Origin of the sequence: Streptomyces sp. YIM 98790, assembly GCF_011421595.1 — a bacterium.
Lineage (GTDB): Bacteria > Actinomycetota > Actinomycetes > Streptomycetales > Streptomycetaceae > Streptomyces.
On sequence record NZ_WTLH01000008.1, the window covers coordinates 1 to 55986 of the forward strand.

A 55986-nucleotide genomic window follows, 5' to 3' on the forward strand; every position below is an offset into this window, starting at 1 on the left:
GTGCCGGTGCCCGAGGGCCTGCCCGAGCTGCTGGAGTCCGGCGGCGCACCGGCCGCGCTGGCCGGCCCGGTGGCCGGGGCCCTGGGCGCCGAGGCGGCGGCGGTGCTGCGGGCCGATCCCTGGCAGCTGCTCTCCGTTCCCGGAGTGCGGCCGGAGCAGGCCGACGGCTTCGCCCGGGCACTGCTCGGCCCCGGCTGCGGTCCGGGGGACGAGCGCCGCATCCAGGCGCTGGCCGGCTGGCTGCTGGAGCGGGCGGCCCGCGCCGGGCACACCGTGCTGCGGCCGGAGGCGGTCCGGGCCGAGCTGGCCCGGCATGCGGTGCCCGATCCGGAGCAGGCGCTGCGGATCGCCGTGGAGTCCGGTGCCCTGCTGGTCTTCCGGGATCCGCTCGCGGAGACCGCGGAGGATGCGCCGGACGCGGACCCGGCGGACCCGGCGGACGCCCGGGGCCCCGGCCCGGAGGGCGGGCAGGCCCCGGAGGAGGAGGCGAAGCAGGACGGGCTGGGCCCGGCCGCCCTGCTCGGCCTGGACCGGTACGCGGTGGCCGAGGAGGCCCTGGCGGAGGGGCTGGCCCGGCTGGCCGCCACCTTCCTTCCCCCGGCCGCCGGTGCCGCCCCGGAGCACCGGCTGGACGGGCATCCGGACGGGTCCGGGCCGGACGCGGAGGCGGGAGCGGGGATCGCGGCCCGGCCGCCGCTGGCGGCCTGGCAGCGGCTGGCCGCATCCGGTGCCCCCTCCCCGTCCGCCGCCGAGCTGCTGCGGGCGGTCGCGGAGAACGCCCTGGTGGTGCACACCGGCGGGGAGGCGTCCCGGGCGGAGCCGCTGGCCGTGGTGCGGGCCGCCCGCTCCCTGGGCCTGCGGGCCTGGGCCGCCGTCCACACCCTGCGCCCGGACACGCCGGCGGGGACGGCCGGCGAGGGGGCCGCGGAGGGCATCACGCTCACCGTCCCCGGCCTGCTGTCCGGCCGGGAGGGGCCGGGGCGGGACGAGGAGGGCATGCTGGCGCTCGACCTGCTGGCCGTGCTGGACACGCCCCGGCTGGACACCGAGGCCGCCGCCGAGCTCGTGGAGGCGCTGCCGGACGGCTGCCGGCTGATCCTCGCCGGGGACCCGCAGGTGCTGGGCCCGGCCGGGGCGGGCCGGGTGCTGGCCGATGTGGCGGCGGCCCGGGTCTGCCCCCGGGTGGCCTCCCGTACGCCCGACCCCGGCCCGCTGGGCGAGCTGGTCTCCGGCATCGGTGCGGGCGAGCTCCACCAGGTGGCGGCACCCGGCCGGGAGGTCGTGGTGGTCCCGGTGCGCGATGCCGGGGAGGCCGTGCACCGCACGGTGCAGCTGGTCACCGAGTCCATCCCGCGCGCCTTCGGGGTGTCCGCGGCGGACATCCGCGTGATCACCCCGGGCCATGGCGGCGCCGCCGGGACGCGGGTGCTCAACCGGGCACTCAAGGAGCGGCTGAACGCCGGGCCGGGCCGGTTCGGCGGCTTCGACCCGGGCGACCGGGTGCTGTTCTCCCCCGCGGCGGGCCTGGGCCGGGAGGGCACGGTGCTCTCCGCCGACCCGGCGGGGCTGCTGCTGGACTGCTCCGGGGAGCGGATCACCGTGCCGCCGTCCCGGGTGGCGGACCTCGTCCGCCCCGGCTGGGCGCTCACCGCCCACCAGGCCGCCGGCGGCCACTGGCCCGCGGTGGTGGCGGTGCTGCCGGGGGATGCGGAGGGCTCGGTGGACCGCACCTGGGTCTACACCGCGTTCGGCCGGGCCGGGCGCCATCTGTCGGTGGTGCAGGGGATGGGTCCCGGGCTGGCCCGCGCCGTGGCCGCGCCGCCCGCCGCACAGGCCCGTACCACCCGCCTGGCCGGCCTGCTGCGCAGCCAGCAGGCGGAGCAGCGGCTGGAACCCTGACCGCGGGGCGTCACCGCGGGGCGTGGCGGAGGCGGGGCCGCGGGCCCCGCCTCCGCCACGCTTTCCGTCTGCCGCCGTGCGCTGCCCGGCCGGCCGCGCTCAGCGGTCGTCGGCGTCGAGCTCCTCCTCGTCGAACGCCTCACTGACGTCGAACCGGCACACCACCTGCTCCGGGTCGATGGCGTCGAAGGGCGCGGACAGCCATTCGCCCGGCTCCGGACGCTCCTCCAGGGCCGCGACCCAGGTCGTGGCGTCCGCCTCCTCCAGGCCGAACTCCTTGTGCCTGCTGGCGATCTCGTCCGGCTCGAACTCGCCGAACAGCACCCCGATGGCGGCGTACACGCTGTGCCGGGCGCCCACCTCCTCCGCTGCTTCCTCGTCGACCGACTCGGGATCCAGCTCGGTGATCCGCTCGGCCTGGGCCGTCAGCCGTCTGGGGTCGTCGATCAGGTAGTCCCGGCGGATCAAGACGCTCAGCGCCTCGGGCTCCTCCGGACCCTCGTACCGGGAGGGACCGTCCGTCGCGGGCACCTCGAACGGGGTGACCTCGTCGTAGACGTCGTAGAGCAGCTCGTCGTAGACCTCACCGGCTGCTGCCAGCTCATTGAACGCGGAGAACACGGCGGCGTCCGCCCCGGACCCGGCCGTGCCGGAGGCCCGTCCTTCGACGGCCGCCAGATGCCGGTCGAGGGCGTCCTTGAGTGCCTCGACCGCGGCTCGGACATCGGCAGCCGTGGGCTGCACAGCATCAGACATGGTGCAGACGGTATCCGCAAGTGGCCCCTGCGCGCACAATAGATTCGATGCCGGAATACGAATTTCGCGATGTGTACGTGCCGCGCGGGGTTTCCCGCAGCGCCACCACCCGACTGCTGACCGATCACGCCGAATACGGGCACTGGGAGCTGTACAGACTGCGTCTTCATCCGGACGGCAGCCGGTCGGTGCGGCTGCGGCGGCGCATCATCCGTCAGTTGCGTGCCACCTGGTGACCGGCCGGCCGCCCGCCCGCGCCGGGACGGAGAGCGCCCGGACACGCGCTCACCCGATCGGACCGATCGGGCCGATCGGGCCGATCGGTCCGATCGGGCCGGGACCGAACGGACCAATGGAGTGGACTCCGCGGCGGAGTCCACTCCATGAACGGCGTTGCGCGGCGGCGCGCCGGCCGCCGCCTCCGCGGTCAGCGCACCTGTGCCGCGCGCGCCCGCCGGTAGAGCACCGCGCCGCCGGCCAGCAGGCCCAGGGCCACCGGGGCGGCCATGCCGAGCTGCGGGCCGGTGCCGGTGGCGGCCAGCTCACCGCCGTCGACGTGCTCGGTGCCGCCCATGTGCGGAACCGGCTGGGAGCCGCCGGACTCGCCCTCGGCCCCGGTGTATCCGTCCCCGCCGTCGTCACCGCCGCCATAGCCGCCGTGGCCGCCGCCCGGGTTCTCGCCGCCGGGCTCACCGGGGTACCCCGGCTCGTCCGGCTCGTTCGGCGCTCCTGGTTCGTTCGGCTCGTTCGGCTCGTTCGGCTGGCCGGGCTCTCCGGGCTCGTTCGGCTCACCCGGCTCGCGGGGACCGCCCGGCTGCTCCGGCTGCTCCGGATTCCCGGGGTGGCCGGGCGAATCGGTGTTGGCGCACTCGTTGCCCCAGGAGGGGTTGAGCGCACCGCCGACGTTCACGCTGTTGCCGCAGGCGTTCACCGGCACATGCACCGGCGCCTGAACCGTGTTGCCGGAGGCCACTCCGGGCGAGCCCTGGGACTCCCCGTGCGCCGTGGAGCCCCCGCCGTCGTGCCCGTCGTGGTGCCCGTGTCCGCCGTCGGAGGCGTTCACACAGGTGTTGCCGAAGGCCGGGTTGAGCGCGCCGACGACGTTGATGGTGTTGCCGCAGGCGTTCACCGGCACGTGGACCGGCGCCTGAACCGTGTTGCCGGACAGGACGCCCGGGGAGTTCTCGGCGCTGCCGATCGCACCGGCGTCGGCGTATGCCGAGCCGCCCCCCGTCATGGCCAGCACGCCGCCCGCGGCGACGAAGGTGACCAGGCCCTTCTTCGTGACCTGTCGCATGGTTGTTCCCTTGGATCGTTTTGCCTAGGAATTCTGTTCGCGCTGCCGCGCGGAGTGCGTGGCGCGCCGGGGAATGCCGACCGCCCCGGAGCGCTTGGACGCACTCCGGGGCGATCCTGCGTCAAGCCCTCAGTGAACGGGGCACGGCATCAGGAGTTGATGCAAACGTTCCCGAAGGCCGGGTTGAGCAGCGCGATGATGTTGATCGTGTTGCCGCAGGCGTTCACCGGGATGTGAATGGGGACCTGGATCACGTTGCCGGAAATGGCACCCGGCGAGTGAACGGCCGCACCCTGGGCGCCGGCATCGGCAACGGCGACACCCGCACCCGCGAGCATCAGACCGCCGGTGGCAGCCGCGACAGCGACGACCTTCTTGATCATTCTTCCTCCTCGTTGACATAGCAGCCCCAACTGGGGGGCACCACGAGTAACGAGGGGCCTTGAATGAAGCTACGATCCCACGGACGCATTCACCCGTCCTGAGTAGATCCGCACGGCTGAGTGATTACACGAAGATCACTCCGGTGCGATACGGCCCCGGTCCAGCACCGTCCCGGTCCCCGGCCGCTCTCAGCACAGATCCAGGAAGCGGTCCAGCACCCGGGTGCCGAAGCGCAGCCCCTCCACCGGGACCCGCTCGTCCACACCGTGGAACATGCCCGCGAAATCGAGCTCCGGGGGCAGCTTCAGCGGCGCGAAGCCGAAGCCGCGGATGCCCAGGTCGTCGAAGGACTTGGCGTCCGTGCCGCCGGAGAGCATGTACGGCACGGCACGGGCGATCGGGTCCTCGGCCTGCAGCGCGGTCTGCATGGCGTCCACCAGCGCGCCGTCGAAGGTGGTCTCCAGGGCCTTGTCCGAGTGCACCGTCTCCCGCTTCACCCGGGGGCCGAGCACCCGGTCCAGATCCGCCAGGAACTCCTCCTCGAAGCCGGGCAGGAAGCGGCCGTCCACCGCGGCGGTGGCCTGTCCGGGGATGACGTTCACCTTGTAGCCGGCCTGGAGCTGGGTGGGCGCGGCGGTGTTCCGCAGCGTGGCGCCGATGATCTTGGCGATGCCGCCCAGCCGGGCCAGGGTCTCCTCCATGTTCTCCGGGTCCAGTTCGGTGCCCAGCGCGTCGGAGAGCTCGTCCAGGAAGGAGCGGACGGTCTTGGTGACCCGGACCGGGAAGCGGTGGCGGCCCAGCCGGGCCACGGCCTCGCACAGTTCGGTGATGGCGTTGTCGTCGTTGGTCATCGAGCCGTGCCCGGCCGTGCCCTCGACCGTCAGCCGCATCCAGTGCATGCCCTTCTGGGCGGTCTCCACCAGATACAGCCGCAGCTTCTCGTTGACCGTGAAGGAGAAACCGCCGACCTCGCTGATCGCCTCGGTGACGCCCTCGAACAGCCCGGGGTGGTGGTCCACGAGATGGCGGGCGCCGTGGACGCCGCCTGCCTCCTCGTCGGCGAGGAAGGCCAGCACCACGTCCCGCGGGGGCTTCCGGCCGCTGCGCACCCGGTCGCGGATCACGGCCAGGGTCATGGCGTCCATGTCCTTCATGTCCACCGCGCCCCGGCCCCAGACGCAGCCGTCGGCGATCTCGCCCGAGAACGGATGGTGGGTCCAGTCGTCGGCGTCGGCCGGGACCACGTCGGTGTGGCCGTGGATCAGCAGCCCGGGACGGGACGGGTCGGCGCCCTCGATCCGGACCACGGTGGAGGCGCGGCCGGGGCGCGACTCGAAGATCTGCGGCTCCAGGCCGACCTCGGCGAGCTTCTCCGCCACGTACTCGGCGGCGGCCCGCTCCCCCGGCCCGGAACCGTCGCCGTAGTTGCTGGTGTCGATGCGGATCAGGTCGCGGCACAGGTCCACCACCTCCCGTTCCGCCGTGCCCGCCGAACCGGTGCCCTCCGCCGCGGCTGCGTCGCTCACGTTGTCCTCCTCTTTCCTGGGGTGTCCTCATCCTCTCCCCTGCACCCCGTCCGGCCCAAGGAGCTTTGCCGCAGCTCCGGCGCCTGCTGCCGCGGCCCGCGCCGGTGATCGCGCACCGCGGGTCTTTGCTATGGTTTCCCCGGTCACGACACCGCGTCCGGGTGGCGGAATGGCAGACGCGCTAGCTTGAGGTGCTAGTGCCCGTTAAGGGCGTGGGGGTTCAAGTCCCCCCTCGGACACCACATCGACCCAGGTCCGGCCTGCGGTCTTCCTCTCTCGGCAAGGGCTCCCGGAGGCCCTTCGCGGCCCACCTCGGGCCCGGGCGGCGGCATCCCCCGCAAGGACGCCCGGCCCCCGTCCCCACCGCCTCACCGGGCTGGCCGGCCGGCACCTGACCGGGCACCGGCCTGGCCCGGCGGTCCGCGGCGGGCCCCGGGAGGTCAGTCCGCCTCCTCCTGGAGGATGCACCGCAGCACCCGCGTCAGGTGGCGGACGAGCCGCTCGGGGGGCATCTCCGCGAGCGGGCCGCTTCGGACGACATAGCGGCTGAACGTCACGCCGATCAGGTGGGCGGCGAGCTGGTCGATACGCTCCTCGACGCCGGGTCCCTCGACGACGGTGCGGTAGGCGTCGGCGCTCTTCTCCCGCATCGCCAGGTAGAGCCTGGTCGCCGCCTGCTCGTCGGAGGCGGCGCTGCGGATCAGGGCGATGAAGGGGTCGGTGCCGTCGGCCCGCTCCATCCGCTCGACGAATGCCCGCGCGATGCGGTCGGGGAGCGTCTCCGGACTGCCCGGCAGCAGCTCCCCCAAGTCCCGGGTGCCGGGCATCGCGGCGACGAACAGGCGCTCCTTCGAGGTGAAGTGCCGCATGACCAGGCCGTGGGTGACGCCGGCGCGCCGGGCGATCTCGCGGATGGTGGCGCGGGCGTAGCCGCGCTCGGCGAAGACGGTGCCCGCCGCCGCCAGGATGGCCGCCTTGCGGGCCTCGGGGGCGCGGATGCGCTTCTCGGACGTGGGAGGGCTGCTCACCCTCGTAGTGTACAAGCGGTCAGTAGCGCTGCTACGGTCTTAATGACCAAGTGTTCACTAGGAGCGAGAGGTGCTCTGCCATGACTCCCGAACCGCTCACCCCCGACAACACCACGATCGTCCTCGTGGACCACGCCGTCGGCTTCGCCAACGTGCTGCGCTCCCACGACGTGGCCGAGCACATCTCCAACGTGGTCGGCCTGGCCAAGGCGGCCCTGTGGTACGGCAGCGGCCTGGTGGTGACCAACGGTCTGCCGGACAAGCCCTCGGGCCCGCTCTACCCCGGGCTCCGGGAGGTGCTCGGCGACCACCCGGTGATCGAACGCGGAGGGAACTTCAACGCCTTCCTCGACGAGGACTTCGCCCGCGCCGTGGCCGCGACCGGGCGCCGGAGGCTGGCGATCGCCGGGGTGTCCACGGAGGGCTGCGTCCTCCAGACCGTGCTGGGCGCGCTGCGCCAGGACTACGAGGTGTACCTCGTGGCGGACGCCTCGGCGAGCCTCACCGCGGAGACCCACGCGGTGGCGGTCGAGCGCATGGTCAGGGCGGGCGCCGTGCCCGCCACCTGGTTCTCCCTGGTCGGGGAGTTCACGGTCGATCACCGCCACCCGCGCGCCGTGCACTACCAGCGGCTGATGCGCGAGCACGTCCCGGCCATGGCCATGGGCGTGCAGTCGTACCTGTCCGCGCGGGACCACGCCCGGGCACGGTCCGCCGCCTGATCACCCTGTGAGGAGTCCCGATGCGCAGCCGCATCACAGCCCTGGTGATCCGGGGCCTGGCCGTGGTTCCCCTGGCGCTCGGCCTGCTCGCCGCCGTGCCGGAACCGGCCGGCGCCGCCAATCCCACGTCGCACTACGTCGGCACCTGGAATCTCCAGGGATCGAACCACAGTTCCGAGAACAAGTGGAACGAGGGCGTGGCCACGCTGATGACCGCGTACCGGCTGGTGGCGTTGCAGGAGGCCGGCACCGTTCCGTCCAGCGCGCGCAGGAACAACACCTTCGCCGTCACGGTCCCCGGCGGCCGGCAGTGGACGGTGGAGGAGTATCTCTGGCAGGGGACGCAGACACGGCCCGGCCTCTACGTCTACTGGCTCCAGACGGACCCCGCGGGGAACCGGGTCAACCTCGCACTGGTCTCGGCCTCCCGGGCCGATCACGTCGAGGTCGTCGAGGGACCGTACCGGCCGGCACTCGGCATCCGGATCGGCGCCGACTACTACTTCAGCGTGCACGGCAGCGCTGGGAACGGCGGCGGAGACGTGAGCCGGCTGCTCCAGAACATCGACGACGCCGTGACTCTGGCGGAGGACGAGGACGACGATTTCACCTGGGTCGCGCTGGGTGACTTCAACCGCGAGCCGGACAGCCTCAGGGAGGCCCTCCCGGACGACCTCGGACTGGTCGTCTGCGATCCCGCCGCGCCCACGCATCCGGCGACGAATCCGCAGAAGAGACTGGACTACATGGTGCGCAGCACGGACAGCCTCGCGCTGACGGGCCATGTGCTGGCCCTCCACATGTCCGACCACCTGCCGGTGCGGTACTCCTTCCCGCCCACGGACCTGGCCGGCGACGCCCTCGACGCGCGCCACCTCCGCGTCATGCCGCTGGGCGATTCCATCACCGCCGGCGAGGGGAGCAGCCACGGCGCCGGCTACCGCAGGACGCTGTGGGACCTCCTGGCCGGCCGGACGGGCACCACGGACTTCGTCGGCTCGCTCCGCTCGGGGGACGTGGCCGACGGCGACCATCAGGGCCACTCCGGCCGGCGGATCGACGAGATCGCCACGGCCGCCCGCTGCCCCGTACGGCAGTACCGGCCGAACGTGGTGACCCTGCATGCCGGGACCAACGACATGAACCAGAACCACGACCTGGTCACGGCCCCGGAGAGAATGGGCGAGCTCATCGATCAGATCCTCCGGGACGCGCCCGACGCGACGGTGCTCGTCGCCACCCTCGTCCCCGCCGCCAAGGAGGGACTGCAACCCCGCATCGACGCCTACAACGCCGCCCTCCCCGGGATCGTCGAGGAGCGGCGGAACCAGGGCAAACACGTGCGGCTGGTGGACATGAGCCTGGTGACTCCCAGGGACCTCGCCCAGCCCGCGCACCCGGGCGACTCCGGCTACCTCACCATGGGCCACGTCTTCTACGGAGCGATCGCCGACGCAGTGCGAGACGGCTGGATCGAGGACCCGGTGGCGGCCCCCGGCCCGGGTGGCTCCTGCACCCCGCCCGAGGAGCCGGAGAGCGCGGCGGGTCCGGGCTGGCGCTCCCTGGGTGTGATCGCCCCGGGCATGACCTATCCCGAGGGCCGCACCGACCTCGTCGAGCTGAACGGCGACAGCCGTGCCGACTACGTCCGGATCTCCGACCACGGCGAGGTGCGCGCCGCCCTGAACACGCCCGGTGAGCCGGGCCGGCCGGACTGGGTGGAGATCGACTCCGGTGTCGGGGCCACCGATCCCGGCGTCCCCGGCTCCGGCGCGGGCGTGCGCTTCGCGGACATCAACGGCGACGGCCGCGACGACCTGCTGGACCTCGGACCCGACTCCTCGGTCGTCGCCTACGAGAACCAGGGCGTCGACAAGGGCCGGATCCGGTGGAGCCCCAGAGGTCTCATCGCCCCCGGTGTCTCCGGAGCGACCCGGGAGCAGATCCGCTTCGCCGATGTCGACGGCGACGGCCGCGACGACTACCTGAGGGTCTCCGAACAGGGGGCCGTGCACGCCTATCTCAACACCCTCGGGGACGACGGCCTGATCCACTGGCGCGAGTGGCGCAACTGGGCGCCCGGGGTCTCCTACGGCTCCCGCGACAAGCTCCGCCTGGCCGACGTGGAGGGCGACGGCAGGGCCGACTATCTGATGGTGGGTTCGGACGGTTCCGTCCACGCCTACCTCAACCGGCGCGGCTCCTCTCCCGGGGACCCCTCCGGCGGGCACGGCCCCGGATTCGTCGAGAAGCTGAACTTCGTCAACGCGACCGGATATCCGGGAGACAAATCCGCCTTCCGGGACATCAGCGGCGACGGCAGGGCCGACTATGTCGTGATCTACCAGGGTGGCTCCATCCGCTGCTGGCTCAACAGGGGAGGCAACATGTGACCTCCCGGCACACCCGTAGCGGTGCGCCCGCAGCGGCGGACCGCGGCCGTGGCCCGGCCCGCAGACGGGCCACACGCCCCGGCAACCGTGACAACGGCCGGCACCGGGGCGAGACAGTCCGGCCCTCGCCGCAGTCCGCACACGCCGCAGCCCCTGACCTGTTGCTGCAGGTCAGGGGCTGTTCTCGGATTGTTCGGCGCCAGGACTCGAACCTGGGAAGGCTGAGCCGGCAGATGCACGGCGGCAGTTCACGTCCCCCTCGGACACTCTTCGGCGGACCGGTTAAGCCGGTTGAGCCGGTGCCGTGTGCCCCGCCGGGCGGGGCGCGGCGCCCCCGGACGGCGCGGGACGCCGGCTGCGGCCGGGGCCCTGGGTGGCCGAAGTCGTCGAATGCTTCGATGGATTGCTGCGGGATTCGTTTACAGCTTCGATGGTCCGTTGTAGCCTCCCAGATCATGGGAGCGCTCCCATCGCGACCCTGCCGTCGTCCCCTCCGTCATGGGCCGGCGGCGCCCCCCACGGGACAAGGATGCGGAGTAGCGAAGTGAATGAAGTGAGCCGCAAGCACCGTTCACGGCGGAAACGGCTGGCCGCCCTGGTCGGCGGCATCGCCACCGCCGTGATCGGCGGCCTGATGGTCGCCCTGCCGCAGCAGGCCTCGGCCGAGCTGCCGTCCGACACCGTCTTCTACAAGGATCCGGATTCCCAGGTGGCCCGCTGGGTGGCGGCCAACCCCTCGGATTCCCGTCAGCCGCTGATCAGCCAGGTGATCGGCGACCGTCCGCAGGGCATCTGGTTCTCCAACTACCGCCCCTCCACGGTGACCCAGGACGTGCAGGCCGTCACCGGCCCGGCCGCCGCGGCCGGCCAGACCCCGGTGCTGGTCGCCTACATGCTGCCCAACCGTGACTGCGGCGGCGCCTCGGCCGGCGGCGCCCCGACCTTCTCCGCCTACGACTCCTGGGTCGACGGCTTCGCCGCGGGCCTGGGCGACGACCCGGTCATCGTGATCCTGGAGCCGGACTCGCTGGCGCTGATCTCCTGCCTGGACAGCCAGGAGCTGTCCGACCGCAACGCCTCGCTGTCCCGGGCCGGCCGGGTCATCCACCAGGCCAACCCGCAGGCCAAGGTCTACTACGACGCCGGGCACTCGGCCTGGAACCCCGCGGGCACCATCGCCGACCGGCTGCGCGCCGCCGGCGTGGTGGAGAACGGTGACGGCATCTACAGCAACGTCTCCAACTACCGGCCGACCCCGGACGAGGTCAGCTTCGCCAAGTCGGTCCTCAACCAGCTGGGCGGCTCGGGACTGGGCGCCGTGATCGACACCTCGCGCAACGGCCGGGGCCCCGCCCCGGACAGCGAGTGGTGCGACCCGCGCGGCCGGGGCACCGGCCGCGCACCGACCGCCAACACCGGTGATCCGCAGATCGACGCCTTCCTGTGGGTGAAGCCGCCGGGCGAGGCGGACGGATGCGCCGGTTCGGCCGGCCAGTTCCTGCCGGACATCGCCTACGAGCTCGCGCAGAACGCGGAGGACCCGGGCGGCTCCGGCGGCACCACCACCAACGGCGGCACCACCACCAACGGCGGGACCACCACCAACGGCGGGACCACCACCAACGGCGGCACGACCACCGACGGCGGGACCACGCAGGGCTCGACCACCGGCGAGACCACCGGGACGAACACCACCGGCAGCACCTCCAGCGGCAGCACCGGCGGCACCGGCGACGGCTGCTCGGCGACCTACCAGGTGCTCAACGAGTGGCCCGGCGGCTTCACCGGCGAAGTGGTCATCTCCTGTGACGGCTCCTCGCTGAGCGGCTGGCAGGTCACCTGGACCTGGCCGGGAGGGCAGCAGATCTCCCAGTCCTGGAACGGCACCTGCTCGCAGAGCGGCGCCACGGTGACCTGCACCAGCGCGTCGTGGAACGCCAACGTGCCGGACGGCGGCGAGGTCCGCGTCGGCTTCAACGCCAGCTACTCCGGCAGCAACCCCAGCCCGACGACCGTCACGCTCAGCTGACGGCCGTCCGGATGACCGGCGTCGGCCCGGCCCGCGCGAGGCGGACCGGGCCGCGCCCGCCGGTCCGCGCGTCCCCTCCCGCGGGCCGGCGGTCCCGGAGGTGCGGGACCGGGACCGGTTCACCGCCGCCGTGGGGCGGGTGCTGCGCCGGCTGCCCGGCTGCGCGCCCGGCCGCGTCGCCCGGCCGCGGCCGGGCGACGGCACGGAAGACACGGACGAACGGGACGGCGGCGGCTGCGCGACGGCGCGAAGCGCCCTGGCGCGGACGGCCGCAGCGGCCCGGGTCAGGCCGGGAACGGCTCCCGGTCCGGGTCCGGCCGGAGGGGGGTGCGGAACCACACGGCCTTGCCGTCGGCGGTCTCGGTGTAGCCGAGGGCGGTGGCGATCTGGCGCAGCAGCCACAGGCCGCGCCCGGTGGGGCTCTCCGGATCGGGCTCCTCGGCGGGGATGACCGGGATCGCCCGGGAGCGGTCGTGCAGCTGGACCAGGACGGCGTCGCCGGCGCGCAGCACGTGGAGCCTGCAGCGCGGGTCGGGGACGTGCTTGACCACGTTGCTGAGGAGTTCGGAGATGCCGAGCCGGGCCAGGCCGACCGCTTCCGGGGCGGCCCCCATGGACCGCAGCGCGCCGGCCACCTCGTTCCGCCATCGCTCGATCTCCCGGGGGCGGACCAGCAGGTCCCAGGCGTAGGAGCGCTGGTCTTCGGCCAGCGGTTCGGTGACGGACATCGGGTACCTCCAGCGCGGCGGCTGCGCATCGACGGGCAGCGCAGGCACTCCAGCATGGGGCGAAGTGGGAAACGGCAACAGAGGATTGAGTAAGAATCTGCATTTCTCACTCGTTCGAGTGGCGTCCCATGAGAACGCAGACTCGCACTCCGGGGCCGCGGGCACACTGGGCCCGCGCGAACGGAACGAGGAGGCGGGGATGGCCCGGCCAGTGGCGACGGTGCGCAGGTACCGGCTCGGCATGGAGCTGCGGCGGCTGCGGGAGCGCGCCGGGGTGACCCAGGACACCGCCGGCGCCTGCATCGATGCGGACGATTCCAAGATCAGCCGGGTGGAGAGCGGGCGCAGTCCGCTCAGCCGCCCCGAGCTGGTCGAACTGCTCCGGCTTTACGGCGTGACAGAGGATCACGCGGAGTTCACCGGCCTGCTGGAGCTGAACCGGGAGAGCCGGCGGCGCGGCTGGTGGCAGCAGCCCGGGGTGGCCGGCGGGCCGCTGGCGCAGCTGATCGATCTGGAGACCTCCGCGGCGACCGTTTTCGAGTTCAGCCCGCTGCTGGTGCCGGATCTGCTCCAGACGGAGCGCTACGCCCGTGCCGTGCTGAGCGGCGTCCCCGGCCCGCGCACCGGGACGGAGACGGATGCGGACGCGGACGCGGACACGGACGCGGATCTGGAGCGGGCGGTGCGGATCAGGATGCGGCGCCAGGAACAGCTGGTCCGCCCCGGCGGCCCGGCGCTGGTCTGCGTGCTGGACGAGGCGGTGCTGCACCGCCCGGTGGGCGGCCCCGCCGTGCACGCCCAGCAGTTGCGGCGGCTTGCCCGGCTGGCCGCCCGCCCGCGGCCGGCGGTGCGGGTGGTGCCGTATGCGCGCGGCGCGCACGCGGGCACGGCCGGCGCCGGCGGCGGCTTCCGCCTCTTCGGCTACCCCGGTCCGCCGCGCGCCGAGTACGGCTGCGCCGAGCAGCGCGACGGCCGGATGCTGATCCAGGACGGCGACGCGGCCCGCCCCTACCGGGAGGCTGCCGAGCAGCTTCGGCGGCATGCCCTGGGGCCGGCGGAATCCGCCGGGCTGATCGGGGCCGTCGCCGAGGAGATGGCCCGCCGGGCCTGAGCAGCGGGGCGCGGCCCGGCGGGCGGAGCGGGAGTGAGCCCCGCCGGGTCCGCGGGACCGGGGACGGCGGCGGGGCTCACCTCGCCGGGGCGGCTCCCTCCCTGTTCTGCCGCCCCGGGGCCTCATGGCGGTGGATGGGCGTTGGCCAGCAGCTGCTCGAAGTGGGCCGGGAACCAGTGTCCGGCCGGCGGCCCTCCGGGCAGCGCCCCGGTCGGACGCCCCCGGTGGCGGGGCGCGCACAGCGGGTCTGCCTGCCGCCCCCCGGTGTGGGGCCGGTACTCCCCGGAGCCGTCGGACTCCCCGGGCGGCCGGAGCCAGGCATAGGCGTCGACGCCCGGCTCCGGGCCCGCCGCCGGCCGCTCGCCCAGCCCTGCGCCCTGCTGGTTGCACCAGTGCGCGGCGCTGTGCCGCCGGTCCAGCCGGCTGCCGTCGACGTAGCTCTCCACATCGGTCGTCGGGGCCGCCCCGGCGGGCCGGGCGGGGCCGCCCCAGCCGTTGCGGGAGGTGTCGACGATCATCCCGATCCGGGAGCCGAAACCGTAGGTGATGAGCTGCCGGCGCAGGGCCCGGGCGTAGGAGAGTTCGCCGAGGTGGTGGTTCCCGTCGATCCACCGGGACTGGATGACCGGCGTGCCGCGCACGGTGTCGGTCAGTCCGAGGAACTGCTCCCGCAGCACGCCGTAGCCGGCCAGATTGACGGTGAAGCCGTGGACATCGGCGGGCCGGGCCCCGGCAGTGGTGGCGGCCTGGAAGAAGAGCTGGGCCATGGGGACATGGTCGTCCGGCCGGCCCAGTGCGCCGTGATGGCCGGCGTCCAGATAGCTGTAGACGTGGGGCAGGTCGCCCAGCCGGTCCAGCGCGTAGCCGATGCCCGCCAGGTAGTGTCCGTTGGACTTCATGGTCTCGCACAGCACGGTGGCCGCCTGCCGTGGCGGGGTGTTGAGCACCAGGCCGGTCAGCGCTTCCGGCTCCACCACGGCCACCACCCGGAGCGAGGCGTACGCCGGGTCGCCGAGGATGTCCGCGATCGGGTCGATGAAGCGGGTGCGGTAGCGGTCGATCTCCTCCGGGCCGAGTTCACCGTGCCAGGCCGGGCGGGCGCAGGAACGGCCGGGCAGGTTGTGCAGCACGAGCTGGATCAGGCCGGCGTCCTGGGCCAGTGCCTCGTCCAGATGGTCGCGCAGGCTCATGAAGCGGCCGCCCTCGCCGCCCGGTCCGTGGATCGACGCTTCGCTGTCGATCCAGACGGCGGTGGGCTCGCCGGCGACGGCTTCGCCGCCGGGATGGGCCTCGGCGCGGGCGGCCCATTCCGGATTGACGTAGACCCGGGCTCCGGCGTACGGGTTGTCCACGCGCGCGTGGTGGCTGCGGCCCGCACCGGAGGGCCGGCCGTCCCGGCCCTCCGCCCCCGAGGCGGGGGCGGCGACGGCCACCGCCAGCGCGGGGGCGGCGAGCAGTGCGGCGGCCACGGCGGTCACGGCGGCCACGGCCGGACGGCCTCTGCGGCGGCCCCGTCCCAGGCGCGATAACCAGTCGTCGAGAAGGGACATGCGGCGGGCCTCCTCACGTCGGACACGAACGTGAACGGGATGGGAGCGCTCCCAGCACCGGAACGTAGCACGCCCGTCACCCTCTGGCGAGATGCTGGACGCTTGCTGTTTCCGTGGGCCGCACATCTGACGGGACATCCCGGTCCGCCGCCGGCACGGGCGGCGACGGATTCCGGCGGCGGACCGGGGAGGGAGGAGGGCGGGACCGGAGCGCGTGCTCCCGGCGCGCGCGGGTCTCAGCGCCCCCGGGTGGCGCGGATCGTGTCGCGGTACCAGTGGCCGCTGTCCTTCACCGTGCGGCGCTGGGTGTCGTAGTCCACCCGCACGATGCCGAACCGCTTGGCATAGCCGTAGGCCCACTCGAAGTTGTCCATCAGCGACCAGGCGAAGTAGCCGCGGACGTCCGCGCCCGCCTGCCGGGCCGCCGCCACCGCCCGGATGTGCTGGTCCAGATAGGCGATCCGGTCGGCGTCCGGCACCGAGCCGTCGGCCGCCGGGCGGTCGTCGAAGGCCGCGCCGTTCTCGGTGATCACGGTGGGCAGTCCGTAATCGCGGTGCAGCCGCAGCAGCAGCGCGGTCAGTCCCTCGGGCACGATCTCCCAGCCCATGGCGGTGCGCGGCAGGCCGTGCGGCACGTCCCGCACCACCGGCCGGCCGTCCGCGTCCGTCTCCGCGCCGTGCTCGTCGGTGCCGGAGAAGCGGTGGCTGGAGTAGTAGTTGACGCCGAGCACGTCCAGCGGGGCGGAAATGGCCGCCAGATCGCCGTCGCGCACCGGCAGCCGCACTCCGCGGTCCGCCAGGTCGGCCACCACGTCCTCGGGGTAGCGGCCGTGCACCAGCGGGTCGAGATAGAGCCGGGTGCCCATGCCGTCCGCGCGCCGGGCCGCGGCCACGTCCGCCGGGGAGTCGGTGTGCGGCACGCCGTGGCCCAGATTGAGGGTGATGCCCAGTTCCAGGCCGGGGGCGGAGGCGGTCCCGGGCGCCCCGGGCGTCCCGGCCATCTCGCGCAGCCGCCGGGCGGCCAGTCCGTGCCCGAGCAGCAGATGGTGCACGGCGTGCATGGCGGCCCCGAAGTCCCGGCGGCCGGGCGCGTGTTCGCCCGTGAAGTAGCCCAGCCAGGCCGAACACCAGGGTTCGTTGAGGGTGGTCCAGTGCCGCACCCGGTCGCCGAGCGCGGCATGGGCGAGACCGGCGTAGTCGGCGAAGCGGTGGGCGGTGTCGCGGTGCGGCCAGCCGCCGGCGTCCTCCAGCTCCTGCGGAAGGTCCCAGTGGTAGAGGGTCACCCAGGGGGTGATCCCGCGCTCCAGCAGGGTGTCGACGAGCCGGTCGTAGAAGGCCAGGCCGCGGGCGTTGGCCGGTCCGCTGCCGTGCGGCTGGATGCGCGGCCAGGCCAGCGAGAACCGGTAGGTGTCCACACCCAGGTCCGCGATCATCGCCACGTCCTCGGGCATCCGGTGGTAGTGGTCGCAGGCGGTGTCGCCGTTCTCGCCGCCGGCCACGGCGCCGGGCACCCGGCAGAAGGTGTCCCAGATGGACGGGGTACGGCCGTCGGCGCGGGCGGCGCCCTCGATCTGGTAGGCGGAGGTGGCGACTCCCCAGCGGAAGTCCGCGGGCAGGCCGCCGACGGCCTGGGCGACGGGCCGTCCGGCGGGTGCGGTGGTGTGGGACGGGGCGGCGGTCATGAGTCTCCGAATCGCTGGTCGGTGTCGGTGTGCAGCCAGCAGGCGACCGTGCGGTCGGGGGCACGGTCCCCCGCGGGCGGCGCGGTGACGGCGGGTTCCGGGCCGGCCCCGGCGGCGGCCGGTGCGGCGGCGCCGGGGTCCGGGGTGGCGGGCCGGGGGACGGGAAGGAGCGGGGGCACGCGTTCCGCGCAGGGTGCGAACGCCCGGGGGCAGCGCGGGTGGAAGGCGCAGCCGGCGGGCATGGTCCGCAGGTCCGGCGGGGAGCCGGGGATGCCGGCCAGTTCCCGGCGCGGCCCGTGCAGCGCCGGGAAGGAGTGCAGCAGGCCGTGGCTGTAGGGGTGGAGCGCCGAGCGGTAGATCTCCCGGGCGTCGGCCTGTTCCACGATCCGGCCGCCGTACATGATGGCGATCCGGTCGGAGAACTCCACCAGCAGCGAGATGTCGTGGGTGATGAAGATGACGGAGAAGCCCAGCTCGGCGCGGAGCCGGGCGAGCCGGCTGAGGATCTGCCGCTGCATCACCACGTCCAGCGCGGTGGTGGGCTCGTCCAGGATGACCACCTCGGGGTCCAGGGCCAGCGCCATGGCGATCATCACCCGCTGGCGCATGCCGCCGGAGAGCTGGTGCGGGTAGCTGCCCAGCCGGTCGGCGGAGATGCCGACCAGGGCGAGGAGTTCGGCGGCGCGGGCGTGGCGGGCGGCCCGGCTCATGTCCGGGCGGTGTGCGGCGAGCACGTCGGTGAGCTGGCTGCGCACGGTGTGCACCGGGTTGAGCGAGTTCATGGCGCCCTGGAAGACGAGGGAGATCTCCCGCCAGCGGAAGGCGCGCAGTTGCTCGGGCGACAGGGCGAGGATGTCGGTGGTCCCGCCGTCCCGCGCGTGGTAGCGGACCTGGCCGCCGGTGATCACGCCGGGCGGCGGAAGCAGCCGGGTCAGGCCGTACGCCAGGGTGGACTTGCCGCTGCCCGACTCGCCGGCCAGGCCGAGGATCTCGCCGCGGCGCAGCGTGAGGTCGATGCCGGTGACGGCCCGCACGGCGTCCGGGCCGAGGCCGTAGTCCACGCTCAGGCCGCGGATCTCCAGCACCGCGCCACCGGCCCGGTGCCGCGCCGCCGTGTCCCGCCGCTGGTCCCGGTCCTGTTCCCGGGTGGTGGTCCCGCTGCTCATCGCTTCCGCTCCTCGCGCGCCGTGCCCGCCGTACCTGCCGTACCTGCCGTGCCTGCCGTGGCTGCCGTGCCTGCCGTGTCCGTCGCGCTGTCCCTGCCGGCCGGTCCGGTGACGCCGGTGACGACCGGGGTGAAGCCGACCCGCATCGCCACCCGGCGGTCCTGCCGGCCCGGGGTGCGCAGCCGGGGGTTGACGAACTCGTCGATGCCGAAGTTGATCAGGGCCAGGGCGGTGCCGAGCAGTGCGATGCACAGCCCGGCGGGCACGAACCACCACCAGGCGCCCTGCGCCAGTGCCTGGTTGGACTGCGCCCAGAACAGCACCGTCCCCCAGTTCCAGTGGGAGATGTCGGCGACGCCGATGAACGCGAGGGTGATGTTGGCCAGCACCGCGAAGATGACCGTGCCGATGAAGCCGGAGGCGATCACCGCGGTGAGGTTCGGCAGGAGTTCGAAGACCACGATCCGCCAGGTGGACTCGCCGGTGGCGCGGGCCGCCTGGACATAGTCGCGGTTGCGCAGCGAGAGGGTCTGGGCGCGCAGCACCCTGGCCCCCCAGGCCCAGCCGGTGATGCCGATGACCGCGGCGATGGCCAGGTCGCCGGTGTCCGGCAGGAAGCTGGCGATGATGATGATCAGCGGCAGCCCGGGGATGACCAGGAAGACGTTGCTGACCGAGGACAGCACCTCGTCCCCCTTGCCGCCCAGATAGCCGGAGGTGACACCGATCAGGATGGACAGCACCGAGGCGATCAGCGCGGCGGTGAAGCCGACCACCAGCACGCCGCGGGTGCCCACCAGGATCTGGGAGAAGATGTCCTGCCCGGTCTGGGTGGTGCCGAAGGGGTGGGCGAGGGAGGGCGGCTGGAGGATGTCGGAGGAGCGGGCGGACGGGTCGTACGGGGCGAGCCAGGAGCCGGTGACGGCCAGCAGCACGAACACGCCGATGATGGCCAGGCCGGTGGCGGTCTTGCGGTTGCGCAGGAAGCGCAGCCGGTCGCGGCGCCCGCGGGCGGGCGGCGGCGCGGCGCCGGCCACCGCCGTGCCGGTGGGCTGGGCAGCCATGGGTCATGCCTCCCGTCGGGTGCGTGGGTCGAGCATCAGATAGGCCAGGTCGGCCAGGAGGTTGGCGGCCAGCACGGCCAGCGTGACGATCAGGAAGACGCCCTGCATCAGCGGGTAGTCGTTGGCCACCACGCCCTGGAACAGCACGTATCCGATGCCGGGGTAGGAGAAGACCATCTCCACCAGCAGGGTGCCGCCGACGAGGAAGCCGATGGACAGGGCGAAGTTGGAGATGCTGGGCAGGATGGCGTTGCGGGCGGCGTAGGCGTACATCACCCGGCGCTCGGGCAGGCCCTTGGCCTGGGCGACCAGCACATAGTCCTCGGAGGCGACGGTCACCATCATGTTCCGCATGCCGAGGATCCAGCCGGCCACCGAGCTGATCACGATGGTGAGGGCGGGCAGGGTGCCGTGGTAGACGGCGCTGCCGATGAACTCCCAGCTCGCGCCGGGCACCAGGCCGTTGTCGTAGCCGCCGGAGGCCGGGAAGAGGGGCCACTGGACGCTGAGCACGGCGATGGCGATCAGGCCGAGCCAGAAGTAGGGGATGGCGGAGAAGAAGGTGGTGACCGGCAGCAGGGAGTCCAGCCAGGAGCCGCGCCGCCAGCCGGCCAGGATGCCGATGCCGGTGCCGGTCAGGAAGCTGAGGACGGTGGTGATGCCCATCAGGGTCAGTGTCCAGGGCAGGGACTGGCCGAGGATCTCGGACACTCCGGTGGGGAAGTAGGTGAAGGACGTGCCCAGGTCGCCGGAGAAGAGATTGCCCAGGTAGTCCAGGTACTGCTGCCACAGGGCGCGGTCCTGTTCCAGGCCGAACAGGGTGCGCAGGGAGTCGATGGCACCGGTGGAGAGCTGTCCCTGATAGCGGTTGATCAGCGCCTGCACCGGGTCGCCGGGCATCAGCCGCGGGATGAGGAAATTGAGGGTGATCGCGGCCCAGGCGGTGGCCAGGTAGAAGGCGATCCGCTGCAGCAGGTACTTCACGCCGGCGCACCCGCCTTCCGCGGCACAGCGGTCGCCCCGGTGTCCCCCGCCTCGCCGGTCTCTCCGGTCTCCCCGGTCTCGCCGGTCTCGCCGCCGGTGGTGCCGCCGCCGTCGTCGTAGAGCCAGCAGGCGGCCCAGTGCCCGGGCGTCTCCAGTGCGAAGCGGGGCGGGGTCCGGCTGCGGCAGCGCTCCATGGCGTGGGGGCACCGGGGGTGGAAGCGGCAGCCGGCCGGCGGGTCGATCAGGCTGGGCGGCTCGCCGTTGCCGCCTTCCCGCTCCCCGGCCTCGCCGTCCACGGCGGCCGGTCCGCCGTCCCGGCCGGTGATGCGGTCGGGGTCCGGTGCGGAGGCGATCAGCAGCCGGGTGTAGGGGTGCGCGGGCCGCTGGGTGACGGTCTCGCTGTCGCCGCCCTCCACGGTGCGTCCGGCGTACATCACCAGGGTTTCGTCGGCGAAGTAGCGGGCCGAGGCGATGTCGTGGGTGATGTAGAGGATGGCCAGGTCGAGGCGTTCCTTGAGGTCGCGCAGGAGGTTGAGGATGCCGAGCCGGATGGAGACGTCGAGCATGGAGACGGGTTCGTCGGCGAGCAGCACCTCGGGGTCGGCGGCCATGGCGCGGGCGATGGCCACCCGCTGCCGCTGCCCGCCGGAGAGTTCGTGCGGGAAGGAGTCCAGATAGCGGCCGGGCGGGGTGAGATGGACCCGTTCCAGCAGGCCGGCCAGGGCCTGTTCGCGTTCCTGGCGGGTGCGGCCGGCCCGGCCGTGGATGCGCAGCGCGCGGGTGAGGTGGTAGCGCACGGTGTGCACGGGGTTGAGCGAACCGAACGGGTCCTGGAAGATCATCTGGACCCGCTTGCAGTAGGCCCGGAAGGCACGCCCGCGGTGCGCCCGGGCCGGCCGGCCGGCCAGCAGCAGTTCCCCGGAGGTCGCCGGGTGGAGCTGGGCCAGCAGCCGGGCGATGGTGGACTTGCCGGAGCCGGATTCGCCGACCACCGCGGTGACGGTGGAGCGCCGCAGCCGCAGCGACACGTCGTCCACGGCGTGCACCACGGGGCGGACGCGGGGGCGGGCGGCCAGGCTGCGCAGCGAGCGGCGGACCGGGAAGTGCTTGGTGAGCGCCCGGGCCTCCAGCACCACGTCGGGCGGGGAGCCGGGCGGGTCGGTGGTCGTCTTCTCGGACATGGCGCGGGGGTTCTCCTGCCGGCTACGGGGAATGGGGGCACGGGGTTGGGGACGGCCGGGGGCGGGCCGGGAGGGCGGGGGCCGGCCGGCCGGGAGCCGCGAGGCGGGGAGGCGGGCCTCGGGGGAAGCGGGTCCCGGCCGGACCGGGCGGGACGGGGCGGCGGCCCCGTCCTCAGGAGGCGGGCCTGAGGTGCAGCACCACGTCGAGGGCGTTGCGCTGGGTGGGCTGCGGCGGACCGTAGGGGTCGGATTCGTCGGGCCAGCCGACCCAGTTCCTGGTGGAGTATTCGGCGCCGACCGGGCCGGCCACGGTCGGGATCACCGGCGCCTCGTTGACGAGGATGCGCTGGATCTCGCGCAGCGCCTCGGTGCGGGTGGCCTCGTCGGTGGCGGTGGCGTACTCGTCCAGGGCCCGGTCGGCGTCCTCGTTGCGGAAGCGGCCGAAGTTGCCGCCCGGGGAGGCCTCGCCCAGCGGACGGTAGAGGTCACCGTTCATCATGTGGTGATACATGTCGTACGGGGTGGGGCCGGTGTTGGCCCAGTGCAGGACCGCGTCGAAGTCGCCGGTGTCCACGGCATTGCGCCAGGCGTCCACGGTCTGGGTCTCCACCTTGGCCTCGATGCCGATTTCCTTGACGTTGTCCTGGATGATCGACAGCGCGGTGAGGTAGTCGGACCAGCCGGCCGGGTCGGTCAGGGTCATGGTGACCGGGTCGCCGTCCGGGTCCTTCAGGGTGCCGTCGGAGAGCTCGTAACCGGCATCGGCGAGTTCGTCCTTGGCGGCCTGCACGTCCGGCTCCTGCACCACGCCGGCGAACTCGGGGGCGAGGAACGGCTCACCGGCCGGGAGCGGCAGGCCGGTGGGGTTCTCCAGGGCCGGGTAGAGGCCGGCGTGCGCCTGCTCGTGGATGGCCTGGCGGTCGATCACCTTGGCGATGGCGCGGCGCAGCGCCGGGTCGTCGAAGGGCTCGCGCTCGGTGTTGATCCACAGGCCATGGATGCCGAGGCCGGTGGGGAACCACAGGTGGTGGTGGTCGGGGTCCTTGGCGATGTAGACGTCCTGGTAGTCCGGCATGAAGACGAAGGACCACTCGGTCTCGCCCTTGGCCAGCGAGGTGGTCTGGGCGTTGTTGTCGTTGAAGGAGGTGTAGCGCAGCTCCTTCACCTCGGGCAGGTCCTGCCAGTAGGAGTCGCGGCGGACCAGGGTGACGGTCTGCGGGGTGAAGGACTTCAGGGTGTAGGGGCCGGTGCCGACCGGCTCCTTGTTGTCGTAGGTCTCCGGGTTCTCGATCCCGGACCAGATGTGCTCGGGGACGATGTAGGTCTCCAGGATGCGGGCCTGGTTGACGAACTGCGGCTCGCCGAAGGTGACGTGGACGGTGTCACCGTCGACGGAGATCTCCTGGTACGGGATCGAGTGCAGGTTGAGCGCCGGGGTGTCCTTGATCATCTGGAGGGTGAAGGCCACGTCCTGGGCGTCGAACTTCTCGCCGTCGGACCACTCGGGGCCGTCCTGCACGGTGAGGGTGAGCTCCGTGAAGTCCTCCGACCAGGTGTACTCCTCGGCCAGCCAGGGCTTGGGCGCCTGATCGGGGCGGATGACGTTGGGCATGGCCAGCGGCTCATAGATCATGGCGCGGTAGCCGAGCGAGGCGCCCGCCGAGGTCTCCAGCAGCGGGTTGCTGTTGTTGGTGAGCGGGCCGTTGGGCATGCCGACGTTGAGGACGCCGCTGCCGCCGTTTCCGCTGCCGGACGCCGTGGTGGCGTCGGAGCAGCCGGCCAGCAGGCCGGCGGCCAGGATCGCGGCCGTGAGGGCGGCGGTGGTGCGGGATCTTGTCCGGAGTCTCATGGGGTGTGCTCCCGGTTGGTGTGGTGCGAGGGGCGGGGCCGTGGCGCCGGTCCGGCGGCCGTCAGTGGTTTCTGTGGTGCTGCCGGCGCCGGTGCTCGTGCTGGTGATGTTGCTGGTGCTGCTGATGTTGCTGGTGAGGTTCTGCAGGGCGGGTGGTGCTTCACCGGGTGGGGGCCGGAGACAGGGAGGGGCGGGCCGGCCGCCCGGCACGGAGCCGGGGCCGGCCCCGGCGAGCGGGCCGACGGCGGGGGACCGGGGCGCGGGCGGCGCCACCGGGCGGGGAAGGACGGGGCGGGATCAGGCGGGTGCCGAGGCCCGCACCACCAGTTCGGTGGGAAGGACCACGGGCTCGGGAGTCAGCGGCGTGCCCGACAGATGGCCGAGCAGCATCCGGGCGGCGGTCTCCCCCATCTCGTGCATCGGCTGCCGCACGGTGGTGAGCTGGGGGTCGACCGAGATGGCCAGCGGCAGGTCGTCGAAGCCGACCACCGCGACATCGTCCGGGACGCGGAGCCCGGCGGCGCGCAGGGCGCGCAGCGTGCCCACCGCGGCCTGGTCGTTGAGGGCGAAGACGGAGTCGAACCGCCTGCCCTCGGCCAGCGCCCGCTCGACCGCGGCCTGTCCGGAGGGCAGGGTGAACTCGCTGTCCAGGATCAGCTCCGGGCGCAGCGCCACGCCGCTTTCGGCGAGCACGCCGCGGAAGCCGGCCAGCCGGTCCCGGACGCAGCCGAACTGCCGCGGGCCGAGCACCACCATGGGTGCGCGGCGCCCGCTGTCCAGCAGGTGACGGGCCGCCGCGGCTCCGCCCTCGGTGTTGGTGGTGGCGACCGAGGGCAGGGCGGGCCGCTGCCCCTGGTCGTCGATGATCACCATCGGCAGTCCCTGGCGGTGCAGGGTCTGGATGGCGGGCATGGTGTCGCCCGGGACGATGGCGAGCAGTCCGTCGAAGGCCCGGGCCGACACCTGGCCGGTGAACTGCGCCATGGACGCCTCACCGCGGTTGCAGGTGAAGAGCAGCAGACCGTAGCCGTGCGCCTCCACCACGTCGGCCACGCCCTGGAGCATCTCGCTGACCCAGGGCCAGGTGAGCGAGGGCACCAGGATGGCCAGCGTCTGGCTGCTGCCCCGGGCCAGGTTGACACCGCGTGAGCTGGGCACGTAGCCCAGGTCGGCGATCACCGTGCGGACCCGCTCGGCGGTCTCGGTGTCGACCTCGTCCTTGCCGTTGAGCACCCGGGAGACCGTGGTCTTGCTGACGGCCGCGGCGCGGGCGACGTCGGCGATGGTGACGCGCATGAGGCTCCCTGGTGTCGTCGGTCCGGCCCCGGACGGGCCCTTGCGGGCACGGCCGGGGTGCGCCGCGGGGCGGCGCCCGGCCCCGCCGGAACCGGTTCCGGGACCGGTGCCGGAACCGGTTCCGGCGGTGCTGGCAGCGCAGTCAACTCTCGCCCGGCCGAGTCGTCAAGACATCACGCGGAAACTTCTCAGAGAGCGCTCCCTGTGGCGATCAAGCTTCAACAACCAAAATCAACCCGACGCGTACGCATCAACGACACCCCGGCCGGCCCGCCCGGAAGCTCTCCCCGGCCCCTCATCACCGCAGGTCACTCAGCATCCGCCCGCATCCTCTCGGGCGCCCCGGACAGCCGGGCCCACCAGGGGTTCGGCCTCGCGGGGCGCCCCACCGGACGCGGAGCGCCGATCACGGCGACCAGCTCGACATTTTGCCGAAACGTCACCGAGAGAGCGCTCCCCGACGAGGCCCCCGGAGGAGCCGGAACCCCCCGCCGAGTTCCGGGACTGAACGCGGCGGGTTGACGCCCACAGGGCCCATACCTATGTTCCGGTCGAGAGAGCGCTCTCTGATGGATCTTCCCGTTCGCCGAGCCGCCCCGGTGCCGGCCCGCTCGCACTTCGCGATCGCGAGCCGTCCGGGATGGCGTACCCCCCACCGCGAAGGAGAGCTCGCCCATGTCCCTGTCCCCGCCGTCCGCCGCACCGCAGGATTCCCCGCGGCCACGCCGCGCCCGCCGCACCCGGCTCCGCCGCCGGGCCCTGGCCGCTGCCCTGACCGCCGCTCTGCTGGCCCTGGGCCAGGCCGTGTTCGGCAGCGCCAGCGCCCGGACCGCCCCCGGGACGTCCGCCTCCGCCCCGCAGGCGGACCCCGCCGACATCGTCCGGGTCGCCGAGTTCCTCGCCGAGTGCGACTTCAGCCACCGCCTGCCCGACGACCCGATCGTGGCGCCCGGCAACCCCGGCGGTTCCCATATGCACAGCTTCTTCGGCAGCCGGGTCACCAACGCCCACACCTCGCTGGCGGATCTGGTGGCGTCCGACTCCACCTGTGATCCGGCGATCGACGTCTCCGCCTACTGGGTCCCGACCCTGTACGACGGCGACCGGCCGGTGGAGCCCGCCGGCGCGACCTTCTACTACCTCGGCGAGGGCGTGCACCCCGACGTCACCGCCCGGATCCGGCCGATGCCGCTGGGCCTGAAGATCGTGGCCGGCGACGCCCGCGCCACCGGCCCGGACGACCCCGACGTCAGGGCCCGCTGGTCCTGCCTGCACGCCGGCCACGTCCCGCCCTCCAAGGACTTCGTGACCTGCCCGCCCGGCACCATGCTGGAGTCCTACCTCGACTTCCCGCAGTGCTGGAACGGCACCGATCTGGACTCGCCGGACCACAAGAGCCACATGGCGTATCCGGTGAACGGCCGCTGCCCGGACACCCATCCGGTGCCGGTGCCCAAGCTGCGCCAGGTGCTGCGCTACCCGGTGAACGGCGACCCGTCCGGTCTGCGGCTGGCCTCCGGCCCCGGCCACACCATGCACGGCGACTTCTTCAACGCCTGGCCGGAGGCCGAGATGGAGCGCCGGGTGCGCGACTGCATCAACCCCGTCATCAAGTGCGGCACCGACGGCCGCCCCTGACCCCGGCCGGCTCCCGCCACCACCCCCGCCCGAACCCCCCGCACCCGAAAGGACCAGGACGAGATCATGCACAGCACCCCGCCGGTGACCACACCGGCACCGGGCCGCCTCCCCGCCGCACGGCGCAGACGGCGACGCCCGCGCCTGCTCGCGGCCGGCCTCGCCGCCCTGGTCGCCGCCCTCGGCCTCACCCCGCTGACCGCCGGGACCTCCTCGGCCGCACCGGTGAACGTGGCCGAGGGCAGCACCGCCACCGCCTCCTCCCAGGAGAACGCGGCCTTCCCGCCCTCGGCCGCCGTGGACGGCGACCCCGGCACCCGCTGGTCCAGTTCCTTCGCGGACAACCAGTGGCTCCAGGTGGACCTCGGCGCCCCGGCCGCCGTCACCGGCATCACCCTGCGCTGGGAGACCGCCCACGCCCGCGGCTACCGCATCGAGATCTCCGGCGACGCCCGGACCTGGACCACCCTGCACCAGACCGGCACCGGAACCGGCGGCACCGAGACCCTCGACGTCACGGGCACCGGCCGCTACGTCCGGATGTACGGAACCGAGCGTGCCACCCCGTGGGGCTTCTCGCTCTGGGAGTTCGAGGTCTACGCCGACGACGGAGGCACCGGGCCCGGTGACGAACGGCTCCTGTCCCACGGCAAGCCCGGCACCGCCTCCAGCTCCCAGCACGACTCGGCCTGCTGGCTGTGCGGCCCGGACAAGGCGCTGGACAGCGACCCGGCCAGCCGCTGGGCCACGGCGGCGGAGACCGGCTGGACCGACCCCGGCTGGATCGCCGTGGACCTGGGCGCTCCCGCCCGGATCTCCAAGGTCGTGCTCCAGTGGGACCCGGCGTACGCCCGCTCGTACCGGATCGAGGTCTCGGACGACGGCCGGACCTGGCGGAGCGTCCACCAGACCTCCGACGGCCGCGGCATGAAGGAGACCATCGCCCTCTCCGCCACCGGCCGCCATGTGCGGATGTACGGCACGGAACGCGCCACGCCCTACGGCTACTCCCTGTGGGAGTTCCAGGTCTACGGCACCGGCGGCGACCCGGTGGCCCCGCCGCCTCTGCCGCCCGACCCGGCCGAGCCCCTGGAACTCGTCTGGAGCGACGAGTTCGACGCCCCCGCCGGCACCATCCCGGACCAGTCCAAGTGGACCGCCGACTCGGGCGTCGGCCAGAACAACGAACTCCAGTACTACACCGAGAACGAGAACGCCCGGCACGACGGCGACGGCAACCTCGTCATCGAGGCCCGCCGCGAGGTGACCCCGGGGACCACCTGCCCGCGCGATCCGCTCTCCGGCAGCACCACCTGCCAGTACACCTCCGGCCGCATCAACACCCACGGCAGGTTCGACTTCACCTACGGCCGGGTGGAGGCGCGCATCAAGGTCTCCAGCACCCAGGGCCACTGGCCGGCGTTCTGGATGCTCGGCTCGTCCTTCTTCGACGAGGGAAGGCCGTGGCCGTACTGCGGGGAGATCGACATCATGGAGCACATCGGCTCGGAGCCGGGCCGCACCCACTCCACCCTGCACGCCCCGGCCTACTTCGGCGCCGGCGGCCACGGCTCCTCCTACGACCTCCCCGGCGGCGCCCGGTTCGACCAGGACTTCCACGTCTTCGCCCTGGACTGGAACAGCAGGGGCATGGTCTTCACCGTGGACGGCCACGTGGTCCACACCGTGGACCGGGAGGAACTGGAGACCAGCGTCGGCCCCTGGGTCTACGACGGCGAGTTCTTCCTGATCCTCAACAGCGCGGTGGGCGGCGACTGGCCCGGCCCGCCGGACACCGGCACCGTCTTCCCGCAGCGCATGCTGATCGACTACGTCCGCGTCTACCAGTGACCGGCTGACCGCCCCGAGGGGTGGCGGGGTGCCCGCCGGGCACCCCGCCACCCCTCCTCCCGTGACCGGGCCGGGCCCGCGGCGGGTGCCGGCACACACCCGCCACGCGTGCGGGACGACCCGTGCGGGCGACCCGTGCGGGCGACCCGTGCGGGACGACTCTCAGGCACTGGCGCGGGTGATCAGGGTGGGATGGAAGACCACGGAGGGCGGCAGGCCCTCGCCGGACGAGATGCGGCGCAGCAGCAGCCGGGCCATTTCCGCGGCCATCTCCTCCACCGGCTGGCGGACCGTGGTCAGCGGCGGGTCGCAGGCGACGGCCACGGCGTTGTCGTCGAAGCCGACCACGGCCACGTCCTCGGGGACCCGGCGGCCCAGCCGGTGCAGGGCGGCCAGCGCGCCCACCGCCATCAGGTCGGAGGCGGCGAAGACGGCGTCCAGGCCGGGGTGGTCAGCGATCAGCCGGCGCATGCAGTCGGTGCCCGACTGCTGGGTGAAGTCCCCCTCCGCCCAGGGCACATCCGGCTGGCCGTGGGCGGCCATGGCGGTACGGAAGCCGGCCAGCCGCTCCTGCCCGGCGGGCATGTCCAGCGGCCCCGCGATGGTGACGACCCGGCGCCGCCCGCCCGCCGCCAGGTGGTCGGCGGCCATCCGGGCGCCGGTGAACTGGTCCAGGTCCACATAGGTGACCGGCACCGCGGAGGCCGGGCGGCCGGCCAGCACCACCGGCAGGCCGGTCTCGGCCAGCCGGCCGGGAAGCGGGTCCTCGGCGTGCGAGGAGATCAGCACCACGCCGTCGACGTGGCCCTGCTGGAGGTAGCCGATGAGCTGCTCGCGGGAGGTCTCGTCGTCGGTCAGCATCAGCATCATCTGCACACCGCGCGGGCGCAGCACGCCCAGCAGGCCGGTGACCACCCGCCCGAAGTAGGGGTCGGTGAACATCCGCCCGACGAACGGCCCGGTCACCTCCCGCTGCTCGCGCTCGGAGATGACCAGGGCCACGGAGTCGGTGCGGCGGGTGACCAGGGACCGGGCGGCGCGGTTCGGCACATAGCGGGTCTCGGCGATCGCCCGCTCGACCACCTTCCGCAGTTCCGGGGCGACCGTGGGCTCCCCGTTGATCACCCGGGAGACGGTGGCCCGGGACACCCCGGCGACCCGGGCGACCTGTTCGAGCGTGACGGGCCGGGGCGGGCCGGAGGCGGCGGGAGAAGGGGCGGGAGAGGGGGCGTCCGAGGGCACGGTGCCTTTATACCGCCCGGTGGGGCGGCCGGTGGCGGGTTCCGGCGGGCGGTGTCCGGCCCCGGACGGGGGCGGGGCCGGACACCGCCGGAGCGGGGGTCTCAGACGGCGGTGCCCATGACCGGGGCCTCGGCGGGCCCGGCGGTTCCCGCGGCGTTGGCGGCGGCGGCCGTGCGCTGCACGGGCAGCGAGCGGGGCAGCACCGGCCGCGGGGTGTGCACCGTGGCGTAGTCGGCGCCCAGCCGCTCCGGCGTGAGATCGCCGGGCTCCTCGCCCAGCGCCAGCCGCAGGGCCGCCCACGGCACGTTGACCCCGCACCGGGAGAGCTGGTGCAGGCCGCCGGCCGGGCGGGTGTTGATGTCGAGGAGCACCGGCTCCCCCCGGTACATCCGGAACTGGACATTGCTCAGATGGTGCACGGCGAAGGTCTCCACCAGTCTCCGGGCCGGCTCCACCCAGGCCGGGTGCAGGGTGAAGCCCCGGCGGCGGCCCTTCTTCGTCCGGCCGGCGGCCAGCCGGGCCCGGCCGTCCGGCCCGGTCAGGCAGTCCACGGACACCTCGGGCTCGTCCAGCCGCGGCATGACCAGCCAGTCCACGGGCCGCCCGGTCTGCCCCAGGGCCTGCACCACCAGGTCCAGCGGCACATAGGAGCTGGGATAGCCGGTGAGGTGGAGGAGGGAGAAGGGCGTGCGGGTGATGATCCGGAAGCCCTCCCCGCCCGCTCCGGACGCGGGCTTGAAGCAGGCCTTGCCCCCCTCGGCCTCGATCGCGTCGACCGCGGCGAGCAGCCCGTCGACGCCGGTCACCCGCCACCACGGCGGCACCGGCAGTCCGGCGGCGGCGGCGCTGCGGTAGGCGGCGTCCTTGTCCTCGAAGGCCCTGATGGCCTCGGCGGGCGGGGTGAGCAGGGCGGTGCCGAGGGCCTCGAACTCGGCGCGGTGGGCGGCGATGACGCCCTGGTGCCAGCGGGGGACGAACACGTCGATCCCGTTGCGGTGGCACTGGTCGAGGGCGTATTCGACGTATCCGGCCGGGGAGAGTTCCTCGGGCTCCAGGGCCGCGGTGTCGGCCGCCATCAGCACCGGCGAGTCCGGGTCGGTGTGGCTGGCGTGGACGGTCACGGGCCGGCCCTGCGGATTATCGCGCAACTGATCGATGAAGAAGACGTTCTCCGCGTACGTGCGGTTGAGCCAGACGCGTACGCGGTGTGCCATGTGGGCCGCCTTTCAAGTCGCTCGATGTTCTGTTCACACTGTTCGCTCCGCACCCTGCGGGCACGGCGAGGGAAGGCTCTGCCGAGCCGTCGTATGCGTCATGGGCGCGGTGTGCGCGGAGAGCCGGACGGAGGTGGTCGGGGCCGGGGCACACGGTGCGAGGGCGCGCACCGGTGACCGGATTCGGAGGACTTCCGCCCGGCGAAGAGTGTTACGAAGATCATAGGGCGCCCGGAGCCGTGCCACTGCTACGGCGGTGTTACGGATCGTCCGCGACCCTGCCCGTTTCACACGGAATATTACGAATACGCCATTCAGGTATCGAACACTGTTTTGCTACCCTTCCCAGATGCCGGCCGCCAGGTTCTGGCGCCGCGCAGACGCCGCATCCGAGGAGTTCCTCTTCCGTGAGTCACATACCGCCGCCGCCCGCCCGGCCTCCCCGCACAGACCGGCGCAGGCCCTCCTCCTCCCTCCGGGAACGCCTCACCTCCCTCCCCAAACCGGCACTGGTCGGCGGCGCGCTGGCACTGGGCCTGGGCGGCGTCTTCCTGGGCTCGCTCACCGTGAGCGGTGACACCGTGGCGGAGGGCACCACGGTGCTGGGCGTGGACATCGGCGGCCTCACCCCGGAGGCGGCCGAGGACCGGCTGTCCGAGGAGCTGGCGTCCCGGCTGGAGGAACCGCTGAAGGTCCGGGTCGGTCCCCAGCAGGACACCGGGCAGGACAGCGGGCAGGACACCGGGACGGCTGCGGAGACCGGGGAAGCCGGGGAAGCCGGGGACGGAACCTTCGAGGTGGACCCGGTGGCGGCGGGACTGGAACTGGACTTCGAGCAGACCGTGCGCCAGGCGGAGCGCCCCGGCCCGCTGGCCCGCCTGTTCGGCGCCGGGGGCGGCGAGCTGGAGCCGGTGGTGGCCGTCGACCGCGGCAAGGCCACCGAGGCGCTCAACACCGTGGCCGAGGAGAGCGGCACCGACCTGGTCGAGGGCGACATCGTCTTCAAGGACGGCCGGCCCGAGGCCGTCGAGCCCAGGGGCGGCACCACCCTTGACGTGGAGAACTCGGTCGACGCGCTGCGCGACGGCTATCTGCGCACCCCCGCCGGCGAGGCCGTGGAGCTGCCGGTCACCGCGGCCGAGCCGCGCACCGACGCCGCCGAGGTGCGGCGGGCGATGACGGAGTTCGCCGAGCCGGCGATGTCCGGGCCCGTGGTGCTGACCGCCGGGGACTCCCTGATATCCCTCTCCCCCGCCGCCATCGGTGCGCATCTGGACATGGAGCCGGACGAGACCGGCACGCTGGAGCCGGTGCTGGACGGCGAAGGGCTGGCCGAGGACGAGGCCGTGGCCGGGGCGATCGCGGAGGCGTCCACCGAGCCGGTGAACGCGGTGCTGGGGCTGGACGGCGACGCGGTCACGGTGGTCCAGGACGGCACGCCGGGCCGGACGGTGGACACCGGGAAGCTGGCCGGTACCGTGCTGCCGCTGCTGACCAGGACGGGGGCGGACCGCTCGGCCCCGGCGCCGGTCACCGAGGTCGAGCCCGAGCTGAGCGCGGACAACCTGGACGAGCTGGGCATCACCGAGAAGATGTCCTCCTTCACGGTCTACTTCGACCCGGCGCCCTACCGGATCACCAACATCGGCCGGGCCGCGGAGCTGATCAACGGCTCGCTGGTGAAGCCGGGCGAGGTGTGGAGCTTCAACGAGACGGTCGGCGAGCGCACCGCGGCCAACGGCTTCGTGGAGGGCGTGATCATCCTCGACGACCGCTACCAGAAGGCGCAGGGCGGGGGCGTCTCGGCGGTCGCCACCACCATGTTCAACGCGGTGTTCTTCGCCGGGGTGAAGCCGGTGGAATACGGAGCGCACTCGTTCTACATCGAGCGCTACCCGGAGGGCCGGGAGGCCACGGTGGCCTGGGGCCACCTGGACAACCGCTGGGAGAACGACTCGGGGAACTCCGTCTACATCCTGGCGAGCTCCACGGACTCCTCGGTGACCATCACCTTCCTGGGCACCAGGAAGTACGACGAGGTGGAGGCGGTGACCGGGCCGCGCACCAAGGTGGTGGAGCCGGAGACCCGGGTGAACACCGACGAGGAGTGCGTGCCGCAGCCGCCGCTGGAGGGCTTCGACATCTCCGTGGACCGGGTGTTCCGCAACGACGGCGCCGAGGTCAAGCGGGAGACCTACAAGACCCACTACACCCCGCGCGACGAGGTCGTCTGCAAGCCCGAGGAGGAGGCGGAGGAGGAGAAGCCCGAGAAGCCGGACCCGGCCGCCGACGAGCACATCGCCGAGGCCGAGGAGACCGCCGGCGGCTCCGGCGGCTGATCCCGCCGCCACGCGACGGTCCCCGGGGCATTCCCCCGGGGACCGTCGCCGTCTGCGCCCCTCGGGGCGCGGGCGCGGGGGTGCGGGGGCCGGCCCGGTCCTCAGCCGCCGCGGCCGGTCCCCGCGCCGGCCGCCCGGTTGTCCCCTCCGCCCCCCGGAAGGGACCGCCGGGCGGCCGGGGTCTCACACGCTGAGCGCCTCCCGGACCCGCTCCGCCGCGCCCTCGTCGTTGGCGCCCGAGGAGGTGACCCGCCCGGCCTCCAGCACGGAGTAGCGGGCGGCGGCGCGGAGCGCGAAGTGCACATGCTGCTCCACCAGCAGCACCGAGAGCGACCCGCCGGCCGTCAGGTCCAGCACGGTCTGCTGGATCTCGGCGACGACCGAGGGCTGGATGCCCTCGGTGGGCTCGTCCAGCAGCAGCAGTTTCGGCCGGGTGATCAGCGCCCGTGCGATGGCCAGCTGCTGCCGCTGCCCGCCGGAGAGCAGCCCGGCCGGGCGGCCGGACAGCTCCCGCAGCACCGGGAAGAGGTCCAGCGTCTCCGCCATGGCGGCCCGGCCGCCCCGGTGGCCGTCGGCCACCAGCCGCAGGTTCTCCAGGGTGGTGAGCTGCGGGAAGCTCTGCTGCCCCTGCGGCACGTAGGCCATGCCGCGCCGCACCCGCTGGTGGGCGGGGAGCCGGGAGATGTCCTCGCCGTCGAACCGGATGGTGCCGCGCTGCGGCTTCAGCAGCCCGACCGCGGCGCGCAGCAGGGTCGACTTGCCGGCGCCGTTGTGCCCGAGCACCGCGGCCACGCCGCCGGCGGGCACGGTGAGGGAGACTCCGTGCAGCACGGTGGAGCGGCCGTAGCCGGTGGTCAGTCCGTCGATGTCCAGCATCATGCCTCCGCTGCTCCGGCGGCCGTCGCGGCCCGCGGCGTGACGCCGGGCGTGGCGGCGGCAAGGGTGTCCGGGACGGTCCCGGGCGGCTGTCCCAGGTAGACCTCCTGCACCCGCGGGTCGGCCTGCACCTTTGCCACCGTGCCCTCGCTGAGCACCCGCCCGGCGTGCAGCACGGTGACGGAGGAGGCGAAGGCGCGCAGGAAGTCCATGTCGTGCTCGATCACCACCACGGTGCGGTCGCCGCCGATGCGGCGCAGCAGGTCACCGGTGGCCTCGCGTTCCTCGTGGCTCATGCCGGCCACGGGTTCGTCGAGCAGCAGCAGCTGCACGTCCTGGACCAGCAGCATGCCGATCTCCAGCCACTGCTTCCTGCCGTGTGCCAGGGTGCCGGCCGGGCGGTCCCGGTCGGCGGTCAGGCCGATGGTCTCCAGCGCGCGGTCCACCTCCTCGGGGACGGCCCGCCGCCGGCGCAGCAGGGTGTGCAGCGGGCGGCGGGCGCCGGCCGCGATGTCCAGGTTCTGCAGCACGGTGAGGTTCTCGAAGACGGTGGCGGTCTGGAAGGTGCGGCCGATGCCGAGGCGGGCGATGCGGTGCACCGGGCGGCCGAGCAGTTCGTTGCCGCCGAAGCGCACCGATCCGGCGGCCCGGACCAGTCCCGTGACCGCGTCGACCAGGGTGGTCTTGCCGGCTCCGTTGGGGCCGATGAGGAAGCGCAGGTCGCCCGGGCCGACCCGCAGGCTGACCCCGTCGACGGCGCGGAAGCCGTCGAAGCTCACCCGCAGATCGGTGATCTCCAGGCTCTGGAGGCGGTGGTCGGTCGTCATGCGCCGGTCTCCTTCGCGGCGGTGGCGGGCCCGGCCTGCCCGGCCGACGGGGCGGGCGGGTCCGGGGCGGGCGGGTCCGGGGCGGCGGTCCGGGCGGGGCGGCGCAGCCGCGGCAGCAGCCTGCCCAGCGAGGCCAGGCCGCCGGGCAGGAAGGCGACCACCACGATGAACAGCAGCGCCTGGAAGTAGGTCCAGCCGGCCGGGAACTCCTCGGAGAGCGTGGTCTGCGCCCAGGCCACGGCGATGGCGCCGAGCGCGGCACCGACCAGGCTGGCGCGTCCGCCGATGGCGGCGCCGATGAGGAACTCGATGGAGGGCACGATCCCGATCAGGGCCGGGGAGATGATGCCCACCGCGGGCACGAACAGGGCCCCGGCCAGGCCGGCCATCACCGCCGAGTAGACATACGCGCCGAGCTTGACCAGGGCCGGGTCGTAACCGAGGAAGCGGACGCGTTCCTCGGAGTCACGGACGGCGACCAGCAGTTCGCCGTAGCGGCTGAGGAAGATCTGCCGGGTGAGGGCCATCAGGCCCAGCAGCACCCCGGCGATCAGGAAGTACACCAGCCGCTTGTTGACCGGGTCGAGCAGCGAGTACCCGAAGAATCCCTGGAAGTTGGTCAGGCCGTTGGTGCCGCCGGTGGTGGCCTGCTGTCCGATGAGCAGCAGCGAGAAGGCCAGGGCCAGTGCCTGGCTGAGGATGGCGAAGTAGGCGCCGCGCACCCGGCGGCGGAAGACGAACCAGCCGATCAGCGCGGCCAGGGCGGCGGGCAGCAGCACCACCGCGGCCAGGGCGAGGACCGGACTGGCGAAGGGCACCCACCACCAGGGCAGGGTGTCGGAGTCGCCGTAGAGCAGCATGAAGTCGGGGAGCCGGCCGGGGCCGGCGTCGGCGAGCTTCATGTGCATGGCCATGGCGTAGCCGCCCAGGCCGAAGAACAGGCCCTGGCCGAGGGTGAGCATGCCGCCGCGGCCCCAGGCGAGGCTGATGCCGACGGCGACGATGGCGAAGCACAGGTACTTGGCGAGCAGGCCGAGCCGGAAGTCGCCGAGCACGGCGGGGGCGACCCCGAACAGCAGCAGGGCACCGAGGGCGAAGCCGAGCGGCGCCCGCCAGCGGGCGAGCCGGCCGGCCGGGGCCGTGCCGCCGTTCCTCTTCCCGTTGCCGCCGCCTCTGCCGCCGCCGCGCCCGTGGGGGGCAGTGGCCGCGGGGGCCGGGGACTCTGCGGTCGCTGTGTCGGATGTGGTGGCTGCGGTCATACGAGGCTCCGGGTGCGGAGGGTGGAGATGCCCTGGGGGCGCCACTGGAGGAAGGCGACGATGCCGACCAGCACGGCGACCTTGGCGACCGAGACGGTGGTGGAGTACTCCACCACGGCCTGCATCACGCCGAGCGCGAAGGCGGCGATGACGGCTCCGCGCAGCCGTCCGATGCCGCCGACGACGACCACCAGGAAGGCGTCGATGATCAGGTTGGTGCCCATGGTGGGCCCGATCGGGCCGACCAGGGTGAGGGCGACCCCGGCCAGTCCGGCCAGTCCGGAGCCGATGAAGAAGGTCACCCTGTCCACCCGGGCGGTGGCGATGCCGGACGCCTCCGCCAGGTCCCGGTGCTGCACCACGGCGCGGATGCGCCGGCCGAGCGGGGAGACGCGCAGGGTGAGGGCCAGGGAGACGAGCGCGGTCAGCGCCAGCGCCAGGATGAAGATCCGGTTGTGGGCCAGGCCGAAGGGGTGTTCGCCGCCGATGAGCCGGACGTTGCCGGTGAGCCATTCGGGGGCGCGCACCTGCACGTTGGGGGCGCCGAAGATGTCCCGGGCAAGCTGCTGGAGGAAGAGCGAGACGCCCCAGGTGACCAGCAGGGTGTCCAGCGGCCGGGCGTAGAGGCGCCGGATGAGGAGCCACTCCAGCAGCACGCCCATGGCGCCCGCCACCAGGAAGGCCAGCGGCAGGGAGAGCAGCAGGGAGGTGCCGGCCCCGCCGATGGACTGCTGGAGCACATAGGTGGTGTAGGCGCCGGCCATGATGAACTCCCCGTGCGCCATGTTGATGACGCCCATCTGTCCGAAGGTCAGGGAGAGGCCGAGCGCGATCAGGAGCAGCACCGCGCCGATGCTGATGCCGGTGAAGGACTGGCTGAGGATGACGGTCATGAGCCGCGCCTGTCGTCCTGGAAGTGGTCGGGGGGTGGGCCCGGGCGGTCCGGACGGGCCCGGGGCGCCGGGCCGGGGACGGCGGGGAGACCGTCGCCGGTTCCGGCGCCCCGGGCTGCGGGTGCCCGGGGCGGGCGGGGGGTGTGCCTCGGGTGTGCCGGGGCGAGGGGTCAGGGGCCCGGGGGCCGGGGGTGAGGGCTCAGGGGGTCAGGACAGGCCCTCGGCCCAGTCGTAGCCCTTGAGGTAGGGGTCGGGCTTGATCGGGCCGTCGGAGGACCAGACCTCGGTGATCAGTCCGTCCGCGCCGATCCTGCCGATGCGGTTGGTCTTGTGGATGTGCTGGGTCTCGCCGTCGATGGTCACCAGCCCCTCGGGGGCCTCGAAGGTGATGCCGTCGGCGGCCTCCCTGACCTTCTCCACGTCGAACGAACCTGCCTTCTCCACCATGGCCTTCCACAGGTGGACGGAGGTGTAGGCGGCCTCCATCGGGTCGGAGGTGGGCTTGTCCTCGCCGTACTTGGCCTGGTAGGCGGAGACGAACTGCTCGTTCGCCGCGCCCTCGGTGGTCTGGTAGTAGTTCCAGGAGGTCAGCTGGCCCTCCAGATACTGGGCGCCGATGGACTTCACCTCTTCCTCGGCGATGGACACCGAGACCACCGGCATGGTCTCGGCGGTCAGCCCCGCGGAGGTGTACTCCTTGAAGAAGGCGACGTTGCTGTCGCCGTTGAGGGTGTTGAAGACCGCGTCGGCGCCGGAGGACTCCACCTTGTTGGCGATGGTGGCGAATTCGGTGGAGCCGAGCGGGGCGTAGTCCTCGCCGAGGATCTCGATGCCGTGGGCCTCGGCATACGCCTTGATGATCTTGTTGGCGGTGCGCGGGAAGACGTAGTCGCTGCCCACCAGGTAGAGGGACTCCACGCCCTCCTCGGCCAGGTAGTCCAGCGCCGGCACGATCTGCTGGTTGGTGGTGGCGCCGGTGTAGAAGATGTACGGCGACTGCTCCAGCCCCTCGTACTGCACGGGGTAGAACAGCAGCGCCTTGTTCTGTTCGAAGACCGGGAGGACGGCCTTGCGGCTGGCGGAGGTCCAGCAGCCGAAGACCGCGGCCACGCCGTCCTGGCGGATCAGCTTCTCGGACTTCTCGGCGAAGGTGGGCCAGTCGGAGGCCCCGTCCTCGCTGATCGGCTCGATCTGACGGCCCAGCACGCCGCCGTCCTCGTTGATCTCCTCGATGGCCAGCAGCAGCGCGTCGCGCACGGTGACCTCGCTGATGGCCATGGTGCCGGAGAGCGAGTTGAGCAGGCCGACCTTGACGGTGTCCTCGGTGATGTCCGCCTTGGCCCCGGGGCCTTTGCTCTCCTCGCCGGCCTTGGCGCCGCAGGCGGGGAGGGCGAGGGTACCGGCGATGACCAGGGCGAGGGCGGCCAGGCCGCGTCGTGAGGCTGTGGACATGAAACCTCCTGGCCCCGGGGCGGGGCGTGGAACGGTGCGGGCTTCGGCCGGGCGGCGGCGCCCGGCGGGGGATGGCCCACAGCTTCAAAGCAGGCTGTTTCACCGGGGTTTCGCGTCCATTAATACTTCCGTTCGGAAGTATCACGCCCGTTCGCCGCTCCACGCGTCGAGGTCGGCGGCCACCGAGAAGTCCAGGCCGTCCGCCTGCGCCAGATAGATCCGCTGCCGCACATGGCGGCCGGTCAGCCGCAGCAGGCCCCGGGCGCCTTCGTAACTCACCTGGTCGGCGGCGCGTTCGATGGCCGCCACGGCGGGTGATCCGGCCCGTGCGATCAGCGCGGCGAGCAGCAGCACGCCCTCGTAGCAGGACTCGCCCAGACTGCCGGGAGCAGGGGCGGTGAGACCGTAGCGGGCGGTGTAGCGGCCGTGGAAGTCCAGGGTGTCGGCGGTGGCCAGGGAGGCGAAGAAGCCGGCCGTGGAGTACAGGCCCTGGGTCGCCCGGGCGCCGCTGGCCATCAGCATGTTCTCGTCCATCAGGGTGGACAGCCGCAGCGTGCGCTGGTGCAATCCGCGGGCGGCGAAGGCCCGGTTGAAGCGCACCGCGTCGCTGCCCACCAGCAGCATCAGCACGGCGTCGGCGTCCGAGGTCTCGATCCGGCGCAGCACCCGCCCGAAGTCGCGGTTGCCCAGCGGGACGTACTCCTCGCCGCAGACCCGGCCGCCGGCCGAGCGGATGTAGCGGTGCGCGGCCCGGCTGGTGCGGCGGGGCCAGACGTAGTCGTTGCCGACCAGGAACCAGCGGCGGACCCGCAGCTCGGCGGCGAGCAGCCGGACGGCGGGCAGCAGCTGGCTGTCCGGTGTCTCGGAGGTGAGGTAGATCCCCTCGGTGCGTTCGCCGCCCTCGTAGAGTGCCGTATACACATAGGGCACCCGGCCGGCGATGCGCGGCGCCACGGCCTGCCGGACCGAGGAGATGTGCCAGCCGGTGACGCCCTCCACCAGGCCGGAGCCGACCAGGGCGGCCACCTCGTCGGCCACCCGCCCGGGCGGCCCGCCGCCGTCCACCGGCACCAGGTGCAGCTCGCGGCCCAGCACACCGCCGGCCGCGTTGACCTCCTCGGCGGCCAGTCCGGCACACAGCTCACAGGCCGGGCCGAAGATCCCGGCGGGCCCCTGGGCGGGTATCACCAGCGCCACCCGGAGCGCGCCGGCGTCCGGCAGCAGCGGGCGGCCGTCCGCCGCCGCCCGCTGTGTCCACCGCATATGCCCCGGTGCTCCCCCACCGCGCTCCATCGGCCCATGATGGCGGGTTTGTACGATGGTTGCCCCACCGGACCGAGGAGCGAGATGTCATGACGTCTGCCCGGCGCCCCCAGAATCTGTACGGGCTGCTGGCCCGGGCCGAGCGGCTCGCCGCCCGCCAGGTCCGTGAGGTGCTCGACGAGTCCGGCTGCACCGTGGAGGCATGGCGGGTGATGTCCCTGCTCGCAGGCGGGCAGGGACACCGGATGTCGGCGATCGCCGAGCACGCGCTGCTGCCGCCGCCCACCCTCACCCGGCTGATGGACCAGCTCGTGGACGACGGCCTGGTGCACCGCCGGATCGATCCGCTGGACCGGCGGCGCATCCTGGCGTATCTGACCCCGCGCGGGGAGGACTGCTGGAAGCGGCTGGACGAGCGGGTGCGCGAACGCTGGACGTCCCTCCCCGGCAGCGGTGACGACGCGCTGCTGGCCCTGCTGCTGGAGCGTCTGGTCGCCGGCCTGGAGGCGGTCCGCGAGAGCTCCTCCGACGAGGACCGGCCGGCCGCCGCCCCGCTGCGCGGCTGAGCCGCGGCCCGCGCACCGTCCCCTCCTGCCGTGTGGACCTGCCGCCACTGCGGCGATATGTCGTGTTTTATCACACTTGCGACGTTACCCTACGCAACAAGAGGGTGACGTGGCGGCACCGGCGGTTTCGCGGCACGGAGCCGCCCGTCTCTCCACCCCCCACAGGAGGAGTGACGTTGTCCGACACCACACGACGCGGCTTCCTCGGCATCGCCGGGATGGCCGCGGCGGTCGCCGGCGGCGCGACCGCACTGCCCACGATCTGCGCCGGACCGGCCCGCGCCGACGCCGGTCCGGAGACCGGTCCCGCCGAGCTGCCCATCGTCAACCGTCCGGACCACCCCGAGGCCGTCTATCCGCCGGGCGCGGCCCGCACCGCCTACGCCGAGCCGCTGAACGCCACGGTCGACTGCGCGCTGACGGGACGGGAGGACCTCTGAGCATGGCCACCTTCGTCACCCGCGCGCAGTGGGGTGCCCGCGCGCCGCGCAGCCGGAACACCAGCATCACCCCGCAGAACGGCGGGGTGACCATCCACCATGTCGGCGGCACCCGCACCGCGCAGTCCAGCCACAGCAACTGCGCGGGCCAGGTGCGGAGCATCCAGAACCAGCACATGGACGGCAACGGCTGGGCGGACATCGCGTACAGCCATCTCACCTGTGTGCACGGCTATGTCTTCCAGGGCCGCGGGGAGGGCTATCGCACCGCGGCCAACGGCACCGACGCGGGCAACCAGAACTGGTACGCGGTGTGCGGCCTGACCGGCGGCACCTCCGGCAACTACGACACCATGACCGCCGCGCTGCGCGACGCCTTCCGCCTGGCGGTGGCCCGGCTGCGCTCCTTCGGCGGCGCGGCCACCGCCATCAACGGCCACCGCAACCACCTGGCCACCGACTGCCCGGGCAATCTCTACACCTGGGTGCAGAACGGAACCCTGGCCCCGAGCGGCGTCCGGACGCACACCGTACGGTCCGGCGAGACGCTGTATGCGATCGGAAAGCGCTACGGCGTCTCCTGGACGGCCATCGCCGCGTCCAACGGCATCCGCGAGCCGTACACCATCTACGTCGGACAGCGGCTGATGATCTCCTACTGACCGCCTCCACGTTCTCCCGCTTCCCGCCCCCCTTCCCCACCGTCCCGCTTCCCCGCTGTCCTGCTTCCCCGTCCCGTGCCCCGCGGGCGGTGCCGGGCCTCTCCCCGCGCACCGCCCGCGATGCTACGTTCATGCGTGGGAGCGCTCCCGTACATGCCCTCCGCCCGAACCCCTGCCGCACGCATGTACCCGAGGAGAGCCGCCGCATGACCCTCCTGCCACGCCGCATCGGACTGGGCGCGCTGGCCGCCGCCCTGCTCGCCCTGCCGGGCCTGGCACTGACCGGCGCCGCACCGGCCGCCGGCGCCGAGAGCCCGCCCCCGCCCGCCGCCCGCGCCGACAACCCGTACGACGGCGCCCGGCTCTATGTGAACCCCGAGTGGTCGGCCAACGCCCGTTCCGTCCCCGGCGGCGCCGCCGTCGCCGAGCAGCCCACCGCTGTGTGGGTGGAGCGCAGCTCCGCCATCTTCGGGCCGGACGTGCTCGCCGGACGGACCATGAGCCTGGCGGACCACCTGGACGAAGCGGTGGCCCAGGGTGCCGACCTGATACAGATCGTGCTGCACGGCCTGCCCAACCGCTCCTGCTGGCGGCTGGACTCGGACGGCGAGTGGCCGTCCGGCGAGCTGCACCGCTACCGCAGCGAGTTCATCGACCCGGTAGCGGAGCTGCTGGCCGACCCCGCCTATGCCTCGCTCGACGTGGTCGCCGTGATCGAGCCGGAGGCACTGTCGAGCCTGGTCGCCTACACCGGCTCCCGGCCCTGGACGACGTACCCGTGCGACCAGGCCCTGGCCGGCGGCGACTACCTGCAGGGCATCGCCTACGCCCTCGACCGCCTCGGCGACCTCCCGCAGGTCCACAACTATCTGGACGCCTCGCACCACGGCCTGATGGGCTGGGAGGACAACCTCTCCCCGCTCGCCGAGATGTTCGTGCTGGCCGCGACCATCGACGGTGCCACCGTGCACGACGTGCACGGCTTTGTGGTGAACACCGCCAACTACGGCGCCACCGAGGAGCCGTACTTCGACATCCACGACGTCGTGGGCGGCGTGCCGGTCCACCAGTCGCGCTGGGTCGACTGGAATCGCCATATCGACGAACTCTCCTACGGGCAGGCGTTCCGCCAGGCGCTCATCGCCAGGGGCTTCAGCCCGGACATCGGCATGGTCATCGACACCTCGCGCAACGGCTGGGGCGGCCCCGGCCGCCCGGCCGGCTCCCCCGTCACCCACGACGTCAACACCTATGTGGACGGCAGCCGGATCGACCGCCGCACCAACACCCTCCAGTGGTGCAACCAGGCGGGCGCGGGCCTGGGCGAGCGCCCGGCCGCGTCCCCCGGCCCGGCCGGGGTGGACGCGTACGCCTGGATCAAGCCCCCGGGCGAGTCGGACGGCAGCGACGGCGAGCTCCTTCCGCGCGACCGGGGCATACTGCCCGACCGGTCGTGCCTGCAGGTCGACCGCTGGGGCTACGCCACCGACGCCCTGCCCCGCTCCCCGCACCGGGGCCACTGGTTCCCGGAGCACTTCGCGCGCCTGCTCGCCAACGCCCATCCCCCGCTGGACTGACCGCGGGGCCGGCCGAGCCGCCGGGCGTCTCCGGAAGGTGGTCGCCGGGGACGCCCGGCTCCCCGCAGCCCGCGGCCGGGCCCAAGCCCCGGCGGCTCCCCGCCCTCACCCGCCGTCCCCGGCCCGTCACACCCCACGACTGCGCCGGGGAAAGGGGGGTGGACGCCGCGCGCTCGCCGGGTACGGTGGTGTCCGTCCGCCCTTGCGCCCCCTTTGCCCGAAAGATCCCATGACGTTCTCCCCCACCCCACTGCTCCGCTCCGCCGTGGCCCTCCGGCTGCGGCAGGCGGGATGCGTCTTCGCCGAGGAGGAGACGGAACTGCTGCTGGCCACCGCACGGACGGTTGCCGAGCTGGAGGCGATGATCGTCCGCCGGACCGGCGGCGAGCCGCTGGAACACGTGCTGGGCTGGGCCGACTTCTGCGGACTGCGGATATTCGTGGAGCCCGGGGTGTTCATACCGCGCCGACGCACCGAGTTCCTGGTCCGCTGCGCCACCGGGCTCGCCCGACCGGGCGCCGTGGTGGTGGACCTGTGCTGCGGGTCGGGGGCGGTGGGCGCGGCGCTCGCCACCGCCGTGGAGGGGGCCGAACTGCACGCCGCCGACGTCGACCCGGCGGCCGTGCGCTGCGCCCGCCGCAACCTCGCCCCGCTGGGCGGCCGGGTCCATCAGGGCGACCTCTTCGCCCCGCTCCCCGCCCACCTGCGCGGCCGGATCACCCTCCTCGCCGCCAACACCCCCTACGTCCCCACCGGCGAGATCCCGCTGCTTCCCCCCGAGGCCCGGCTGCACGAGCCCCGCACCGCGCTGGACGGCGGCCCGGACGGCCTGGACCTCCAGCGCCGGCTGGCCGCCGAGGCCGCCGCCTGGCTGGCCCCCGGCGGCCACCTGCTGGTCGAGGCCACCGCCCGCCAGGCCCCCGAGACCGCCGCCGTCTTCCTCGCCCACGGCCTGAACGCCGAGATCACCACCTCCGAGGACCTGGACACCGCCGTCATCACCGCCACCCGCTGACCACCCGCTGGGGATGTCCATCCCTCCTGGCGGGCCCACACCGGACGGCGGCTGCCCTCCGGCGAGGCGGCGCGGTTCTCCGGCGGGCCGCAACGGTGGTCACAGGGCGCCCAGCAGGCCCAGCACCTTGTTGACCGCGTCGGCCACCGGCTGGCCGACCGCTCCCACCGTGGCCGCGATGGTGGCCACGGCGATCAGGGCCCGGTGCCGTTCCTGCGGAGCACTCGCGCCCGAGGCGATCACCGGCAGGGAGTCGTCGACGACCTGAGCGCCGGCGGGCGGGATCTGGCCGCGCAGTTCCTGCAGCAGCCGCACCAGCTCCGTGACCGCCTCCTGGAGGGCGGGGGATGAGTATTTGACGATGCCGGTGTTGTTGCTCCCGCCGTAGATGGTGACGCTGTCGCCGTAGTGGTGATGCGTGTTGCCGTCGCTCACTTCTTGATCCCCGTGTTGAACGAGCCGCCCTGGATGTTCACCGTGTCCCCGAAGTGGTAATTGCTGGGGTTGACCTGCAAGCGCTCCACCCGCACCAGGAACTCCGCTTCCGGGTTGTCGATGGCGACGACCAGGGAATGGACGATCCCGCGCAGCTGCTCCGGATTCGGCAGGGTCACCACCGCCCCCGATCCGCTGGCCGTCTCCACGGCCAGCACGTGCCGGGTCGGCACGGCCCAGGCCACCAGGAGCCGGAGCAGCAGGACGATCCCCACCACGGCGCCGAAGCCGATCACGCCGTCAAGGGAGTTGTCCTCTCTCTCGCCGTAGTACGACGATCCCCCGCTGTCCGCGCTCTCGACGATGAGCGCGAGCAGCAGTAGCACCACGAACGTGGCGGCGAGCCACTTCAGGAAGCTGGTGAAGGCTTCCCACCGCTTGGGCTTGAGCTCGAAGCTGTGGACCCGGGTGATGTTGTGCAGCGGATACGCCGCCTCCCCCACCCACAGCACCCGCTTGCTGACCTTGAGTTCGACTTCGTTGTGGCCCGGAGGTGCCGGCGGCGCCGCCGGTGGCGGCGGCACCCCACTGTGATCCATGCGCCCCCTCCGTCCATCCTGGATCCGCCGTTCCGTACCTCCTATTAAGTACGGCAACGCCCGTATGGCAAGGGGATGAACAGGCCCGGTCTCACCATCCGGCACACCGTGGCCACGCTTTGTCAGGACCTGCGCGGCCGACGGGCCGGCCGGGGCCACCCCCCGCTGGGTCGGCCCCGGCCGCGTCACCTCCCGGCGGGGGTGCTATCCGAACTGGCCGACCCGGTAGTCGCCGGCGGGCTGCTGGACGATGACGTTCATCCGGTTGAAGGTGTTGATCAGGGCGATCAGGGACACCAGCGCGGCGAGCTGCTCCTCGTCGTAGTGCTTGGCGGCGTTCGCCCACACCTCGTCGGGGACCCCGCCCGCGCCGTCCGCGATGCGGGTGCCCTGCTCGGTCAGCTCCAGCGCGGCGCGCTCGGCCGCGGTGAAGACCTTGGCCTCCCGCCAGGCCGCGATCAGATGGAGCCGCACCGAGGTCTCCCCGGCCGCGGCGGCCTCCTTGGTGTGCATGTCGGTGCAGAACCCGCAGCCGTTGATCTGGCTGGCACGGATCTTCACCAGCTCCTGTGTCGCGGCGGGCAGCGACGAGTCCGAGACCACCTTGCCCGCCGAGACGATGTGCTTGAGGAACTTACCGGCGGTCGGGCTGCCGAAGAGGTTCAAACGAGCATCCATCAGGGGCTCCTCTGCCGTTGTCCGGTGGCTGTACAGCTATGACCGGACGGCTGAGGCCGATGTGACAGCAACAGGTGTGACCTGCGTCTCGCCCCCGCTGCGTCTGCTGTGAGTCGCCGCCCGGCAGGCGGAACACAGGGTCGCCCCCGGGTCCAGAAGGACGACGTTGCGGCAGCCGGTGCACTTGCCAGGTGGGTGGGTGGGACGGTTCTTTCTCCCCTTTCTTTGCTTGCCTGCCGTGCGACCGGCTGCCGGTAATCCGGCAGCCGGTCGCGACCGCCGCGTCAGGGAGTGAGCTCCCCGGTCTTCATCGCGGCAACAAAGCCTCTCCAGGCCGGTGCCCGGAAGACGAAGACCGGGCCGGCGGGGTCCTTCGAGTCCCGGACGGCCATCACGCCCCCGCCCAGCCGCGCCCCGGCGACGCAGGCACCGCCTTGATCGTTGCTGTGGCTGGAGGTGAACCAGTCGGCATGGCGGAGAGAGCCGGTTCCGGTCCCTGTGCTGGTGGTCATCTCGTCAGTGCTCCTCGATCGCTTTCTTGATCATGTCTAGGGACTCCTGGGGTCCCGGGGCAAGGGCTTGCAGATCGGTGAACGCCTCCTCGTAGCGCTCCACATCGGCCTGCTGGCGGCCGACCCAGGCGTCCGCCAGGTTCTCCAGATAGACGATGGACTTGAGGGCGGCTCCTTCCGGAAAATGCAGCACGTGGAAGCTGCCGTTCATGCCGGGGTGGCGGCCCGCCCGGAACGGAACGACCTGGACACGCACATTGGGCAGCGCCTCCGCCATCTCCACCATGTGGGTCAGCTGTTCCCGCATCAGTTCGGCGCTGCCGATCCGCCGCAGCAGCACCGCCTCGTTGATGATCGCGGTGAACCGGAGCGGGGGCTGCCTGCTGCGCAGCGCCTCCTGCCGGGCCATGCGGACGGCGACCAGCCGGTTGACGTCCTCCTCCGGCATGCCCCGGTGGGCGTCCCGGTGGATCGTCCGGACGTACGCCTCGGTCTGGAGCAGGCCGGGGACGAACTCGGCCTCGTAGTTGTGCAGCGCGCTCGCCGTCGCTTCGAGCCCGAGGAACGCCTTGAACACCGGCTTGATCACCGGGCGGTACTCGGGCGACTGCCACCAGTCCTTTCTCGTCTTGGTGACCGCCGCGTATCCCATGAGGTGGGTACGGGTCTCGGCGTCGGCGCCGTACATCTCGCACAGGGCCATGACGTCCGCCTGTTCGACGGTGGTGTTCTCGCCCGTTTCCAGGCGGGTGAGCTTGGAAGGACTCCACAGCAGCCGCTTGACGACCTGGCTGCCCTTCAGTCCTGCGGCCAGGCGCAGGCGGCGGAGTTCGCTTCCGAGCTGCAGCCGGCACAGGGCGGGCGTCGCGGACTCGATGTCGGTGATCACGCGCGGTCGTCCTCTCTCCGTTCAGTCTGACGGGGCGCTTTCGCCGCCCGCAAGAAACGTTCTGCGCCAGCGTGCGGGGGAGCCAATTCCGCACACAACTCCCCCATTACAGAAGTACGTTGCACAGAAATTTGAGATCAGAATTCTCCGAATCCTGGCCGAACCTGGCGTCTCCGGTGTCATTCTGGATACGGCTGCTCACGGAGCGCGGTCGCGGTCGCGCCGGGGAGGGGAGTTGAGCGCGCCTGAGTCGGAGAAAGCGCCATGCCCTCGGGAGGCCCCCATGACTGTGACGGAGAGGTCGGTCACCAGCCGGAACGGCTACGCGTGGGACATAACGGTACAGGCTTCCACCATTGAGCAGTGGCGCAAAGAAGTCGCGGAAGCGGTCAGGGCCTTGGGCGGCGACCCCGAAGCGGTCGCGGTGGCCCGGCTCGGAGCATCGGAACTGCTCGCCAACGTGCTCAAGCACACCGACGACCGCTGGTGCCGTCTGAGGGTCGAGAGGCGGAACGACTGCATCTGGATCGGCGCCTCCGACCGTTCCCTGGAGGTGCCCGTGGTCACCGTCCCGCGCTGGGACGCGGAGAGCGGGCGCGGGCTGTGGCTGCTGCGCGAGATGACCGCCGTCCTCGGCTACAGCTGCACCCCGGGCGGCAAGACCGTCTGGTTCCACCTCCCGCTGTCCGGTCCCGCACACCGGGGCTCGGAACGGCAAGGGACGGCGTCGCCGCAGCGGGTCAGCGGAATGCGTGAGTGACCTGGATCTCGCCGATGATGTGGGCGTCGAACTCGTCCAGTTCCTCCGCGGGGACCCAGAGTTCGAGGATGGTGCGGCCGCCGGCCCGCTGGACGGGGTGGGGAAGGACCGGCGCCATGTCGTCCGGCCGCGGTGTCGTGGGACACGGGTGAGTTCCTTCCTGGACGGGCACCCGGTGGCCGCCCGCCCGTTGCCGGTCGGAGGGCGCGGTGACATCGGGTCTGCGTCACTCGGCCCCGTGCCTCTCCCCTGCCCGGTGCGCCGCGCACCGCGCGCAACGCGCTTCGCTGTGCGCCTTCTGCGCCCGCGCACGCCCTGGCGGCGAGGGACATTGATTCATGTTGCTATGAATTCAGCGATGGCTGTACTCTCCTCGCATGCCGACCTCTCTCGCCTCCGATGTCGAGGTGCTGGCCCGGTTCGGGCGGGCGCTGGCCGATCCGATCCGGTGCCGGCTGCTGCTCGCCCTGCGCCAGGCCCCCGCCTACCCCTCCGATCTCGCCGATGCGCTCGGCATCTCCCGGACCCGGCTGTCCAACCACCTGGCCTGTCTGCGCGACTGCGGGCTGGTGGTCACCGTCCCGGACGGGCGGCGCATCCGCTACGAACTCGCCGACCGGCGCCTGGCCCACGCCCTGGACGACCTGCGGGCCGCCGTCGTCGCCGTCGAGGCCGACCGGAGCTGCCCCGAGGCGGAGTCGGAGGGCTGCTGCTGATGGTCTCGGTCTCCCTCGGCCCCTCCACCTCCCCCTCCACCTCCCCCTCCCCCTCTCCCTCCGCCCGTCGGCGCGAGGCGCTGGCCCGCCGGATACGGCTGCTGGTCGCGCTGACCATCGTCTACAACGCGATCGAGGCGGTGGTCGCCCTGGTCGCCGGTGCCATGGCCTCCTCCGCCGCGCTGATCGGCTTCGGCCTGGACTCCGTCATCGAGGTCTCCTCGGCGGCAGCGGTCGCCTGGCAGTTCTCCACCCGTGACCACGCCCTGCGCGAGGCCCGCGAACGGACCACGCTGCGGATCATCGCCTGCTCCTTCTTCGTGCTCGCCGCCTACGTCACCGTCGATGCGGTACGCGGGCTGACCGGCGCCGGGGAGGCCGGGACCTCCGTTCCCGGCATGGTCCTGGCCGCCCTGTCCCTGGCCGTCATGCCGTTCCTCTCCTTCGCCCAGCGCCGCGCCGGGCGCGCGCTCGGCTCCGCCTCGGCGGTCGCCGACTCCCGGCAGACCCTGCTGTGCACCTACCTCTCCGCCGTGCTCCTGCTCGGGCTGGTGCTCAACGCCGCCTTCGGCTGGTCGTGGGCGGACCCGCTGGCCGCGCTGGTCATCGCCGCCGTGGCGGTCAAGGAGGGCCGCGACGCCTGGCAGGGCAAGGGCTGCTGCGCTCCCGCCGCCACCTCCCCCGCCACCGCCACCGCCACCGCCACGAAGAACGACAACGACGCGGAGGCCGACGGCTGCCGCTGCTGCGGCTGAGCCGGGCGGAGCGGAGCCGTCCGTCCCTCGCGCGGGGGATGCGGAAACCGCTCCCGGCGGGGACGTGCCGGGGGCTGTTCCGTTCCTGCGCTCCCGGCATGACGGATACAGCCCGCCCGCACGCGCTTCGCGTACCCGCCGCTCCGGAATCCCGCTGCTGTGCGCGACGGCGGGAACGGCTGGTCCCTGAGCCGGAACGCGCTGTTCTTCGGCCCGGACTCCGGCGACGGGACCGTCCTGGTGTTCTGGACCAGCAACCACGCCTACCGGGACGGCAAAGGGAACCTGGAGGGCCAGGACGCCGGGACGACCCTCCGCCTGGCCGGACGCACCCGCGACTCTCCGCCGCCCGGCCGGTGAGACGTCCCGCCGCGGCGCGGGCCCCGGCCGGGCACGCCGGTCGCGCCGGTCACGCCGTGGCGGCGGCTGCGGCGCGGCCGGCGGTGCGGCCGGAGAAGAGGCAGCCGCCGAGGAAGGTGCCCTCCAGGGAGCGGTAGCCGTGCATGCCCCCGCCGCCGAAACCGGCCGCCTCGCCCGCCGCGTAGACGCCGGGCATGGGCTCGCCGTCCGGGGTGAGGACGCGGCCGGAGAGGTCGGTCTCCAGGCCGCCCAGGGTCTTGCGGGTGAGGATGTTGAGGCGGACGGCGATCAGCGGCCCGGCCTTGGGGTCGAGCAGCCGGTGCGGGGAGGCGACCCGGATGAGCCTGTCGCCCAGGTAGCCGCGGGCGCCGCGCATGGCGGTGATCTGGAGGTCCTTGGTGAAGCGGTTGCCGATCTCCCGGTCGCGGGCCTCGATCTCCCGGCGCAGCGCGTCCTCCTTGACCAGGTCCTCGCCGGTGAGCGCGTTCATGCCGGCGACCAGGGCGGACAGGTCCTTCTCGACGACGAAGTCGGCGCCCTTCTCCATGAAGGCGCGGACCGGGGCGGGGGCGCCGGACCGGGCCCGGCCGAGTACCCCGCGCACCGACTTGCCGGTCAGGTCGGGGTTCTGCTCGGAGCCGGAGAGGGCGAACTCCTTCTCGATGATCTTCTGGGTGAGCAGGAACCAGGTGTAGTCGTACCCGGTGCCCATGATGTGCTGGAGGGTGCCCAGGGTGTCGAAGCCCGGGAAGAGCGGGACGGGCAGCCGGGCGCCGGTGGCGTCCACCCACAGCGAGGACGGGCCGGGCAGGATGCGGATGCCGTGGTTGTCCCAGACCGGGTTCCAGTTCTCGATGCCCTCGGTGTAGTGCCACATCCGGTCGCGGTTCACCAGGCTGGCCCCGGCCTTCTCGGCGACGCCCAGCAGGGCGCCGTCCACGTGGGCCGGGACCCCGGAGAGCATCCGGCGCGGTGGCTCGCCCAGCCGCTCCGGCCAGCAGGACCGCACCAGCTCGTGGTTGCCGCCGATGCCGCCGGAGGCGATGACGACCGCCTGGGCGCGCAGTTCGAAGGCGCCGGTCACCTCGCGGCTGCTGGCGGCACCGCGCACGGCGGCGCTGGGCGCGAGGATCTCGCCGCTGACGGTGTCCACCGAGCCGCCGCTGCGGGACAGGCCGGTGACCCGGTGCCGGAAGCGCAGTTCCGCCCGGCCGTCGCGGGCCGCGGCCTGCACCCGCCGGACGAAGGGCTCCACCAGGCCGGGCCCGGTCCCCCAGGTGATGTGGAAGCGGGGTACGGAGTTGCCGTGTCCGGTGGCGGTGTAGCCGCCGCGCTCGGCCCAGCCGACCACCGGGAAGAAGCGCACGCCCATGCCGTGCAGCCAGGCCCGCTTCTCCCCGGCCGCGAAGTCCACGTACGCCTCCGCCCAGCGGCGCGGCCAGCGGTCCTCCTCGCGGTCGAAACCGGCCGTGCCCAGCCAGTCCTGCCAGGCCAGTTCGCGGCTGTCGCGAATCCGCAGCCGCCGCTGTTCGGGGGAATTGACCAGGAAGAGGCCGCCGAAGGACCAGTGGGCCTGCCCGCCGAGCGACGTCTCCGGTTCCTGGTCCAGCAGCAGCACCTTGCGTCCGGCCTCGGCGAGTTCGGCGGTGGCCGCCAGGCCCGCCAGCCCGGCTCCGATGACGATGACGTCGGCGTCGTAGGCCATGGCAAGTCCCTGGTGTCGTGGCGGTGCTGCTGCTCGGGGGACGATCCTCTTGCCTGGTTCTCCGCGCGTCAACATCCGCCGGGACTGCCCGGGCGGATGATCACCTCCGGAGTTACCGTTGAGTCATGTTCGGACGTGTGGTGGCGGGGGTGCGGCTGTGGTTCTCGCCCCGGCGGATGGCGGCCGAGGGCACCACTCCCGACTACCGCTTCTCGCTGGCCAATGAGCGCACCTTCCTGGCCTGGCTGCGCACCGCGCTGGCGCTGCTGGCCGGCGGCCTGGCGGTGGAGCAGTTCCTGACCGACCTCGACCGTCCGCTGCGGGTGGGGATCGCGCTGATGCTGCTGCTGGGGGCGGTGGTGTGTGCGCTGCGCGCGGTGAACCACTGGGCGCGCTGCGAGCGGGCGATGCGGCGCGGCGAGGATCTCCCGGTGACCCGGCTGCCGGCCTGGCTGGCGGTGGGGACGACGCTGGCGGCGCTGGCGGTGGGGGTGGCGATCGGTCTGGGCTGGTCGCGGTGACGGCGTCCGGCGGGGCGCCGGGCCGGCCGGGGCATCCGCCCCGGCGGGAGTCCGCGTCCTCCTTCGCGTCCTCCCCCTCGTCCTCCTTCCCGTCCCGGTCCCCGGCGGCGCCGGGGGACGGCCCGGGTGCGGAGACACAGCCGGAGCGGACCCGGCTGGCATGGCGGCGGTCCACGCTCACCTTCCTGGTCACGGTGCTGCTGGCCTGGCGCGGCGCGGTGGTGACCGGCAGCATCCCCTGGTACGCGGGGGCGGTGCTGGTGACGCTGCTCTGGGCGGGGTTCCTGGTGCTGGCGCACCGGCGGATCACGGCGCTGGCAGCGGCGCCGGCCGCACCGGGGCGGGCCCCGGTGCTGGGTGCCGCGGGGGTGGTGCTGGCCGGGTGTGCGGTGGCGGCGGCCCTGCTGCGCTGAGGGCCTCCCGCGCCGGCGCGCGCGCCCCGCCGGGGGGCGGGCGCCGATTGGGCGAATGACGCGTGTTGAGGACGACCCCTAGACTACATACCGACTGGTCGGCATCATAGGGATCATGCAGTAGCTGTCTACGGCAGCGGTATCCGCAGCAGTTCCGCGGCGCGCCGGTCCGGCCGCCGGCCGCCCGCCGTACCACCTGCGACCGCCGCCCCCGACGTCCCCCACCTAGGAGCGCTCCCATGTCCGCCGAGTCCGCCCTGCCGTCCCCGACCGGCACCGACGAGAACCCGCCCGGTCTGGAACTGGCGCGGCTGCGCGCGCACCTGGACGAGGCGTGCCCCGGCCTGGTGCGCGGCCCGCTGACCGCACGGCTGATGCCCGGCGGCCGCTCCAACCTGACCTACGGCGTGACGGACGGCACCGGGCAGTGGGTGGTGCGCCGGCCGCCCCTCGGCCATGTGCTGGCCACTGCCCACGACATGGGCCGCGAGTACCGGGTGATCAGCGCGCTGGCCCCCACCGAGGTCCCGGTGCCCGGGGCGGTGCTGCTCTGCGAGGACACCGAGGTGACGGGCGCCCCGTTCTATGTGATGGAGCATGTGCCGGGCACCCCGTACCGCACCGCGCGGCAGCTCGCCGAGCTGGGACCGGAGCGCACCCGGGCCGCGGTGCTGCACCTGGTGGACACCCTGGTGGCGCTGCACGCCGTGGACCCGGAGGCGGTCGGCCTGGGCGACTTCGGCCGCCCGGAGGGTTTCCTGGAGCGCCAGCTGCGCCGCTGGGGCAAACAGCTCGACGCCTCCCGCAGCCGGGAGCTGCCCGGGATCGACGAACTGCACGCCACCCTCACCCGGATGCTGCCCCGCTCCCCCGCGCCGGCCGTGGTGCACGGCGACTACCGGCTGGACAATGTGCTGCTCGGCGCGGACGACCGGATCAACGCGGTGCTCGACTGGGAGATGTCCACGCTCGGCGACCCGCTCACCGACCTCGGTCTGCTCGTGATGTACACCTCGCTGCGCCGCCTGCCCGGCGTGCCGGTGACCGACAGCGGCCACGCCCCCGGCCACCCGGACGCCGCCGAGCTGGTCGAGCGCTACGCGTCCGGCTCCGGCCGCGACACCGGCCGGATCGCCTGGTACGCGGCCTTCGCCTACTTCAAGCTCGCGGTGATTCTGGAGGGTATCCACTACCGGTACACCCTCGGCCAGACGGTCGGCGCGGGCTTCGACCGGATCGGAGAACTGGTGCCGGTCTTCATCGAGGACGGCCTCGCCACCCTGCGGAAGGGATGACCATCGTGGATTTCGCCTTTGACGAGCGCACCGAGGAACTGCGCAAAAGCCTCCTGGAGTTCATGGAGGAGCACGTCCATCCGGCCGAGGAGACCGCGGAGCGGCAGCGTGCCGCACAGGACGACCCCTGGCGGCCGGTGCCGGTGCTGCGCGAACTGCAGGCCGAGGCCCGCCGCCGCGGCCTGTGGAACCTTTTCCTGCCCGACTCCCGCTACGGCGCCGGGCTGACCAACCTCCAGTACGCGCCGCTGGCCGAGATCACCGGACGCAGCCCGCAGCTCGCCCCGTCCGCGCTCAACTGCTCGGCCCCGGACACCGGCAACATGGAAGTGCTGGCCATGTTCGGCAACGAGGAACAGCGCAGGCGCTGGCTGGAGCCGCTGCTCAACGCCGAGATCCGCTCGGCGTTCGCCATGACCGAGCCGGAGGTCGCCTCCTCGGACGCCACCAACATCGAGACCCGGATCGAACGGCAGGGCGACGAGTACGTCATCAACGGCCGCAAGTTCTACATCTCCGGGGCGATGAACCCGGAGTGCGCGGTGTTCATCGTGATGGGCAAGACCGATCCGGAGGGCGCGGACATCCGGCGCCAGCAGTCCATGGTGCTGGTGCCCCGGGACACCCCCGGGGTGACGGTGCGCCGGGCCATGAAGGTCTTCGGCTTCGAGGACCACTGGCACGGCGGGCACCCGGAGGTGCTGTTCGAGAACGTGCGGGTGCCGGTGGGCAATCTGATCGGCGAGGAAGGCGGCGGCTTCGCCATCGCGCAGGCCCGGCTGGGTCCGGGCCGCATCCACCACTGCATGCGGCTGATCGGCATGGCCGAGCGGGCCATCGAGCTGATGTGCCGGCGCGCGGTGTCGCGCACCGCCTTCGGCCGGCCGCTGGCCGAGCAGGGCCAGGTGCGGGCCTGGATCGCGGACGCCCGGGTGGCCGTGGAGCAGCTGCGGCTGCTGGTGCTGAAGACGGCCTGGCTGATGGACACGGTGGGCAACCGCGGCGCGCACACCGAGATCCAGGCCATCAAGATCGCGGTGCCGCGCACCGTGGTCGGCATCCTGGACACCGCGGTGCAGCTGTACGGGGCCGCCGGGGTCAGCCAGGACACCCCGCTGGCCGAGCTCTACGCCTCCGCCCGCACGCTGCGCCTGGCCGACGGGCCGGACGAGGTCCACCAGCGCTCCCTGGCCCGCCGCGAACTCAAGCGCCACACCGCTGCGCGGAGCTGAGCCGTTCCGCCCCGCACCGCGCACTCCCGTCCAGGACAGGGCGGGGCAGGAGGACAGCACCGGAGCCTCCGCCCCGCCCCGCACACCTGCTGGCACCCGCCCCACGTCGCGGCGCTGGCACGGCAGGGACGGAACCGTCGGCAAGTCCAGCCAGAACACCGCGTCTTCATGCGCCTCGCGGCCCGGGAGACTTGCTCCGGACACTGCTGGAGGCGGTGCCCTACCCGTGGCTCGTGGTGATTCCGGACGACGCCCAGGTGCTGCTCCAGCGCGGGCTGGCCAGGGCGCGGGAGAGCGCGTACGGGGCCTTCTGCGACGGCCTCCGGCAGTACGGCCAAGGTACGCAACCCCATGCGTGCACCGACGTCGGTGGTGGCCCCGGTCGAGCAGCGAACCTTCCAGCTCTACTGCGACGTGATCACGGAGAGGCTGGACCAGACAGCCGGGGGTGATCACCACGTAGCGCCTGCCCGCCCACCGAGCCACGCTCCCACCGGACCGGTGCACCCCGGACACAGCCTCTTCCGCTCAGACGGCCATGCCCTCGTACAGGGACAGGAACGCCGACCGGAAGTGGCGGCGACAGGCACATGCGGTCAGCGCCCGGCAGAGCTACTCACTGCCGTGGCCGCCAGAGCACCTTCGCCCTGCGTTCGCTGCCGAAGCCGAGACCGTGCCGGTAGATCTCGGCCACCCAGTATCGGCCGTCGCTGCCCCGGACGAAGACCCCGGACTCCACCAGAAAGTCGGCTTCCTCGGCCGAGATCCCGACCTCGTCCAGCCCGAACGGCACGGTCACAGGGCGCCGTACTTTCCGCAGCCGGTCCAACAGCGCTCCGACCTCCTGGTTCTCCTGCCGGATCGAGTCGATCTTGTTCGTACTGCACGCGAGGAGTGCCTTGCGCATGGCTCCGGGTACCAGGACACGGTCATCCCAGGTTGTCTGGGGGATGGACAGCTTCGCCGCCTCTGCCAGGAACATCACCACATCCCTGGCCTGTACCTGGTCCTTGAAGTCCCCGAGCGCGGCGGGCACCCAGAGGTGGGAGCGTGCCTCCTTGGACTTCTCCGTTCCCATCTTCCAGCCCCATACCGGAGTCAGGGCCTTCACCAGCTCGTCGTAGGACAACTCCGTGATGTCGGATGCCAACAGGGGAACGGGCAGCGCCTCGGCGTGTGCCGTCACCCACAGGGCGAGCCGAAGTGCCTCGTCCTTGTTCCAGCGCAGTGCGTAGGGTTCGTAACGTGCCAGAAGCTGTCCGCTGTTCTGACGGACTGCCCGCGTCACCAGGTCCTGGCGGACGAAGATCACCAGCCCGTAGGGACGTCCCCGCAGCGAACGCAGCCAGGCGAGCAC

Annotated in this window: 52 protein-coding genes and 1 tRNA gene (1 of these 53 only partly in view); 23 read left to right on the plus strand and 30 right to left on the minus strand. The window is 72.9% G+C overall.

Translation table 11 applies throughout. From position 1 onward, the window contains the following. Positions 1-1899, plus strand: a 1899-nt coding sequence (locus GQS09_RS02680; protein ID WP_165984330.1) for a helix-hairpin-helix domain-containing protein, incomplete at its 5' end; no start/stop codon positions are given. Positions 1900-1998: 99 nt separating this feature from the next. Here the strand turns inward: GQS09_RS02680 and GQS09_RS02685 are convergent. Further along, positions 1999-2655, minus strand: coding sequence for a hypothetical protein (locus GQS09_RS02685; protein ID WP_165984331.1), 657 nt, complete (start codon positions 2653-2655; stop codon positions 1999-2001). A gap of 47 nt (positions 2656-2702) precedes the next feature. On the opposite strand from GQS09_RS02685, the gene GQS09_RS02690 reads away from it, so the two are divergent. Then, entirely contained in the window at positions 2703-2891 is a 189-nt protein-coding gene (locus tag GQS09_RS02690; protein WP_165984332.1) for a DUF5703 family protein, read from the plus strand. Between the two features lie 191 nt (positions 2892-3082). On the opposite strand, the gene GQS09_RS02695 is transcribed toward GQS09_RS02690, so the two are convergent. The 3 genes from GQS09_RS02695 to GQS09_RS02705 form a co-directional block, all read right to left on the minus strand. Next, complete coding sequence (locus GQS09_RS02695) at positions 3083-3952, minus strand: chaplin (RefSeq protein WP_165984333.1); 870 nt, start codon at positions 3950-3952, stop codon at positions 3083-3085. Positions 3953-4101: 149 nt separating this feature from the next. Further along, positions 4102-4335: a chaplin gene (locus GQS09_RS02700; protein WP_165984334.1), complete on the minus strand. Its 234-nt coding sequence runs from the start codon at positions 4333-4335 to the stop codon at positions 4102-4104. A 189-nt stretch (positions 4336-4524) separates the two neighbouring features. Continuing rightward, positions 4525-5862 (minus strand): M20/M25/M40 family metallo-hydrolase, encoded by a 1338-nt coding sequence (locus GQS09_RS02705; protein WP_165984335.1) that lies wholly within the window; start codon positions 5860-5862, stop codon positions 4525-4527. Between the two features lie 155 nt (positions 5863-6017). On the opposite strand from GQS09_RS02705, the gene GQS09_RS02710 reads away from it, so the two are divergent. After that, positions 6018-6104: transfer RNA gene (locus tag GQS09_RS02710), tRNA-Leu, on the plus strand. A gap of 198 nt (positions 6105-6302) precedes the next feature. Here the strand turns inward: GQS09_RS02710 and GQS09_RS02715 are convergent. Beyond that, positions 6303-6890: a TetR family transcriptional regulator gene (locus tag GQS09_RS02715; protein WP_313895960.1), complete on the minus strand. Its 588-nt coding sequence runs from the start codon at positions 6888-6890 to the stop codon at positions 6303-6305. An 80-nt stretch (positions 6891-6970) separates the two neighbouring features. On the opposite strand from GQS09_RS02715, the gene GQS09_RS02720 reads away from it, so the two are divergent. From GQS09_RS02720 to GQS09_RS02730, 3 genes are all read left to right on the plus strand, one after another. Continuing rightward, on the plus strand, positions 6971-7612 hold the full coding sequence (locus GQS09_RS02720; RefSeq protein ID WP_165984336.1) for an isochorismatase family protein: 642 nt from the start codon (positions 6971-6973) through the stop codon (positions 7610-7612). A gap of 20 nt (positions 7613-7632) precedes the next feature. Next, positions 7633-10005 (plus strand): GDSL-type esterase/lipase family protein, encoded by a 2373-nt coding sequence (locus tag GQS09_RS02725; RefSeq protein ID WP_165984337.1) that lies wholly within the window; start codon positions 7633-7635, stop codon positions 10003-10005. A 544-nt stretch (positions 10006-10549) separates the two neighbouring features. Next, on the plus strand, positions 10550-12034 hold the full coding sequence (locus GQS09_RS02730; RefSeq protein WP_313895961.1) for a glycoside hydrolase family 6 protein: 1485 nt from the start codon (positions 10550-10552) through the stop codon (positions 12032-12034). A 284-nt stretch (positions 12035-12318) separates the two neighbouring features. On the opposite strand, the gene GQS09_RS02735 is transcribed toward GQS09_RS02730, so the two are convergent. After that, positions 12319-12762: an ATP-binding protein gene (locus GQS09_RS02735; RefSeq protein ID WP_165984339.1), complete on the minus strand. Its 444-nt coding sequence runs from the start codon at positions 12760-12762 to the stop codon at positions 12319-12321. A 199-nt stretch (positions 12763-12961) separates the two neighbouring features. Between GQS09_RS02735 and GQS09_RS02740 the strand changes: the two genes are divergently transcribed. Continuing rightward, on the plus strand, positions 12962-13873 hold the full coding sequence (locus GQS09_RS02740; RefSeq protein WP_165984340.1) for a helix-turn-helix transcriptional regulator: 912 nt from the start codon (positions 12962-12964) through the stop codon (positions 13871-13873). A gap of 122 nt (positions 13874-13995) precedes the next feature. Here GQS09_RS02740 and GQS09_RS02745 read toward each other — a convergent pair whose 3' ends face one another. From GQS09_RS02745 to GQS09_RS02780, 8 genes are all read right to left on the minus strand, one after another. After that, entirely contained in the window at positions 13996-15423 is a 1428-nt protein-coding gene (locus tag GQS09_RS02745; RefSeq protein WP_165984341.1) for a glycoside hydrolase family 6 protein, read from the minus strand. Positions 15424-15659: 236 nt separating this feature from the next. Continuing rightward, on the minus strand, positions 15660-17105 hold the full coding sequence (locus GQS09_RS02750; RefSeq protein ID WP_165984342.1) for a GH1 family beta-glucosidase: 1446 nt from the start codon (positions 17103-17105) through the stop codon (positions 15660-15662). Continuing rightward, entirely contained in the window at positions 17102-18271 is a 1170-nt protein-coding gene (locus GQS09_RS29005; RefSeq protein ID WP_165984343.1) for an ABC transporter ATP-binding protein, read from the minus strand. Before GQS09_RS29005 ends, GQS09_RS02750 begins: the two co-directional genes overlap by 4 nt. Beyond that, a complete protein-coding gene (locus tag GQS09_RS29010; protein ID WP_165984344.1) occupies positions 18268-19335 on the minus strand; it encodes an ABC transporter permease in 1068 nt (355 codons plus the stop codon). Before GQS09_RS29010 ends, GQS09_RS29005 begins: the two co-directional genes overlap by 4 nt. A gap of 3 nt (positions 19336-19338) precedes the next feature. Continuing rightward, positions 19339-20319 carry an ABC transporter permease gene (locus tag GQS09_RS02765; protein ID WP_165984345.1) on the minus strand — a complete coding sequence of 327 codons (981 nt, stop codon included), beginning with the start codon at positions 20317-20319 and terminating at the stop codon, positions 19339-19341. Beyond that, complete coding sequence (locus GQS09_RS02770) at positions 20316-21500, minus strand: ABC transporter ATP-binding protein (RefSeq protein ID WP_165984346.1); 1185 nt, start codon at positions 21498-21500, stop codon at positions 20316-20318. The genes GQS09_RS02765 and GQS09_RS02770 overlap by 4 nt, the downstream gene beginning before the upstream one ends. A gap of 172 nt (positions 21501-21672) precedes the next feature. Next, positions 21673-23349, minus strand: coding sequence for an ABC transporter substrate-binding protein (locus GQS09_RS02775; RefSeq protein WP_165984347.1), 1677 nt, complete (start codon positions 23347-23349; stop codon positions 21673-21675). A gap of 297 nt (positions 23350-23646) precedes the next feature. Continuing rightward, positions 23647-24645, minus strand: coding sequence for a LacI family DNA-binding transcriptional regulator (locus tag GQS09_RS02780; RefSeq protein ID WP_165984348.1), 999 nt, complete (start codon positions 24643-24645; stop codon positions 23647-23649). Between the two features lie 675 nt (positions 24646-25320). Between GQS09_RS02780 and GQS09_RS02785 the strand changes: the two genes are divergently transcribed. Together GQS09_RS02785 and GQS09_RS02790 are read left to right on the plus strand one after the other, a co-directional pair. After that, a complete protein-coding gene (locus GQS09_RS02785; RefSeq protein WP_165984349.1) occupies positions 25321-26283 on the plus strand; it encodes a DUF1996 domain-containing protein in 963 nt (320 codons plus the stop codon). Positions 26284-26349: 66 nt separating this feature from the next. Beyond that, on the plus strand, positions 26350-28134 hold the full coding sequence (locus GQS09_RS02790; RefSeq protein ID WP_165984350.1) for a discoidin domain-containing protein: 1785 nt from the start codon (positions 26350-26352) through the stop codon (positions 28132-28134). Positions 28135-28296: 162 nt separating this feature from the next. On the opposite strand, the gene GQS09_RS02795 is transcribed toward GQS09_RS02790, so the two are convergent. Both GQS09_RS02795 and GQS09_RS02800 read right to left on the minus strand, forming a co-directional pair. Next, positions 28297-29376, minus strand: coding sequence for a LacI family DNA-binding transcriptional regulator (locus GQS09_RS02795; protein WP_165984351.1), 1080 nt, complete (start codon positions 29374-29376; stop codon positions 28297-28299). A gap of 101 nt (positions 29377-29477) precedes the next feature. Continuing rightward, on the minus strand, positions 29478-30590 hold the full coding sequence (locus GQS09_RS02800; RefSeq protein ID WP_165984352.1) for an ATP-grasp domain-containing protein: 1113 nt from the start codon (positions 30588-30590) through the stop codon (positions 29478-29480). Positions 30591-31006: 416 nt separating this feature from the next. Here GQS09_RS02800 and GQS09_RS02805 point away from each other — a divergent pair, with 416 nt between their 5' ends. Further along, the gene (locus GQS09_RS02805) at positions 31007-32929 is read left to right on the plus strand and encodes a VanW family protein (RefSeq protein ID WP_399552387.1); all 1923 of its coding nucleotides are present in this window, start codon (positions 31007-31009) and stop codon (positions 32927-32929) included. Between the two features lie 183 nt (positions 32930-33112). On the opposite strand, the gene urtE is transcribed toward GQS09_RS02805, so the two are convergent. From urtE to GQS09_RS02835, 6 genes are all read right to left on the minus strand, one after another. Then, entirely contained in the window at positions 33113-33805 is a 693-nt protein-coding gene (gene urtE, locus GQS09_RS02810) for an urea ABC transporter ATP-binding subunit UrtE (protein WP_165984389.1), read from the minus strand. After that, entirely contained in the window at positions 33805-34632 is an 828-nt protein-coding gene (gene urtD, locus GQS09_RS02815) for an urea ABC transporter ATP-binding protein UrtD (RefSeq protein ID WP_165984354.1), read from the minus strand. Before urtD ends, urtE begins: the two co-directional genes overlap by 1 nt. Continuing rightward, the gene (gene urtC, locus GQS09_RS02820; RefSeq protein WP_165984355.1) at positions 34629-35891 is read right to left on the minus strand and encodes an urea ABC transporter permease subunit UrtC; all 1263 of its coding nucleotides are present in this window, start codon (positions 35889-35891) and stop codon (positions 34629-34631) included. The genes urtD and urtC overlap by 4 nt, the downstream gene beginning before the upstream one ends. Continuing rightward, positions 35888-36784: an urea ABC transporter permease subunit UrtB gene (urtB, locus tag GQS09_RS02825; protein WP_165984356.1), complete on the minus strand. Its 897-nt coding sequence runs from the start codon at positions 36782-36784 to the stop codon at positions 35888-35890. Before urtB ends, urtC begins: the two co-directional genes overlap by 4 nt. A gap of 207 nt (positions 36785-36991) precedes the next feature. Next, positions 36992-38236 carry an urea ABC transporter substrate-binding protein gene (gene urtA / locus GQS09_RS02830; RefSeq protein WP_165984357.1) on the minus strand — a complete coding sequence of 415 codons (1245 nt, stop codon included), beginning with the start codon at positions 38234-38236 and terminating at the stop codon, positions 36992-36994. A 141-nt stretch (positions 38237-38377) separates the two neighbouring features. Next, the gene (locus GQS09_RS02835) at positions 38378-39499 is read right to left on the minus strand and encodes a substrate-binding domain-containing protein (protein WP_165984358.1); all 1122 of its coding nucleotides are present in this window, start codon (positions 39497-39499) and stop codon (positions 38378-38380) included. An 89-nt stretch (positions 39500-39588) separates the two neighbouring features. Between GQS09_RS02835 and GQS09_RS02840 the strand changes: the two genes are divergently transcribed. The 5 genes from GQS09_RS02840 (at position 39589) to GQS09_RS02860 (ending at position 43759) form a co-directional block, all read left to right on the plus strand. Further along, positions 39589-40065 carry a MarR family winged helix-turn-helix transcriptional regulator gene (locus GQS09_RS02840; protein WP_165984359.1) on the plus strand — a complete coding sequence of 159 codons (477 nt, stop codon included), beginning with the start codon at positions 39589-39591 and terminating at the stop codon, positions 40063-40065. A gap of 176 nt (positions 40066-40241) precedes the next feature. Further along, positions 40242-40505, plus strand: coding sequence for a twin-arginine translocation signal domain-containing protein (locus tag GQS09_RS02845; RefSeq protein WP_243761063.1), 264 nt, complete (start codon positions 40242-40244; stop codon positions 40503-40505). Positions 40506-40507: 2 nt separating this feature from the next. Next, positions 40508-41167, plus strand: a complete 660-nt coding sequence (locus GQS09_RS02850) for a LysM peptidoglycan-binding domain-containing protein (RefSeq protein WP_165984360.1) — start codon at positions 40508-40510, stop codon at positions 41165-41167. A 206-nt stretch (positions 41168-41373) separates the two neighbouring features. Beyond that, complete coding sequence (locus GQS09_RS02855; protein ID WP_165984361.1) at positions 41374-42744, plus strand: glycoside hydrolase family 6 protein; 1371 nt, start codon at positions 41374-41376, stop codon at positions 42742-42744. A 229-nt stretch (positions 42745-42973) separates the two neighbouring features. After that, positions 42974-43759, plus strand: a complete 786-nt coding sequence (locus tag GQS09_RS02860) for a putative protein N(5)-glutamine methyltransferase (RefSeq protein ID WP_165984362.1) — start codon at positions 42974-42976, stop codon at positions 43757-43759. 99 nt (positions 43760-43858) lie between these two features. Here the strand turns inward: GQS09_RS02860 and GQS09_RS02865 are convergent, their stop codons facing one another. The 5 genes from GQS09_RS02865 to GQS09_RS02885 all read right to left on the minus strand — a co-directional run bounded on the left by GQS09_RS02865 (position 43859) and on the right by GQS09_RS02885 (position 46872). Continuing rightward, positions 43859-44194 carry a hypothetical protein gene (locus GQS09_RS02865; protein ID WP_165984363.1) on the minus strand — a complete coding sequence of 112 codons (336 nt, stop codon included), beginning with the start codon at positions 44192-44194 and terminating at the stop codon, positions 43859-43861. Next, on the minus strand, positions 44191-44793 hold the full coding sequence (locus GQS09_RS02870) for a DUF6232 family protein (RefSeq protein ID WP_243761064.1): 603 nt from the start codon (positions 44791-44793) through the stop codon (positions 44191-44193). The genes GQS09_RS02865 and GQS09_RS02870 overlap by 4 nt, the downstream gene beginning before the upstream one ends. Before the next feature lie 204 nt (positions 44794-44997). Beyond that, the gene (locus tag GQS09_RS02875; protein ID WP_165984364.1) at positions 44998-45471 is read right to left on the minus strand and encodes a carboxymuconolactone decarboxylase family protein; all 474 of its coding nucleotides are present in this window, start codon (positions 45469-45471) and stop codon (positions 44998-45000) included. A gap of 284 nt (positions 45472-45755) precedes the next feature. Then, positions 45756-45983 (minus strand): DUF397 domain-containing protein, encoded by a 228-nt coding sequence (locus tag GQS09_RS02880; protein ID WP_165984365.1) that lies wholly within the window; start codon positions 45981-45983, stop codon positions 45756-45758. Between the two features lie 4 nt (positions 45984-45987). After that, positions 45988-46872: a helix-turn-helix transcriptional regulator gene (locus GQS09_RS02885; RefSeq protein WP_165984366.1), complete on the minus strand. Its 885-nt coding sequence runs from the start codon at positions 46870-46872 to the stop codon at positions 45988-45990. Between the two features lie 283 nt (positions 46873-47155). Here GQS09_RS02885 and GQS09_RS02890 point away from each other — a divergent pair, with 283 nt between their 5' ends. Beyond that, positions 47156-47632 carry an ATP-binding protein gene (locus GQS09_RS02890; protein WP_165984367.1) on the plus strand — a complete coding sequence of 159 codons (477 nt, stop codon included), beginning with the start codon at positions 47156-47158 and terminating at the stop codon, positions 47630-47632. Here GQS09_RS02890 and GQS09_RS02895 read toward each other — a convergent pair. Beyond that, positions 47613-47750, minus strand: a complete 138-nt coding sequence (locus tag GQS09_RS02895) for a hypothetical protein (protein ID WP_165984329.1) — start codon at positions 47748-47750, stop codon at positions 47613-47615. The genes GQS09_RS02890 and GQS09_RS02895 overlap by 20 nt on opposite strands. Positions 47751-48009: 259 nt before the next feature. Here GQS09_RS02895 and GQS09_RS02900 point away from each other — a divergent pair, with 259 nt between their 5' ends. From GQS09_RS02900 to GQS09_RS02910, 3 genes are all read left to right on the plus strand, one after another. After that, entirely contained in the window at positions 48010-48348 is a 339-nt protein-coding gene (locus tag GQS09_RS02900) for a helix-turn-helix transcriptional regulator (protein WP_165984368.1), read from the plus strand. Then, a complete protein-coding gene (locus tag GQS09_RS02905; RefSeq protein WP_165984369.1) occupies positions 48348-49103 on the plus strand; it encodes a cation transporter in 756 nt (251 codons plus the stop codon). The genes GQS09_RS02900 and GQS09_RS02905 overlap by 1 nt, the downstream gene beginning before the upstream one ends. 159 nt (positions 49104-49262) lie before the next feature. Next, the gene (locus GQS09_RS02910; protein WP_165984370.1) at positions 49263-49463 is read left to right on the plus strand and encodes a hypothetical protein; all 201 of its coding nucleotides are present in this window, start codon (positions 49263-49265) and stop codon (positions 49461-49463) included. A gap of 49 nt (positions 49464-49512) precedes the next feature. Here GQS09_RS02910 and GQS09_RS02915 read toward each other — a convergent pair whose 3' ends face one another. Then, positions 49513-51168 (minus strand): FAD-binding dehydrogenase, encoded by a 1656-nt coding sequence (locus tag GQS09_RS02915; RefSeq protein WP_165984371.1) that lies wholly within the window; start codon positions 51166-51168, stop codon positions 49513-49515. Positions 51169-51293: 125 nt separating this feature from the next. On the opposite strand from GQS09_RS02915, the gene GQS09_RS02920 reads away from it, so the two are divergent. From GQS09_RS02920 to GQS09_RS02935, 4 genes are all read left to right on the plus strand, one after another. After that, positions 51294-51689, plus strand: coding sequence for a YidH family protein (locus GQS09_RS02920; RefSeq protein ID WP_165984372.1), 396 nt, complete (start codon positions 51294-51296; stop codon positions 51687-51689). Then, positions 51686-52102: a DUF202 domain-containing protein gene (locus GQS09_RS29015; RefSeq protein ID WP_243761065.1), complete on the plus strand. Its 417-nt coding sequence runs from the start codon at positions 51686-51688 to the stop codon at positions 52100-52102. Before GQS09_RS02920 ends, GQS09_RS29015 begins: the two co-directional genes overlap by 4 nt. A 239-nt stretch (positions 52103-52341) precedes the next feature. Further along, positions 52342-53397 carry a phosphotransferase family protein gene (locus GQS09_RS02930; RefSeq protein WP_165984373.1) on the plus strand — a complete coding sequence of 352 codons (1056 nt, stop codon included), beginning with the start codon at positions 52342-52344 and terminating at the stop codon, positions 53395-53397. Positions 53398-53402: 5 nt separating this feature from the next. Beyond that, positions 53403-54629 (plus strand): acyl-CoA dehydrogenase family protein, encoded by a 1227-nt coding sequence (locus GQS09_RS02935; RefSeq protein WP_165984393.1) that lies wholly within the window; start codon positions 53403-53405, stop codon positions 54627-54629. A gap of 616 nt (positions 54630-55245) precedes the next feature. Here the strand turns inward: GQS09_RS02935 and GQS09_RS02940 are convergent. Continuing rightward, positions 55246-55986, minus strand: partial view of a KGGVGR-motif variant AAA ATPase gene (locus GQS09_RS02940; RefSeq protein ID WP_165984374.1) — the 3' end only. It continues 2010 nt past the right edge of the window; 741 of the gene's 2751 nt are visible here — the last part of the coding sequence; its start codon lies off the right edge, out of view; its stop codon occupies positions 55246-55248.

Bases quoted from the DNA above. Each gene is read 5' to 3' on its own strand.
- GQS09_RS02685 (WP_165984331.1), bottom strand. From the start codon at position 2,655: ATGTCTGATGCTGTGCAGCCCACGGCTGCCGATGTCCGAGCCGCGGTC.
- GQS09_RS02690 (WP_165984332.1), top strand. From the start codon at position 2,703: ATGCCGGAATACGAATTTCGCGATGTGTACGTGCCGCGCGGGGTTTCC.
- GQS09_RS02695 (WP_165984333.1), bottom strand. From the start codon at position 3,952: ATGCGACAGGTCACGAAGAAGGGCCTGGTCACCTTCGTCGCCGCGGGC.
- GQS09_RS02700 (WP_165984334.1), bottom strand. From the start codon at position 4,335: ATGATCAAGAAGGTCGTCGCTGTCGCGGCTGCCACCGGCGGTCTGATG.
- GQS09_RS02720 (WP_165984336.1), top strand. From the start codon at position 6,971: ATGACTCCCGAACCGCTCACCCCCGACAACACCACGATCGTCCTCGTG.
- GQS09_RS02725 (WP_165984337.1), top strand. From the start codon at position 7,633: ATGCGCAGCCGCATCACAGCCCTGGTGATCCGGGGCCTGGCCGTGGTT.
- GQS09_RS02735 (WP_165984339.1), bottom strand. From the start codon at position 12,762: ATGTCCGTCACCGAACCGCTGGCCGAAGACCAGCGCTCCTACGCCTGG.
- GQS09_RS02740 (WP_165984340.1), top strand. From the start codon at position 12,962: ATGGCCCGGCCAGTGGCGACGGTGCGCAGGTACCGGCTCGGCATGGAG.
- GQS09_RS02745 (WP_165984341.1), bottom strand. From the start codon at position 15,423: ATGTCCCTTCTCGACGACTGGTTATCGCGCCTGGGACGGGGCCGCCGC.
- GQS09_RS02750 (WP_165984342.1), bottom strand. From the start codon at position 17,105: ATGACCGCCGCCCCGTCCCACACCACCGCACCCGCCGGACGGCCCGTC.
- GQS09_RS29005 (WP_165984343.1), bottom strand. From the start codon at position 18,271: ATGAGCAGCGGGACCACCACCCGGGAACAGGACCGGGACCAGCGGCGG.
- GQS09_RS29010 (WP_165984344.1), bottom strand. From the start codon at position 19,335: ATGGCTGCCCAGCCCACCGGCACGGCGGTGGCCGGCGCCGCGCCGCCG.
- GQS09_RS02770 (WP_165984346.1), bottom strand. From the start codon at position 21,500: ATGTCCGAGAAGACGACCACCGACCCGCCCGGCTCCCCGCCCGACGTG.
- GQS09_RS02775 (WP_165984347.1), bottom strand. From the start codon at position 23,349: ATGAGACTCCGGACAAGATCCCGCACCACCGCCGCCCTCACGGCCGCG.
- GQS09_RS02780 (WP_165984348.1), bottom strand. From the start codon at position 24,645: ATGCGCGTCACCATCGCCGACGTCGCCCGCGCCGCGGCCGTCAGCAAG.
- GQS09_RS02785 (WP_165984349.1), top strand. From the start codon at position 25,321: ATGTCCCTGTCCCCGCCGTCCGCCGCACCGCAGGATTCCCCGCGGCCA.
- GQS09_RS02790 (WP_165984350.1), top strand. From the start codon at position 26,350: ATGCACAGCACCCCGCCGGTGACCACACCGGCACCGGGCCGCCTCCCC.
- GQS09_RS02800 (WP_165984352.1), bottom strand. From the start codon at position 30,590: ATGGCACACCGCGTACGCGTCTGGCTCAACCGCACGTACGCGGAGAAC.
- urtE (WP_165984389.1), bottom strand. From the start codon at position 33,805: ATGCTGGACATCGACGGACTGACCACCGGCTACGGCCGCTCCACCGTG.
- urtD (WP_165984354.1), bottom strand. From the start codon at position 34,632: ATGACGACCGACCACCGCCTCCAGAGCCTGGAGATCACCGATCTGCGG.
- urtC (WP_165984355.1), bottom strand. From the start codon at position 35,891: ATGACCGCAGCCACCACATCCGACACAGCGACCGCAGAGTCCCCGGCC.
- urtB (WP_165984356.1), bottom strand. From the start codon at position 36,784: ATGACCGTCATCCTCAGCCAGTCCTTCACCGGCATCAGCATCGGCGCG.
- urtA (WP_165984357.1), bottom strand. From the start codon at position 38,236: ATGTCCACAGCCTCACGACGCGGCCTGGCCGCCCTCGCCCTGGTCATC.
- GQS09_RS02835 (WP_165984358.1), bottom strand. From the start codon at position 39,499: ATGCGGTGGACACAGCGGGCGGCGGCGGACGGCCGCCCGCTGCTGCCG.
- GQS09_RS02840 (WP_165984359.1), top strand. From the start codon at position 39,589: ATGACGTCTGCCCGGCGCCCCCAGAATCTGTACGGGCTGCTGGCCCGG.
- GQS09_RS02850 (WP_165984360.1), top strand. From the start codon at position 40,508: ATGGCCACCTTCGTCACCCGCGCGCAGTGGGGTGCCCGCGCGCCGCGC.
- GQS09_RS02855 (WP_165984361.1), top strand. From the start codon at position 41,374: ATGACCCTCCTGCCACGCCGCATCGGACTGGGCGCGCTGGCCGCCGCC.
- GQS09_RS02860 (WP_165984362.1), top strand. From the start codon at position 42,974: ATGACGTTCTCCCCCACCCCACTGCTCCGCTCCGCCGTGGCCCTCCGG.
- GQS09_RS02870 (WP_243761064.1), bottom strand. From the start codon at position 44,793: ATGGATCACAGTGGGGTGCCGCCGCCACCGGCGGCGCCGCCGGCACCT.
- GQS09_RS02875 (WP_165984364.1), bottom strand. From the start codon at position 45,471: ATGGATGCTCGTTTGAACCTCTTCGGCAGCCCGACCGCCGGTAAGTTC.
- GQS09_RS02880 (WP_165984365.1), bottom strand. From the start codon at position 45,983: ATGACCACCAGCACAGGGACCGGAACCGGCTCTCTCCGCCATGCCGAC.
- GQS09_RS02890 (WP_165984367.1), top strand. From the start codon at position 47,156: ATGACTGTGACGGAGAGGTCGGTCACCAGCCGGAACGGCTACGCGTGG.
- GQS09_RS02895 (WP_165984329.1), bottom strand. From the start codon at position 47,750: ATGGCGCCGGTCCTTCCCCACCCCGTCCAGCGGGCCGGCGGCCGCACC.
- GQS09_RS02900 (WP_165984368.1), top strand. From the start codon at position 48,010: ATGCCGACCTCTCTCGCCTCCGATGTCGAGGTGCTGGCCCGGTTCGGG.
- GQS09_RS02905 (WP_165984369.1), top strand. From the start codon at position 48,348: ATGGTCTCGGTCTCCCTCGGCCCCTCCACCTCCCCCTCCACCTCCCCC.
- GQS09_RS02915 (WP_165984371.1), bottom strand. From the start codon at position 51,168: ATGGCCTACGACGCCGACGTCATCGTCATCGGAGCCGGGCTGGCGGGC.
- GQS09_RS02920 (WP_165984372.1), top strand. From the start codon at position 51,294: ATGTTCGGACGTGTGGTGGCGGGGGTGCGGCTGTGGTTCTCGCCCCGG.
- GQS09_RS02930 (WP_165984373.1), top strand. From the start codon at position 52,342: ATGTCCGCCGAGTCCGCCCTGCCGTCCCCGACCGGCACCGACGAGAAC.